Source organism: Luteimonas composti (genome assembly GCF_042678665.1).
GTDB classification, from domain to species: domain Bacteria; phylum Pseudomonadota; class Gammaproteobacteria; order Xanthomonadales; family Xanthomonadaceae; genus Luteimonas; species Luteimonas composti.
The window spans coordinates 115,344-170,820 of the sequence record NZ_JBHTKU010000002.1 but is presented as its reverse complement, the minus strand read 5'-3'; the positions used below and the strand labels follow the sequence as shown (position 1 = coordinate 170,820).

The 55,477-nt window shown below is 71.7% G+C and carries 53 protein-coding genes (1 of these 53 running past the window's edge); 28 read left to right on the top strand and 25 right to left on the bottom strand.

Annotated features, from left to right (window positions below):
- Positions 1-363, bottom strand: the 5' end (the start) of a protein-coding gene (locus ACFQ2D_RS05440; RefSeq protein WP_280943554.1) for a serine hydrolase. Its footprint begins 1,311 nt before the window's first position; 363 of the gene's 1,674 nt are visible here — the first part of the coding sequence; it begins with the start codon at positions 361-363; the stop codon falls past the left edge of the window.
- Positions 364-448: 85 nt separating this feature from the next.
- Positions 449-4,312: a hypothetical protein gene (locus ACFQ2D_RS05435; protein WP_280943555.1), complete on the bottom strand. Its 3,864-nt coding sequence runs from the start codon at positions 4,310-4,312 to the stop codon at positions 449-451.
- Positions 4,313-4,485: 173 nt separating this feature from the next.
- On the opposite strand from ACFQ2D_RS05435, the gene ACFQ2D_RS05430 reads away from it, so the two are divergent.
- Positions 4,486-5,367, top strand: a complete 882-nt coding sequence (locus tag ACFQ2D_RS05430) for a hypothetical protein (RefSeq protein ID WP_280943556.1) — start codon at positions 4,486-4,488, stop codon at positions 5,365-5,367.
- Between the two features lie 83 nt (positions 5,368-5,450).
- On the top strand, positions 5,451-5,867 hold the full coding sequence (locus ACFQ2D_RS05425) for an I78 family peptidase inhibitor (protein ID WP_280943558.1): 417 nt from the start codon (positions 5,451-5,453) through the stop codon (positions 5,865-5,867).
- A 43-nt stretch (positions 5,868-5,910) separates the two neighbouring features.
- On the opposite strand, the gene ACFQ2D_RS05420 is transcribed toward ACFQ2D_RS05425, so the two are convergent.
- From ACFQ2D_RS05420 to ACFQ2D_RS05360, 13 genes are all read right to left on the bottom strand, one after another.
- Positions 5,911-6,147, bottom strand: a complete 237-nt coding sequence (locus tag ACFQ2D_RS05420) for a hypothetical protein (protein ID WP_280943560.1) — start codon at positions 6,145-6,147, stop codon at positions 5,911-5,913.
- A gap of 71 nt (positions 6,148-6,218) precedes the next feature.
- Positions 6,219-7,478 (bottom strand): TCR/Tet family MFS transporter, encoded by a 1,260-nt coding sequence (locus tag ACFQ2D_RS05415; RefSeq protein ID WP_280943561.1) that lies wholly within the window; start codon positions 7,476-7,478, stop codon positions 6,219-6,221.
- A gap of 445 nt (positions 7,479-7,923) precedes the next feature.
- Complete coding sequence (locus ACFQ2D_RS05410) at positions 7,924-9,192, bottom strand: lytic murein transglycosylase (protein WP_280943562.1); 1,269 nt, start codon at positions 9,190-9,192, stop codon at positions 7,924-7,926.
- A 284-nt stretch (positions 9,193-9,476) separates the two neighbouring features.
- Complete coding sequence (locus tag ACFQ2D_RS05405; protein ID WP_280943563.1) at positions 9,477-9,851, bottom strand: YchJ family protein; 375 nt, start codon at positions 9,849-9,851, stop codon at positions 9,477-9,479.
- Positions 9,851-10,453, bottom strand: a complete 603-nt coding sequence (gene folE, locus ACFQ2D_RS05400) for a GTP cyclohydrolase I FolE (protein WP_280943564.1) — start codon at positions 10,451-10,453, stop codon at positions 9,851-9,853. The genes ACFQ2D_RS05405 and folE overlap by 1 nt, the downstream gene beginning before the upstream one ends.
- A 66-nt stretch (positions 10,454-10,519) precedes the next feature.
- Positions 10,520-10,987 (bottom strand): hypothetical protein, encoded by a 468-nt coding sequence (locus ACFQ2D_RS05395; RefSeq protein WP_280943565.1) that lies wholly within the window; start codon positions 10,985-10,987, stop codon positions 10,520-10,522.
- 16 nt (positions 10,988-11,003) lie between these two features.
- A complete protein-coding gene (locus ACFQ2D_RS05390; RefSeq protein ID WP_280943566.1) occupies positions 11,004-12,653 on the bottom strand; it encodes a LysM peptidoglycan-binding domain-containing protein in 1,650 nt (549 codons plus the stop codon).
- A gap of 164 nt (positions 12,654-12,817) precedes the next feature.
- A complete protein-coding gene (locus ACFQ2D_RS05385; protein WP_280943567.1) occupies positions 12,818-14,296 on the bottom strand; it encodes an efflux transporter outer membrane subunit in 1,479 nt (492 codons plus the stop codon).
- The gene (locus ACFQ2D_RS05380; protein WP_280943568.1) at positions 14,290-15,039 is read right to left on the bottom strand and encodes an SDR family oxidoreductase; all 750 of its coding nucleotides are present in this window, start codon (positions 15,037-15,039) and stop codon (positions 14,290-14,292) included. The genes ACFQ2D_RS05385 and ACFQ2D_RS05380 overlap by 7 nt, the downstream gene beginning before the upstream one ends.
- Positions 15,040-15,148: 109 nt before the next feature.
- Positions 15,149-18,325 carry an efflux RND transporter permease subunit gene (locus ACFQ2D_RS05375; protein ID WP_280943569.1) on the bottom strand — a complete coding sequence of 1,059 codons (3,177 nt, stop codon included), beginning with the start codon at positions 18,323-18,325 and terminating at the stop codon, positions 15,149-15,151.
- A 207-nt stretch (positions 18,326-18,532) separates the two neighbouring features.
- Complete coding sequence (locus tag ACFQ2D_RS05370) at positions 18,533-19,738, bottom strand: efflux RND transporter periplasmic adaptor subunit (RefSeq protein WP_280943570.1); 1,206 nt, start codon at positions 19,736-19,738, stop codon at positions 18,533-18,535.
- Positions 19,725-20,564: an SDR family oxidoreductase gene (locus ACFQ2D_RS05365; protein WP_280943571.1), complete on the bottom strand. Its 840-nt coding sequence runs from the start codon at positions 20,562-20,564 to the stop codon at positions 19,725-19,727. Before ACFQ2D_RS05365 ends, ACFQ2D_RS05370 begins: the two co-directional genes overlap by 14 nt.
- 23 nt (positions 20,565-20,587) lie before the next feature.
- Complete coding sequence (locus ACFQ2D_RS05360) at positions 20,588-20,833, bottom strand: hypothetical protein (protein WP_280943572.1); 246 nt, start codon at positions 20,831-20,833, stop codon at positions 20,588-20,590.
- Between the two features lie 126 nt (positions 20,834-20,959).
- Here ACFQ2D_RS05360 and ACFQ2D_RS05355 point away from each other — a divergent pair, with 126 nt between their 5' ends.
- Complete coding sequence (locus ACFQ2D_RS05355; protein WP_280943573.1) at positions 20,960-22,000, top strand: LysR family transcriptional regulator; 1,041 nt, start codon at positions 20,960-20,962, stop codon at positions 21,998-22,000.
- Between the two features lie 34 nt (positions 22,001-22,034).
- Here the strand turns inward: ACFQ2D_RS05355 and ACFQ2D_RS05350 are convergent, their stop codons facing one another.
- Complete coding sequence (locus ACFQ2D_RS05350) at positions 22,035-23,012, bottom strand: zinc-binding dehydrogenase (protein ID WP_280943574.1); 978 nt, start codon at positions 23,010-23,012, stop codon at positions 22,035-22,037.
- A gap of 130 nt (positions 23,013-23,142) precedes the next feature.
- Here ACFQ2D_RS05350 and ACFQ2D_RS05345 point away from each other — a divergent pair, with 130 nt between their 5' ends.
- From ACFQ2D_RS05345 to ACFQ2D_RS05335, 3 genes are all read left to right on the top strand, one after another.
- Positions 23,143-24,336, top strand: coding sequence for a mechanosensitive ion channel family protein (locus ACFQ2D_RS05345; RefSeq protein ID WP_280943575.1), 1,194 nt, complete (start codon positions 23,143-23,145; stop codon positions 24,334-24,336).
- Positions 24,337-24,448: 112 nt separating this feature from the next.
- Positions 24,449-24,943, top strand: coding sequence for a lipocalin family protein (locus ACFQ2D_RS05340; RefSeq protein ID WP_280943576.1), 495 nt, complete (start codon positions 24,449-24,451; stop codon positions 24,941-24,943).
- A gap of 61 nt (positions 24,944-25,004) precedes the next feature.
- The gene (locus ACFQ2D_RS05335) at positions 25,005-25,787 is read left to right on the top strand and encodes an oxygenase MpaB family protein (RefSeq protein WP_280943577.1); all 783 of its coding nucleotides are present in this window, start codon (positions 25,005-25,007) and stop codon (positions 25,785-25,787) included.
- A gap of 496 nt (positions 25,788-26,283) precedes the next feature.
- Here the strand turns inward: ACFQ2D_RS05335 and ACFQ2D_RS05330 are convergent, their stop codons facing one another.
- On the bottom strand, positions 26,284-26,829 hold the full coding sequence (locus tag ACFQ2D_RS05330) for a YdeI/OmpD-associated family protein (protein ID WP_280943578.1): 546 nt from the start codon (positions 26,827-26,829) through the stop codon (positions 26,284-26,286).
- Positions 26,830-26,903: 74 nt separating this feature from the next.
- On the opposite strand from ACFQ2D_RS05330, the gene ACFQ2D_RS05325 reads away from it, so the two are divergent.
- Both ACFQ2D_RS05325 and htpG read left to right on the top strand, forming a co-directional pair.
- Complete coding sequence (locus ACFQ2D_RS05325; protein ID WP_280943579.1) at positions 26,904-28,295, top strand: hypothetical protein; 1,392 nt, start codon at positions 26,904-26,906, stop codon at positions 28,293-28,295.
- A gap of 78 nt (positions 28,296-28,373) precedes the next feature.
- A complete protein-coding gene (htpG, locus tag ACFQ2D_RS05320; protein ID WP_280943580.1) occupies positions 28,374-30,266 on the top strand; it encodes a molecular chaperone HtpG in 1,893 nt (630 codons plus the stop codon).
- Positions 30,267-31,009: 743 nt separating this feature from the next.
- Here htpG and ACFQ2D_RS05315 read toward each other — a convergent pair.
- The gene (locus tag ACFQ2D_RS05315; RefSeq protein ID WP_280943581.1) at positions 31,010-31,903 is read right to left on the bottom strand and encodes a MerR family transcriptional regulator; all 894 of its coding nucleotides are present in this window, start codon (positions 31,901-31,903) and stop codon (positions 31,010-31,012) included.
- Between the two features lie 97 nt (positions 31,904-32,000).
- Between ACFQ2D_RS05315 and ACFQ2D_RS05310 the strand changes: the two genes are divergently transcribed.
- Together ACFQ2D_RS05310 and ACFQ2D_RS05305 are read left to right on the top strand one after the other, a co-directional pair.
- Complete coding sequence (locus tag ACFQ2D_RS05310; protein WP_386795560.1) at positions 32,001-32,537, top strand: fasciclin domain-containing protein; 537 nt, start codon at positions 32,001-32,003, stop codon at positions 32,535-32,537.
- 33 nt (positions 32,538-32,570) lie between these two features.
- A complete protein-coding gene (locus ACFQ2D_RS05305; RefSeq protein ID WP_280943582.1) occupies positions 32,571-32,798 on the top strand; it encodes a DUF378 domain-containing protein in 228 nt (75 codons plus the stop codon).
- Positions 32,799-32,869: 71 nt separating this feature from the next.
- Here ACFQ2D_RS05305 and ACFQ2D_RS05300 read toward each other — a convergent pair whose 3' ends face one another.
- Complete coding sequence (locus ACFQ2D_RS05300; protein WP_280943583.1) at positions 32,870-33,118, bottom strand: hypothetical protein; 249 nt, start codon at positions 33,116-33,118, stop codon at positions 32,870-32,872.
- 137 nt (positions 33,119-33,255) lie between these two features.
- Here ACFQ2D_RS05300 and ACFQ2D_RS05295 point away from each other — a divergent pair, with 137 nt between their 5' ends.
- Entirely contained in the window at positions 33,256-33,705 is a 450-nt protein-coding gene (locus tag ACFQ2D_RS05295) for a PA2169 family four-helix-bundle protein (protein WP_386795559.1), read from the top strand.
- A 180-nt stretch (positions 33,706-33,885) separates the two neighbouring features.
- Here ACFQ2D_RS05295 and ACFQ2D_RS05290 read toward each other — a convergent pair whose 3' ends face one another.
- On the bottom strand, positions 33,886-34,014 hold the full coding sequence (locus ACFQ2D_RS05290) for a hypothetical protein (protein ID WP_280943584.1): 129 nt from the start codon (positions 34,012-34,014) through the stop codon (positions 33,886-33,888).
- Positions 34,015-34,122: 108 nt separating this feature from the next.
- Between ACFQ2D_RS05290 and ACFQ2D_RS05285 the strand changes: the two genes are divergently transcribed.
- From ACFQ2D_RS05285 to ACFQ2D_RS05265, 5 genes are all read left to right on the top strand, one after another.
- Positions 34,123-37,473 (top strand): FG-GAP-like repeat-containing protein, encoded by a 3,351-nt coding sequence (locus tag ACFQ2D_RS05285; RefSeq protein ID WP_280943585.1) that lies wholly within the window; start codon positions 34,123-34,125, stop codon positions 37,471-37,473.
- A gap of 281 nt (positions 37,474-37,754) precedes the next feature.
- Positions 37,755-38,222: a hypothetical protein gene (locus ACFQ2D_RS05280; protein WP_280943586.1), complete on the top strand. Its 468-nt coding sequence runs from the start codon at positions 37,755-37,757 to the stop codon at positions 38,220-38,222.
- Positions 38,223-38,297: 75 nt separating this feature from the next.
- The gene (gene egtB / locus ACFQ2D_RS05275) at positions 38,298-39,608 is read left to right on the top strand and encodes an ergothioneine biosynthesis protein EgtB (RefSeq protein ID WP_280943587.1); all 1,311 of its coding nucleotides are present in this window, start codon (positions 38,298-38,300) and stop codon (positions 39,606-39,608) included.
- On the top strand, positions 39,605-40,567 hold the full coding sequence (egtD, locus tag ACFQ2D_RS05270) for an L-histidine N(alpha)-methyltransferase (RefSeq protein ID WP_280943588.1): 963 nt from the start codon (positions 39,605-39,607) through the stop codon (positions 40,565-40,567). Before egtB ends, egtD begins: the two co-directional genes overlap by 4 nt.
- A gap of 74 nt (positions 40,568-40,641) precedes the next feature.
- Positions 40,642-41,193, top strand: a complete 552-nt coding sequence (locus tag ACFQ2D_RS05265) for a DUF6630 family protein (RefSeq protein WP_280943589.1) — start codon at positions 40,642-40,644, stop codon at positions 41,191-41,193.
- 70 nt (positions 41,194-41,263) lie between these two features.
- Here the strand turns inward: ACFQ2D_RS05265 and ACFQ2D_RS05260 are convergent, their stop codons facing one another.
- Positions 41,264-41,554: an excalibur calcium-binding domain-containing protein gene (locus ACFQ2D_RS05260; protein WP_280943590.1), complete on the bottom strand. Its 291-nt coding sequence runs from the start codon at positions 41,552-41,554 to the stop codon at positions 41,264-41,266.
- A 511-nt stretch (positions 41,555-42,065) separates the two neighbouring features.
- On the opposite strand from ACFQ2D_RS05260, the gene ACFQ2D_RS05255 reads away from it, so the two are divergent.
- Positions 42,066-42,473 (top strand): hypothetical protein, encoded by a 408-nt coding sequence (locus ACFQ2D_RS05255; protein WP_280943591.1) that lies wholly within the window; start codon positions 42,066-42,068, stop codon positions 42,471-42,473.
- 22 nt (positions 42,474-42,495) lie between these two features.
- On the opposite strand, the gene ACFQ2D_RS05250 is transcribed toward ACFQ2D_RS05255, so the two are convergent.
- On the bottom strand, positions 42,496-43,392 hold the full coding sequence (locus ACFQ2D_RS05250; RefSeq protein ID WP_280943592.1) for a LysR family transcriptional regulator: 897 nt from the start codon (positions 43,390-43,392) through the stop codon (positions 42,496-42,498).
- 100 nt (positions 43,393-43,492) lie between these two features.
- Between ACFQ2D_RS05250 and ACFQ2D_RS05245 the strand changes: the two genes are divergently transcribed.
- From ACFQ2D_RS05245 to dcp, 4 genes are all read left to right on the top strand, one after another.
- Entirely contained in the window at positions 43,493-43,849 is a 357-nt protein-coding gene (locus ACFQ2D_RS05245) for an Atu4866 domain-containing protein (RefSeq protein ID WP_280943593.1), read from the top strand.
- A 43-nt stretch (positions 43,850-43,892) separates the two neighbouring features.
- A complete protein-coding gene (locus ACFQ2D_RS05240; RefSeq protein WP_280943594.1) occupies positions 43,893-44,630 on the top strand; it encodes an SDR family oxidoreductase in 738 nt (245 codons plus the stop codon).
- Entirely contained in the window at positions 44,627-45,145 is a 519-nt protein-coding gene (locus ACFQ2D_RS05235; RefSeq protein WP_280943595.1) for a nuclear transport factor 2 family protein, read from the top strand. Before ACFQ2D_RS05240 ends, ACFQ2D_RS05235 begins: the two co-directional genes overlap by 4 nt.
- A gap of 115 nt (positions 45,146-45,260) precedes the next feature.
- Positions 45,261-47,414 (top strand): peptidyl-dipeptidase Dcp, encoded by a 2,154-nt coding sequence (gene dcp / locus ACFQ2D_RS05230; RefSeq protein WP_280943596.1) that lies wholly within the window; start codon positions 45,261-45,263, stop codon positions 47,412-47,414.
- 188 nt (positions 47,415-47,602) lie between these two features.
- On the opposite strand, the gene ACFQ2D_RS05225 is transcribed toward dcp, so the two are convergent.
- Positions 47,603-48,520, bottom strand: coding sequence for an AEC family transporter (locus tag ACFQ2D_RS05225; protein ID WP_280943597.1), 918 nt, complete (start codon positions 48,518-48,520; stop codon positions 47,603-47,605).
- A 261-nt stretch (positions 48,521-48,781) separates the two neighbouring features.
- On the opposite strand from ACFQ2D_RS05225, the gene ACFQ2D_RS05220 reads away from it, so the two are divergent.
- The 6 genes from ACFQ2D_RS05220 to ACFQ2D_RS05195 all read left to right on the top strand — a co-directional run bounded on the left by ACFQ2D_RS05220 (position 48,782) and on the right by ACFQ2D_RS05195 (position 53,196).
- The gene (locus tag ACFQ2D_RS05220) at positions 48,782-49,246 is read left to right on the top strand and encodes a hypothetical protein (protein ID WP_386795558.1); all 465 of its coding nucleotides are present in this window, start codon (positions 48,782-48,784) and stop codon (positions 49,244-49,246) included.
- A gap of 25 nt (positions 49,247-49,271) precedes the next feature.
- Positions 49,272-50,933, top strand: coding sequence for a hypothetical protein (locus tag ACFQ2D_RS05215; protein WP_280943599.1), 1,662 nt, complete (start codon positions 49,272-49,274; stop codon positions 50,931-50,933).
- A 137-nt stretch (positions 50,934-51,070) separates the two neighbouring features.
- On the top strand, positions 51,071-51,616 hold the full coding sequence (parS, locus tag ACFQ2D_RS05210; protein WP_280943600.1) for a type II RES/Xre toxin-antitoxin system antitoxin: 546 nt from the start codon (positions 51,071-51,073) through the stop codon (positions 51,614-51,616).
- 2 nt (positions 51,617-51,618) lie between these two features.
- A complete protein-coding gene (locus tag ACFQ2D_RS05205; protein WP_280943601.1) occupies positions 51,619-52,080 on the top strand; it encodes an RES family NAD+ phosphorylase in 462 nt (153 codons plus the stop codon).
- Between the two features lie 191 nt (positions 52,081-52,271).
- Positions 52,272-52,652, top strand: a complete 381-nt coding sequence (locus ACFQ2D_RS05200; protein ID WP_280943602.1) for an ArsR/SmtB family transcription factor — start codon at positions 52,272-52,274, stop codon at positions 52,650-52,652.
- Positions 52,645-53,196: an SRPBCC family protein gene (locus ACFQ2D_RS05195; RefSeq protein WP_280943603.1), complete on the top strand. Its 552-nt coding sequence runs from the start codon at positions 52,645-52,647 to the stop codon at positions 53,194-53,196. The genes ACFQ2D_RS05200 and ACFQ2D_RS05195 overlap by 8 nt, the downstream gene beginning before the upstream one ends.
- A 388-nt stretch (positions 53,197-53,584) precedes the next feature.
- Here ACFQ2D_RS05195 and ACFQ2D_RS05190 read toward each other — a convergent pair whose 3' ends face one another.
- Together ACFQ2D_RS05190 and ACFQ2D_RS05185 are read right to left on the bottom strand one after the other, a co-directional pair.
- Positions 53,585-53,977 (bottom strand): EF-hand domain-containing protein, encoded by a 393-nt coding sequence (locus ACFQ2D_RS05190; RefSeq protein ID WP_280943604.1) that lies wholly within the window; start codon positions 53,975-53,977, stop codon positions 53,585-53,587.
- Between the two features lie 314 nt (positions 53,978-54,291).
- On the bottom strand, positions 54,292-54,678 hold the full coding sequence (locus tag ACFQ2D_RS05185; protein ID WP_280943605.1) for a YciI family protein: 387 nt from the start codon (positions 54,676-54,678) through the stop codon (positions 54,292-54,294).
- A 16-nt stretch (positions 54,679-54,694) separates the two neighbouring features.
- Between ACFQ2D_RS05185 and ACFQ2D_RS05180 the strand changes: the two genes are divergently transcribed.
- Entirely contained in the window at positions 54,695-55,273 is a 579-nt protein-coding gene (locus ACFQ2D_RS05180; RefSeq protein ID WP_386795557.1) for an excalibur calcium-binding domain-containing protein, read from the top strand.
- The last annotated feature ends 204 nt before the right edge of the window (positions 55,274-55,477 follow it).

The following is a 55,477-nucleotide window of genomic DNA, read 5'->3' as shown; positions in this document are numbered from 1 at the left end:
CGCATTGCCGCCCGGATAGCCGGGCACGAAGCGGGTGAGCGGGTCGTCGAGCGACAGCCTGCCCTCCTCGGCCAGCTTGAGCACGGCCGCGGCGGCGAACTGCTTGGTCACCGAGCCGATGCGGAACACATGGTCGGCCGACAGCGGCACGTCCAGCTCCAGGCTCGCGCGTCCGCAGGCGCTGCGATGCAGGACTTCGTCGCCGCGCGCCACCAGCACCGCCATCCCCGGTGCCGCCGGATCGCAGTTGCGCGCCAGCGCAGCCGCGGCGAAGCGGTCGACCTCGGCCTTGGACGGCAGCGCCGCGGCGGCGTCGCAGACCAGTGGCAGCAACAGCAGGCTCAGCGATGCAAGCAGGCGCATGGGCGGGATCCGGATCGGGTTCGGGACGACTCTAGCCGGGCGCGGGTGGCCCGCGACCGTGCCGGAGGTCCCGCGTGCGGACGGCTCAGCCTTCGGCCGGCGGCATCCGCGCGCGGCGCGCCTGGCGCGCGGCGTTGACCGCATCGCCGCGCGCGCGCCGCCGGCGGCGGGCCAGCGCCAGCGCGTCCTGCAGCCAGTCCTGCACGCGCGCAGCGGTGCGGTTGCGGCAGACCCCGGCCATGCCGTACCAGCCGGCGCGGATGTCCACCGCATCCACCACCTGCCGGTTGATCAGCAGGCGCATGAACTCGGTTGCAAGCCCGAGCCGGCGCACGTGGTCCTGGATGCGCAGCAGGCGCAGCGTGCCCTCGGCCATCGCCGCCACGCCGAGCGTGGTATCGGCCAGTCCGCCGGCATTGCCCGCGATCACCGCCGGCCAGTGCAGGCGCAGCAGGTACAGGTGGCTGGGCCGCACCGCGTGCGCGCACAGCGGGTCGCACAGCAGGATCGAATGCTCGACATGGTTGATCTTGCCCTGCGCGGCAAGCCGGTCGCACAGGGCGCGCCAGTCCTCGCCTTCGGCCGGCGCGTGCTTCTCCATGCGCAGCACGCGCGGCTGGTCCTCGGCTTCGTTGTCCAGGCGCGGCAGGTCGAGCCGCTGCTGGCAGAACGCCACGAAGCGCGCGCCGATCATCGGCGCGCCGACGATCCAGGCGATGCGGAACATCGGCGACCAGCTCCAGTGGCGGAAGGCATTGATCCAGCCGCGGTTGTCGGGATGGTCCCAGGCGTGCTCCAGGTCGAGGTCGTGGTAGACCGCCTCCATCAGCCGGATCAGCTCCTGGCAGAAATAGAAGCAGGCGCGGAAATCCCCGTCCGCGGGCAGGCCGGTGCGCCGCTCCATCGGCGAGGGCGGCAGCTGGCCCTCGAGGCCGGGCACGGCGTCCACCAGGTCGGTCCACGCCGGATGGAACTGCGCGTCGAGCACCGCCAGTGCCGGCGTGCTGCGCAGCTGCCGCAGCAGCTGGGCCAGCGCCTTGCCGTGCAGGGCGAAGCGGTCGGCCACGCCCGGCACGGGCGCCACCCAGCGCTGGCGCAGCGCGATCAGCAGCTTCTCCTTGAGCGCCGAATCGTGCACGCCCAGTTCCGCGTGGCGCGGCGCGCCGGGCTCGGCGCCGACGCGTTCGAGCACCGGCGCCAGCGCGCGCGTGGCGATGTCCTCGCCGAGCCGGCGGTAGCTCTCGAACTGCGCCTCGTCGAAGAACTGGTCGGAGGTCGGCTCGTGCGGGAAACAGGCGTGGCTGCGCGCGTAGTGGGCGATGTCGGCCGGCTCCTCGCCGGTGAGGCTGGGCTTGAGGTAGAGCAGGGTGCCGCTGCTGCCGTCGGCATAGCGGATGCGGCCCACCGCGCAGCTGCGCTCGGCCAGGCCGTCCCCGCGCGGGGCCAGCGCCGACACGTCCACGTCGATCTCGGCGCCGAAATCGACCCGGCACTTGTGCACCGCGTTGCCGAGGTCGCCGAACGCGCGATCGGCATCCGCGGCCGCGTCCACGCACAGGATGAAGCGGCAGCGGCGCCGCACCAGTTCGTACAGGCCGAGGTTCTCGAAGTGGCCGCCGTCGGACAGGTGCACGAACTTGCCGCCGGCATGGGTGCGCCCGAGCAATTCGGCCAGCAGCCAGCGCCCGAAGAACGGCGCGCTGTCGGCGCGCGGATGCTCCGGATGGCGCGGGTTGGGCAGCCACCAGCCCAGGCGCGCGTCGAACAGGGTGAGCAGGAACGTGACCGCCGGCGAGCTGTGGTAGCCCATGTTGGGATTGACCGCCGCGCCGGAGATCGCGATCGCCGCGCCCAGGGTGAGCGAGGCAGCCAGCGGATCGTTCTGGCCCGCCGTCGCCGCGTTGGCGGTGCCGGCCGTGGCGGCGGCGCGGTCGCCGATCGGGGCTTCGCCCGGACGCGAGTCGGGCGGCAGGTGCCCGCACCAGCCCGGGCTCAGGCAGAACGAGGCGGCCTTGCGGTCCTGCCAGTCGAGCTGCTTGGCGGCCACCAGGTTCAACGCGGTGCCGACCAGCGGATACAGCGGGCGCGCGCCGTCCAGGCGCTGCACCTCGACCAGGTCGGCCAGCACCAGGTCGTCCTGCAGGTCGAAGTTGGTGGTCGGCTCGGGATTGCGCTCCTCGTTGCTGGCGCCGAGGTAACAGCGCACCAGGCGGTTGCGGTAGAAGGCGTTGAGGCTGAACTCGTTGACGTCCACCGCCCAGGCCAGCAGCAGCCACACGCTCGCCGCCGCGGCCACCAGCAGCGCCAGCGCACGCGGGTGGGCCTGCACCAGTTGCGCCAGCGCGGCCAGGTGCGCGCCGACCCCGTTGCCGTGCGCCAGGTCCGGCGCCGGCGGCGTGCCGCCGGCGAGGCGCTCGAGCCCCGGCCCCATCGCCTGCAGCAGCAGCTGGCCCGCGAGGCTCAGCGCCACCAGCAGTCCGAGCACGAAGATCCAGGGCGCCAGCCGCGCGACCAGGTCGAGCAGGCGCCAGCGTTTCGATCCGGCCCGGCCGGCGCGCACGCCGTGCGCGGCCACCAGGCCGATGCCGGTGGTCGACAGCCAGGCCAGCGCGCCGGCCCAGCCCACGCCCGACAGCGCCTGCATGCCCCGGCCCGCGCCCGTCCGCATCAGCCACGGCCCGTAGATCACCAGCGACAGCGCCAGGGTCATGCCCAGTGCCACCAGCGCGATGGTCTTGCCGCCCACCCGCGCCCAGATCTCGCGCTGCAGGTCGCTCATCGCCGGTCCCGCCAGGCCCAGATGCACCACCGCGGTCAGGGCCACGGCCAGCACCACCAGCAGGGGGCCGGCCACCAGCACGTGCCACAGCCCGCCTTCCATCGCGGCCCAGGCCGACAGCCAGCCGCGCAGCAGCACGTTCGCCACGCCCGCGAACGCGGCCGCACCCACCGTGCCCAGCACGAACCGCCACGGGTGCCGCTGCAGCGGCGGCGGCGGCGCGTCGCCCTGCGCCACCATCCGCGAGTACCAGGGATCGAACACCAGCCAGGCGTGCCAGACCAGCAGGTAGAGGGCGGCCGTGGCGATGCCCAGGTCGGCGCCGTCAGCGGTCCAGTGCGCCGGCAGCCAACCGACCGCACTGCCGACCAGGCCCGGCAGCCGCTCGAAGCGCGCCAGCCCCAGCGCGCCCAGCATCGACGCCAGCGCCAGCGACAGGATGGTTCCCAGCGCCGCCAGCACCACCCGCCGCGGCGGCTGCGGCGGTTCGCCGTCCTTCGGCACCGGGCGACGGTTGGCCCAGGTGCTGACCCAGGCCAGCAGGACCACCGACAGCATCCCGACCAGCCCGGCCAGCGACAGCGCCAGGGTGGGGTTGCGCGCGCCGAGCGCGTTGGCGCCCACGAACAGCAGCAGCGGCAGCAGGCACAGCGCCAGGATCAGCGCGCACAGCTGGGCCTGCACCAGCAGCACATTGCGCGCGTAGGTGCCGGCCAGGCCGAGCGTGTCGCCGGAGAACGGCGACTTCCGCGGCGCCAGGTAGTTGCTGTATTCGCGCAGGTGGCGGATCGGCCGCGCGCCGGGCCCTTCGCCGTCGGCACCGCCGCCGGCCAGGGTCGAGAAGGCCCGGGCGAAGCCGTGGCGCCGGATCAGCGCCTGCAGGAAACCGCCGATGTAGCCGCCGCCCGAGACCGTGGACTGGTAGTGGAAGCAGCGCAGCAGGCCCAGCCGCGCCAGCGCCTGCAGCACGCCCAGGCCGAAGGTGGCGCTGCGGATACCGCCACCGGACAGTGCCAGCCCCCAGGGCTCGACGTGCGCCGGCGGCTCGCCGGACGGCGTACCGAGGATGGTCGCGAGTTCGGCGGCGCGCACCGCCTCGAGGCCGGGGACCGACGGCGCCGCGCTCCAGCGCGCCCTGAGTGCCGTCGGAAGCAGGTTGGACAGGCGCACCGCAGCCTCCCTGTTGCGTGTGGCGGATCCCCCTCCGGCACTGTAGGGCAAACGCGGCGCCGCGGGCCGCGCGGACGTGACCGCCGCGGGTCGCGGCCCGCGTTGGCTGCGGTACCGGGCGGCGCGGGCCGCCCGGGCGCCGTATCGTGCAGGCCCGGCCCCGGAGGAGCGGCATGGCGCTCAAGCGCATCTACGAGAACTGGCAGCAGCTGCGCGCGGCCAGCGGTACTCCCGGCTCGCGGCAGCGGCGCGAATGGCGCGCCTACCTGGAAAAGCGCCCGCTGATCGCCTACTGGGGCGATTCGTGGTTCAGCACGCCGCTCTACAGGAACCTGTGCTGGAACAGCTTCTCGCGCATCGACGGCATGTCGATCCGGCTCGGCGGCCCCGGGCTGACCGCGGCGCAGATGCTCACCCCGGCCGCCTGCCGCGACAACGCCGAACGTTTCGCCTCGCGCGGCTTCGACCTGCTGTGCCTGAGCATCGGCGGCAACGACTGCCTCGGCGAGCGCCTGGCCGCGGTATTCACCGGCGCGCCCCGGATGGATGCCGATGCCGCCTTCGAACGCGTGGTCGCGCATGGCGTGTTCGAGCGGCTGCGCGCGCGTTACGACCTGCTGCTGTCTGCGATGGCGGGGGTCGATGGCCTGCGCGTGGTCGGCCACGGTTATGCGCCCCTCTCGCGCCACGCCATCGGCAAGCAAGGGGCGCTGACGGTCTCCAACCTCGGCCTCGCGGCGCTGGTGATGGGCACGGTCGGGCCGTGGCTGTGGCCGGTGATGCAGCCGGTGCTGGGCAGCAAGGCCGAGGCCGAGCGCTTCGCCTGGCGGCTGCTGGTGGACGGCTTCCGCGACCAGGTGCTGGCGCCCAGCCGCGCGGCGCATCCGCGCCTGTTCTCCTATGCGGATTTCTCCGGCATCGGCTCGATCGACGACCGCGCCTTCTGGTACGACGAGATCCATCCCACCGAAGACGGCTTCTCGCTGCTCGCGACGGGCTACAACGCCATGCTGCGGGCCGCGCTGCCGGCGACCAAGCGCGCCGCGGTGGGCTGAACGCCCGCTGGCCGGCTGCGGATTGTCTTCAGGAAACCGGCGCTATCGTCGCCCCTCCCACCGATCCACCAGGAGATTCCGCCATGGCTGGTTCCACCGACCGACGTTCCCTGCGCACCGCCCTGCTGCCGGCGGCGCTGATCGCCCTGCTCGGCGCCTGCGCCGGCGAACGCGATACAGGCGACGCCCCGCCGGCCGCCGATCCGGCGCCGGCCGCGCAGGCCGATGCGGCGCCGCCGCCCGCCGCCAGCGGCGATCCGGCCGCGACCGGCGGCGGCAGCACCATCGACCCGATCGGCCCCTGTAATGCCGCGAGCCTGCAGGCGCTGGTCGGCCAGGAGGCCAGCGAGACGGTCGTCGCCCAGGCGACCGCCGACAGCGGCGCGACCAGCGTGCGCGTGCTCGGTCCGGACGACGTCGCCACCATGGATTTCCGCGGCGACCGGCTCACCATCACCACCGATGGCGAGCGCGTGATCCAGACGCTCAACTGCGGTTGATGGCGCCGTCCCCGGTCGCGCCGCCGGCGCGGCCGGGGCGTGCTCAGTCGTCGCCGCGCTTGCGGCTGAAATCGACCGGGGCGCTGTCGCGCCGTTCCGTGCTCCACGACGCTTCGGTGGCACGCTCGCACTCGCGCGGCACCGGTTCGCCGGGCCGGTCGGGCCGGCTGGCGCACAGCGGGTTGGCGTCGACGGCGGCATTGCTGTCGCGCAGCTCGTAGCTGGCGCAACCGGCCAGGCTGACGGCCAGCAGCATGGCCAGGGGGGTCTTGTTCGACATCCGTGCATCCGTGTCTGGGGTGGGGGCTTCGATCCTCGCACCCGGTGCGTGCCGCCACAACGCGACGAAGGTCACGCGTCGTCCGCTGCGGGTCCGCTGCCGTCCGCCGGCGTGCTGCGCGGCGCATGCCGCCAGGCGATGGCCGCGCCGATGGCCAGCAGCACCGCCGCCAATGCCCAGGCCGCGCCGGGGAACTCCACCGGCGCGTGCGGGCCGATGAACAGGCCGAACACGCCGGCGAAGGCGACCGGCGCGATGATGCCGGCCACCGACACCAGGCTCATCAGCGCGCCCTGGATGCGGCCCTGCATGTCCACGTCCACCTGGCGGGTGATCAGGGCCTGGCTGGCCGGCGCGGCAATCGCCCACAGCGCGCTCACCGGCAGGCCGAGCAGGAAGATCCAACCCTGGCCCGCGCACGCGTAGACCACGAAGCCGGCCACGCCGCAGCACAGGCCGAGGATCAGCGCGCGGCGCTCGCCCAGCGCGCGCACCGCGCGCCCGACCACGGCCACGTTGACGATCACGCTGCACACGCCGACCAGGAACAGCACCCAGCCCACCTGCCACGGACCCCAGCCGTAGCGCACGTCGGCGAACAGCACGAACACGCTGGGATAGACGTAGTGCGCCAGATTGGCGATGAACACGACCGCGGCCAGGCCCGCGATCGACGGATAGCGCCCGATCAGCAGGATCGCCGCATGCGGACGGATCGCGCGCCAGTCGAAGCGCGCCGCGCGCGACTGCGGCGGCAGCGATTCGGGCAGCACGAACAGGCCGTAGCAGAAGTTGAGCAGGGCCAGGCCGGCCGCGAACCAGAACGGCAGGCGCAGGTCGACTTCCCCCAGCCAGCCGCCCAGCACCGGCCCGATGGTGAAGCCGACGCCGAACGCGGCACCGATCATGCCGTAGCTCTTCGCCCGCGCGTCGGCCGGGACGACGTCGGCGACGTAGGCGTTGGCGGTGCTGAAACTGGCCGAGAACACGCCGGAGAACACGCGCGCCAGCAGCAGCCACCACAGCGACGGCGCCAGCGCCATGATCACGAAGTCCAGTCCCAGGCCGAGGCAGGACAGCAGGATCACCGGGCGACGCCCGTAGCGGTCCGACAGGGCGCCCTGGATGGGGGCGCTCAGGAACTGGATCGCGGCGAACACGGTTCCGAACACGCCGATCCACAGCGCCGCGCTGGCGGTGCTGCCGGTGAATTCCTCGACCAGGTGCGGGAGCACGGGGATGATCAGCCCGAACGCCAGCACGTCGATCAGCACGACGAGGAAGATGAAGACCAGCGCGGCCTTGCGCCGGGACGGGACGGGGTCGCTCACGCGGGGAGGCCGGAAGACGGCCGCGCATTATCGACGATCGGCCGGCGGCAACGGGGAATGGTCCCGTTGCCCGGGCGCGGCCTCAGGCTGCGGTGCCAGGCGGAGGTGCGCGGTGTCGCTCCTGCCCCGCAGGTCGGGGGGAGGACGACGGCTCGCGGTCGGGGTTGGCGGGCAACGCGGCGACCGGTAGCCCCCACCCCAGCCCTCCCCCGCAGGCGGGGGAGGGAGTCGGTCGGCTTGCGATCGAGGTGGCGGGGACTTTCAGCCGCTGCACCGCGCGTTGCTCCTTCCCCCGCTCGCGGGGGAAGGTCGGGATGGGGGTGCGCGCGAAGCGCGCGCCGGGCAACGCGGCGACCGTCGGCCCCCACCTCGGCCCTCCCCCGCAGGCAGGGGAGGGAGCCCGGCGGCCCGCTGGGACCTTCGATGCCACGTCGCGCGACGCGCCTCAGCGGCCAGCGCGCAGCGCTTCGAGAATCCTGGTTCCGGCGCGGCCGTCGGCGGGCTGCAGGCCCAGGCGCTGCTGTTCGTCGCGGATCGCCCGGCGGGTGGCGGTGCCGATCATGCCGTCGACCTCGCCGATGGCGTGGCCGCGCGCGAGCAGCAGGGTCTGCAGCTCGCGCCGCTGGGCGCGCGACAGCCCGGGATCGTCGGTCGGCCAGGGCGTGGCCAGGCCGCTGCCGCCGCGCAGGCGGTCGGCCAGCGTCGCGATCGCCAGGGCGTAGCTTTCGGCGGCGTTGTAGGAATAGATCGCGTCGTAGTTGCGGAACACCAGGAACGCAGGACCCGCCTTGCCCGCCGGCAGCAGGATCGCGCTGCGCGCATCGGATGGGGCGATCGCGCTGCCGTCCACGCGCACCACGCCGCGCGCGACCCAGTCCGACAGCGGGCGGCGGCTGGTGCGTCCGGCCAGCGACGTGTCGAAGGCGGCCGGCAGCTTCACCTCGTAGCCCCAAGGGCGGCCGCTCTGCCAGCCGGCCTGCTTGAGGTAGTTGGCGGTCGAGGCCAGCGCATCGGGAACGCTGTTGACCAGGTCGCGGCGGCCATCGCCGTCGCCGTCCACCGCGATGCGCGCGTAGGTGGTCGGCATGAACTGGGTATGCCCGAACGCGCCCGCCCAGGAACCGGTGATGCCCGGATCGCGCAGGTCGCCGCCGTGCAGCAGTTTCAGCGTGGCCAGGAACTCGCCGCGGAAGAACTCCTGGCGCCGGCCGAAGCACGAGAGCACCGACAGCGACTGCAGCAGCGGGCGCTTGCCCGATACGCGCCCGTAGTCGCTCTCCACGCCCCACACCGCGACCACCGTTTCCGGATCGACACCGTACGTCGCCGACACCGTCGCCAGCAGGTCGCGGTGCTGCTCGAGCATGGCGCGGCCGTCGGCCACGCGCTGGTCGTCGACCAGGCCGGCGAGATAGTCCCAGATCGGCGTGGTGAACTCGGGCTGCGCATCGAGCAGGTCGAGCACGCTGCGGTCGGGCGTCACCCCGGCCATGTAGCGATCGAAGGCATCGCCGGGAATGCCGCGCGCGATCGCCTGCGGGCGCAGCCGGCCGGCGACGCAGGCGTCGTACCCGGGATCGGCGGGGGCGGCCGTAGCCTGCGGCTGAGCCGGCGACGGCGTCGCGCCAAGGGTCTGGGTGGGGGCGGGTTGTTGCGCAATGGCCTGCGCGCCCGGCAGGGCACAGGCGAGGACGAGGACCTTCAGTCGGAACATCGCGGCGCACCGGATCGGGGAGTGGCGGAGCATAGCCGCGCCCACGTGGACGGCCGGCAACTGGCGAACCGCCGCTTGGCACGGGATTCATGACGGCGCGCGACACGCGATGCGATGTCGGCCGCCGTATGTCGTCGCATCGCCTCTTCGACGAATCCACATGGGCGCATCCGCCCCGCGCGCCCTCGTCTGGACCGTAGCGGCGCGCCGGGCCGGCGGGCGGTCCGGCGGCTTGCGGCCTGCGGTCACCGGGGGTCCGTCGAGGCCGCCCCAGGCCAATGCCCTCAACCCCCGACCGCGTCCAGGTAGAACCAGTTCCCGTCCTCGCGCAGGAAGCGGCTGCGCTCGCGCATGCGCACCACGCTGCCGCCGCCGATGCGGTAGCGCGCCACGAACTCGACCTCGGCACTGTCGGGGCCAGTGGCCACGTGGCGCAGCACCTCCAGCCGGAGCCAGGCGGGGCGCGGCTCGTCGAAGGCGAGTGCGTGCGGCCGCGTCGAGCGGTGCCAGCTGCGCAGCAGGTAGTCGGCGTCCTCGCGCACGTAGGCGCTGTAGCGCGAGCGCATCAGCGCCTGCGCGTCCGCCGCCGGCACGCCGGCATGCAGGGGCCCGCAGCAGTCGTCGTAGTCGCGACCGGTGCCGCAGGGGCAGGCGCCCATCAGCGGCGGCCGCCGGTCTCGATGAAGCGCAGGAACTCGGCGCGCGTGCGCGCGTCCTCGCGGAAGCTGCCCAGCATGGTCGAGGTGACCATGCTCACGCCCCGCTTGTGCACGCCGCGCGTGGTCATGCACTCGTGGCTGGCGTCGACCACCACGCCCACGCCCAGCGGCGCCAGCGCGCGCCGGATGCAGCCGGCGATCTGCGCGGTCATCTTCTCCTGCACCTGGAAGCGCTTGGCATAGGCCTCCACCACCCGCGCCAGCTTGCTGATGCCCACCACCTTGCCGTCGGGCAGGTAGCCCACGTGCACGCGGCCGATGATCGGCGCCATGTGGTGCTCGCAATGGCTCTCGAACTCGATGTCGCGCAGCACGATCATCTCGTCGTAGCCGGCCACCTCCTCGAAGGTGCGAGCCAGGTATTCGTCCGGATCGAGCGCGTAGCCGCTGAACCATTCGCCATAGGCCTTGACCACGCGCTTGGGCGTGTCCAGCAGGCCTTCGCGCTGCGGATCCTCGCCGGCCCAGCGCAGCAGGGTGCGCACGGCGTCCTCGGCCTGCGCGCGCGATACGCCGTGGCGGGCGTCGTCGGATTCGTTCACGGGCAGGCTCCTGGCGGCTCGATCGCGGGCCGCACATGGTAGCGCGGCCGTCGCGATGCGGCCCGGTCAGTAGCCGCCGTCGCGGTAGCGCAGGATGCGCTCGCCCCCGTCGTCCAGCACCCGTAGTTCGGCATGGCCGCCGCTGCGCGAGGGCAGCACCTCGAGGCCGCGCACGTCGCGCAGGCGGCCCAGCAGGCGCCGCCCCTGCGAACCCTCGGCATAGATCCACCAGTCCGCCAGGCCGTCGCGGCGCAGGCAGGAATGGCGACCCTCGACCAGCCAGTCGGCGCGGCCGTCGTCGTCCAGGTGCACGCGCCGCGCGCTCACCCAGTCCTCGTTGAAGCCGCTGCGCCCCGCGCCGGCGTCCGCGTGCGGACAGTCGAGCACGCGCTCGTCGGTCTGCAGGGCGCGCACGATGTCGGCGGGCAGCGGCCGCGCCGGTGGGTCACCGGGCGGCGCCTCGGCCGTGGCGGCCGGCCGGCAGGCGGCCAGCAGCAGTCCGCAGGCCAGCGCGGCGAGGCGCGCGGATCGCACCGGCGGGCTCGCCGGCTCAGCCCTTGCGGCCGTCGAAGCGGCCGTCGAGCAGGTCGTTGACCCAGCGGTCGATCACCGCCGGCGCGGCTTCGATGTGCACGTGCGGACCGGTGGAATTGCCGGTCGAGCCCTGGTTGCCCAAGTCCTGCCCATAGCCGACCTGCTGGCCCGCCTTCACGTCGATGCTGGACATGTGGAAGACCCAGGCCACCTTGCCGTCCGCGCCGCGGATGCCCACGGCATTGCCGGCCCCGCCCATCGGCCCGGCGTGGATGACCTCGCCCTGCAGCGGCGCGGGAATCGCCTGGCTGGTCTGCGACTGGCCGCTGCGGTGCAGGACGATGTCGCGCACCTCCAGCTGCTGGCCGTTGCGCGTGACCGTCTGGTAGTCGTGGTGCGGCTGCAGCTGGCTGGCATCGCCGACCGCGAACGCGTCGCGGTGGCCGGTGCTGTACACCGTGTAGGGCGCATAGGTCGGGACGCTGCCCGGCACCGGCGGCGCGTCCCCGCGCGGCGGCGACGCCGGAGGCGCTTCGCCGCCGCCGGCGCCCGGCACGCGCAGGCTGTCGCCGGCGTAGATCAGGCTGGAATCGCGGATCGACGGGTTGGCCGCCATCAGCGCTCCGACGCTCGTCGAAAAGCGCGCCGCCAGGCCGGACAGCGTGTCGCCCGGCTGGATCGTGTAGCTCGCGCGCTCCGCCGCCTGCCCGCCGGGGACCGAGAGCGTGGCCCCGGCGTGGATGAGGTCCGGGTTGCGGATGCCGTTGGCCTGCGCCAGCGCCTGCACCGTGGTGCCCATCCGCGCGGCGATCTCCGACAGCGTGTCGCCGGGGCGGATCGTGTAGCGACCGGCGGGCGCCGGTCCCGCATCGCCACCGGGCACCCGCAGCGTGGTGCCGGCGTGGATCAGGTCGGGATTGCGGATGCCGTTGGCCTCGGCCAGCGCCTGCGCCGTGGTGCCGAACCGCACGGCGATCGCCGAGAGCGTGTCGCCCGGACGGACCGTGTAGCGGCCGTCGCCCGCGGGCGGCGCATCGTCGACCGGATCGGGCCGCGGCGGCGTGCCTTCGATGGGTGCGGGTGCCTGTCCGTCGATCTTGCCGCGGACGAAGCTGGTGGCCTCGCCGGCGGTGATGCGGCCGTCGCCGTTGAGGTCCAGCGGCGCATTCATGCGGTAGGCCGCGCTGCCCTGCGAGAACAGCGTCGATCCCGGATCCGGGCGCGGGCTGCCGTAGAGCACCGTGGTGTACACGCCCTCGAGCGTGTTGAGGTCGCCCGGGTCGGAGCGCTGCGCGAAATAGCGCTCGACGTACTCCAGCTGCTCGACCGCACTCATCCGCGCCAGCGCCTCGGTGCTGGTGCCCAGCTCGCGCGCGGTGGTGGGCATGAACTGGATCAGGCCGGTGGCGCCGCTGCCGGCGCCGTTGAGCACGCCCGGACTGAAGCTGCCGCCGGTCTCGAAGCTCATCACCGCCAGGATGTATTCGGGCCGCGTGCCCAGGCGCCCCGCCATCTCCTCGACGCCGCGCAGGAAGGCCTCGGTGACGTTGGGGTTGTCGCGCACGCCGGCGATGCGGTTGTAGTCGAAGCCATCCGGGCCGAGGTGGTCGCCCGGGCGGTTGTCGCTGCTGGAGTGGGAGGCGTGGTCGACGGAGGTGACGGACATGGGCGGTTCCTGGTTCGCATCGGGACGCTCGGCGCGTCCCCTGCGCGCCAGGGCCGACCTTATGGTGGCCCGCGCCGCCGGCGTCAGCCCGGTGCCGCCCTAGCTGGGGGCGACCCCAGCGTGCAGCCGTCGCAGTTCCGCGATCCGGCCCCTCCCCCGGCCGGTCACTGCAGGCGGTCGTCCGCGCGCCGACCGGCGATGCGCTCGCGCTCGGGCACCTGCTGCGGCCAGCCGCCGGCCAGCGCCTTGTACAGCGCGACCGCGCTGGCGACGCTGCGCGTGCGGCCGTCGGCGAAGGCGTCCTGCGCCTGCAGCTGCACGCGCTCGGCGTCGAGCACTTCCAGCAGGCCCGAGGCGCCGGCCTCGAAGCGCGCCCGCGCCAGCTGCGCGGCCTGGGCCGCGTCGATGGCCGCGCGCTCCAGGTGCGCGTCCTCGCTGCGCGCGCGGGCGTGGCGGACCAGCGCGTTTTCCGTGTCCTCGAGCGCCAGCAGCACCGACTGCTGGTAGCGCGCGAGTTCGCCTTCGGCTTCGGCGTTGGCCGCCGCGATGCGCGCGCGCACGCGCCCGACGTCCAGGAACGACCAGTCGATGCCCAGCGCCACGACGCGCGTCTCGCTGTCGCGCTCGAACAGCGCACTGCTGTCGATCGCCTGGCTGCCGATCAGCCCGCCCAGGGTGAAGCGCGGGAACAGGTCGGCGGTGGCCACGCCGATGCGCGCGGTGGCCGCGTGCAGGCGCGCCTCGGCCGCGGCGATGTCCGGGCGCACGCGCAGCAGTTCGCCCGGCGCGCCCGCGTCGATGCGCGGCGGCAGCTGCGGCAGCGCCCGCGGTTGGGCAAGGCTGGCGACCAGGGCGGCGGGGTCGCGCCCGGTCAGCACCGCCAAGCGGTGCATCGCCACGCGCTCCTGCGCTTCCAGCGCCGGGATGCGCGCGGCCGTGCCCTCGAGCTGGGCGCGCGCGCGGGCGGTGTCGAACTCGGTGCCGGCGCCGGCGTCCAGCCGCGCGTTCACCAGGTCGAGCGTGCGCTGCTGGTTGTCGCGATTGGCGCGCGCCACGCGCAGCCGCTCCTGGGTGCCGCGCAGTTCGACCCAGCTGCGGGCGACCTCCCCCGCCACCGCGACCTGCAGCGCGCGCAGGTCGGCGGCGCTGGCGCCGGCTTCGGCCCGCCCGGCCTCGATGCCGCGGCGCACGCGGCCGAACAGGTCCAGCTCCCAGCCGGCGGAGATGCCGGCGCTCCACTGTTCGCCGTCGCGCGCCTCGCGCGGCACGCCCGGCGCCTGGTCGGCGCTGCTGCGGACGTCGGCCGCCTCGCCCTGCGCGGTGACCGTGGGCAGCGCATCGAAACGCGCGCCGCGCAGCAGCGCATTGGCGCGGTCCAGTCGCGCCAGCGCGATGCGCAGGTCGTGGTTGGCATGCAGCGCCTCGTCCACCAGTTCCGCCAGCTGGGCATCGCCCAGCCCCTGCAGGAAGGCGTCGTCGAATCCCGCCGCCGCAGTCCCGGCAGCCGTCGCCGGTGCGGCTCCGGCGTCCGCGGCGCCGAAGCGCTCGGGCACGGCCATGTGCGGCCGCACGTGGTCCGGGCCAACGGCGCAGGCCGCGAGCAGCGCGGCGGCAAGTGCGGAGATCGCGATGCGGCTCACCATGGCAGCGAATCCTCCAGGTAGAAGAAGCCGCCGGTGGGTCCGGCGTCGTCGATCAGCGCCAGGCGCACGCTGGTACGCGCGCCGTCGGGCACGTCGAGCTCGCCGTTCTGCTGGTCGCCGGCCTTGTTCATGTCGGTCTTCACGTAGCCCGGATGGATCGTATTGACCTTGATCCCGGTGTCGGCAAGCTCGTGCGCGAGGTGGACGGTCCATGCGTTCACCGCGCTCTTGGACACGTTGTATGCCGGCACGCCCTTGAAGTCGTAGATGAACGAGGCCGGGTTCTGGTGCTCGGACAGCGAGCCGAGCAGGCTGGAGACATTCACGATGCGCCCGGCGCTGGACCTGCGCAGCAGCGGCAGGAAGGCCTGCGTGGTTTCGACCAGGCCGAACAGGTTGGTGTCGAAGGTGTTGCGCCAGGTGTCCAGCGACTGGCCCGATGCGCCCTTGCCCGGATCGTCGACCAGGATGCCGGCGTTGTTGACCAGGATGTCGAGCCGGCCGTGGCGGTCGTCGACCTGCCGCACGGCGGCGTCGATGCTGGCGGAGTCGGTGACGTCGAGCGCGATCGCCTCGACCGGCAGGCCGCGCGCCTGCAGCCGCAGCGCGGCCTCGACCGCGCGCTCGCGGCTGCGTCCGGCGAGCAGGGTGTGCACGCCGGCCTCGGCCAGCTGGCGCACGGTCTCAAGGCCGATGCCGCGGGTGGCGCCGGTGACCAGGGCGATGCGGGAGGAAGTATTCATGGGTGTGGTCCTGTGCAATGGAGTGTCGGTCGTCGGCGCCGGGCGCCGCGCCGGGAGGAGTGTGTGGAGCGTCCGTGAGCGGCGCCGGCCGCTTCCGGACGTCGCGGGCTCATGCGTCCACGTGCGCCGGCGCGGAGACGTGCTGCGCGCCGTGCGAGACCAGCGGCCGGTTCGCCAGCTTGCGCAGTGCCACGTAGAACACCGGCGTGAGGAACAGGCCGAAGACGGTGACGCCCAGCATTCCGGCGAACACGGTGATGCCTGTGATCGAGCGCACCTCGGCGCCGGCACCGCTGGACAGCACCAGCGGTACGGTGCCGGCGATGAAGGCCACCGAGGTCATGACGATCGGACGCAGGCGCAGGCGGCAGGCCTCAAGCGCCGCCTCGACGATGCCCTTGCCCTGCATCTCCAGCTCGCGCGCGAACTCCACGATCAGGATCGCGTTCTTGCACGCCAGGCCCATCAGCACCACCAGCCCGACCTGCACGAACACGTTGTTGTCGCCGCCGGCCAGCCACACGCCGAGCAGCGCGGAGAGCATGGTCATCGGCACGATCAGGATCACCGCCAGCGGCAGGGTCCAGCTTTCGTACAGCGCCGCCAGCACCAGGAAGGCGAGCAGCACCGCCAGCGGGAACACCACCATCGCCGCATTGCCCTGGCTGGCCTGCTGGTAGCTCAGGTCGCTCCAGTCGATGTCCATGCCCGCCGGCAGCACCTGCCGCGCCAGCCCGGTGACCGTGGCCATCGCCTCGCCCGAGGACAGCACCCGCGGGTCGGCCTCGCCCAGCAGGTCGGCGGCGGGATAGCCGTTGAAGCGGATCACCGGGTCGGGGCCATAGGTCTGGCGGATGTTCACCATCGCGCCGATCGGCACCATGTCGCCGGCGGCGTTGCGGGTGCGCAGGTTGGCGATGTCGTCGACCTGGTCGCGGAACTCGCCGTCGGCCTGCGCGATCACCTGCCAGGTCCGGCCGAACATGTTGAAGTCGTTGACGTAGGCCGAACCCAGGTAAGTCTGCAACGTCTCGAACAGCTCGGTCAGCGGCACGCCCTGGGCCTTGGCCTTGACCCGGTCGACCTCGGCATCGAGCTGCGGCACGTTGGCCTGGTAGCTGGTGATCGGGAAGCCGAGGCCGGCGGTCTGCGCGGCCGCGCCCTGGAAGGCCTGCACCGCCTCCTGCAGCGCGCCGTAGCCAAGCCGGGTGCGGTCCTCGACGAACAGCGACCAGCCCGAACCGTTGCCCAGTCCCTGGATCGGCGGCGGCATGAAGGCGAAGGTGAAGCCCTCCTGGATCGCGCCCAGCTTCTGGTTGAGCTCGGCGGTGATCTCCTCGGCGCTGCGCGAGCGCTCGGAGAACGGCGCCAGGGTGAAGAACACCACGCCGTTGTTGGGCGTGTTGGTGAACTGCAGCGGGTTCAGCCCCGGGAACGCGACCTCGTTCTGGATGCCGTCGATCTCCCTGGCGATCGCGGCCATGCGCTTCATCACCGCATCGGTGCGCTCGATCGAGGCGCCCTCGGGCATCTTCACGCCGGCGATCAGGTACAGCTTGTCCTGCACCGGGATGAAGCCGGCCGGCACCGCCTTGAACATCAGCGCCGCACCGGCCAGCAGCACCAGGTAGACCACGAACACCGCGCCGCGACGGCCCAGCGCGCGCGCGACCGCGCCCTCGTAGCGCTGCGAACTGCGGTTGAAGAAGCGGTTGAACGGGCGGAAGACCCATCCAAACAGGCGGTCGATCAGGCGCGAGGGCGCATCCTTGGGGGCGCCGTGCGGCTTGAGCAGCTTGGCGGCCAGCGCCGGCGACAGGGTCAGCGAGTTGATCGCCGAGATCACGGTGGAGATCGCGATGGTCACCGCGAACTGCTTGTAGAACTGTCCGGTCACGCCGTCGAGGAACGCCATCGGCACGAACACCGCGCACAGCACCAGGGCGATGGCGATGATCGGCCCGGACACCTCGCGCATCGCCAGGTGCGCGGCCTCCAGCGGCGTCGCGCCCTCCTCGATGTGGCGCTCGACGTTCTCCACCACCACGATCGCATCGTCCACCACGATGCCGATCGCCAGCACCAGGCCGAACAGGCTCAGGGTATTGATCGAATATCCCAGCAGGTACAGCACCGCGAAGGTGCCCACCACCGACACCGGCACCGCCAGCAGCGGGATGATCGAGGCGCGCCAGGTCTGCAGGAACAGGATCACGACCAGCACCACCAGCAACGTGGCTTCGAGCAGGGTGGTGATCACCGACTTGATCGAATCGCGCACGAAGATCGTGGTGTCGTAGATCGACTGGATCTCCACGCCCGGCGGCAGGGTCGGGCGCAGCTCGTCCATCTTCGCCACCACCGCGTCCCGGATCTCCAGCGCGTTCGCGCCGGGGGCCTGGAAGATGCCGATGGCGGCCGCGTTCTTGCCGTCCAGGCGCGCCCGCAGGGTGTAGTCGCCGGCGGCCAGCTCGATCCGCGCGACGTCGCGCAGGCGCACGATCTCGCCGTCGCTGCCGGCCTCGAGCACGATGTCGCCGAATTCCTCGACGCTTTCCAGGCGGCCGCGCGCGTTGATCGGCAGCAGGAAATCGCTGCCGTTGGCGATCGGCTCGGCCCCGAGCTGGCCGGCCGAGACCTGCACGTTCTGCTCACGCACCGCGCGCAGCACGTCGCCGGCGGTCAGGCCGCGCGCGGCCACCCTGTCCGGGTCCAGCCACAGCCGCATCGCATAGTCGCCGCCGCCGAACAGCTGGGCGTCGCCCACGCCGTCGATGCGCGAGAGCTCGTCGCGCACGTGCAGGCGCATGTAGTTGCGCAGGTAGAGCGAGTCGTAGCGGCCGTCCTCGGAGGTCAGGTGCACCACCATCAGGAACACCGGCGACTGCTTCTGCGTGGTCACGCCTTGGCGGCGCACGTCCTCGGGCAGGCGCGCCAGCGCCTGCGAGACGCGGTTCTGCACCTTGACCGTGGCCTCGTCCGGGTCGGTGCCGGGCTTGAAGGTCACGGTCAGCTGCAGCACGCCGTCGGAGCCGGCGACGGACTTGACGTACATCATGTCCTCCACGCCGGTGATCGCCTCCTCCAGCGGCGTGGCCACGGTTTCGGCGATGACCTTGGGATTGGCGCCCGGGTACACGGTACGCACCACCACCGAGGGCGGCACCACTTCGGGGTATTCGCCGATCGGCAGCAGCGGGATCGAGATCAGGCCGGCGGCGAAGATCACGATCGACAGCACGGCGGCGAAGATCGGACGGTCGATGAAGAAGCGTGAGAAGTCCATGGAGGTGGTCCTTGCGGCGTGGCCGCGTCTGCCGCATGCGCGGCCTGGGTAGAGAGTCCGGCCCGGCGGCCTTCCCGCGAGGGGAGGGAATCGGGAAGACCGCCAGCCGGAGGGGTCGAGGGGAGCGGCCCCGGGGGAACGGGTGGGTCGCGCGCCCTGGCGTGACCCTGGTTGCCTTCCCCGCCGGGCGGGGAGGGGATCGGTGGGCTAGCGCACGCTGGCCACGGTCGCCGCGTCGGCCTCGCCGTCGGCGGGCGGTTCCATCGCCACCAGCGATGGCGCCACCGGCATGCCCGGCATGAACACCTTCTGCACGCCGTTGACGATCACCTTGTCGCCGGGCTCGAGGCCGGACTGCACCACGCGCAGGCCGTCGACCACCCGGCCCAGCACCACGTCGCGGCGCTGCGCGGTATTGTCCTCGCCCAGCACGTAGACGTACTTGCGGTCCTGGTCGGTCAGCACAGCCTTGTCGTCCACCAGCAGGGCGTCGAACTCGGCGCTGCCCTGCAGCTGCACGCGCGCGAACAGGCCGGGCGTGAACAGGCCGTCCGGATTGCGCAGCACCGCGCGCGCGCGGATCGTGCCTGTGGCCGGGTCGAGCCGGTTGTCGACGAAGTCGACGCTGCCGGTATGCGGATAGCCGTCCTCGCCCGCCAGGCCCACGCGTACCGCGCGGTCGTCGCCGGCACGCTCGCCGTCGACCGCGGCACGGCTGTAGCGCAGCCAGGTCTGCTCGTCGGCCTCGAAGTACACGTGTACCGGATCCTGCGAGACCACGGTGGTGAGCACGGTCGCATCGGCCTGGGCGAGGTTGCCCACGGTCACCATCGCGCGCCCGGCGCGGCCGTCGATGGGCGAGCGCACCTGGGTGAACTGCAGGTCCAGGCGCGCCGCCGCCACCGCGGCCTCGGCCGCGCGCACCGCGGCATTGCCCTGGGCGGTGGCGGCGTTACGGGTCTCGAATTCCTCGCGCGAGATCGCGCGCGCCTCGACCAGGGCCTGCGCCCGCACGTTCTGCGCGCTGGCCAGCTTGGCCTCGCTGCGAGCACGGGCAAGGTCGGCCTCGGCGCGGTCGAGCGCGGCGCGGTATGGGCGCGGGTCGATCTCGAACAGCAGGTCGCCCTTCCTCAGCAGTTGGCCTTCGTCGAAGGCCACGCGCTGCACGTAGCCGCTCACGCGCGGGCGCAGTTCGACCGTCTCGACCGCGCTGACGCGACCGCTGAAGGCGTCCCACTGCCGCACGGGCCGGGCGACGACTTCGGCGACGCTGACCTCGGGGGCCGGCGGCACGCCTGCGCCGGGATCGGCCTGGCTGCTGCATGCCACCGCCAGCGCGGCCGCGAGCAGCACCGGGACCAGGCGCGCGTTGCGCAGCGCCCGGGGGAATGTCTTGCGATCAGCAGTGTTCATCGTGGAGGTTTCCTGGAGACGTGGGAGAGGCGATGGCATCGAGCAGGGCGCGCGCAGCGCGCAGGTCGCGGGCCGGCAGGACGTCGCCGCTGGCGGGCCTGCGACGACGGCCTGTCGCAGGCGACGATGCGCCGCGCGGGGGAGCCCTGGCGATGACCCCGGAGGTCATGGCCCCGGGGTAGTCGTGGATGGGTTCGGGGAAGCGCGCACGGGCGCCGTCGAGCATGGCCAGCGCGCGCCGGCCCAGCGCCAGCGCCGCGTCCGCCGCGTCGTGGCCGAGCGGGGCGTCCATCGACAGCAACTGCACGCGCTGTCCCTGGCGGCCGGCCTCGTCGTGCAGCACGCGCGCCATCATCCGCAGCGCGGCCGCGGCGATGGAGCAGTGGCCATAGCCCGCCCAGGGATAGCGTCCGCCCGGACCGCCGACCAGCACGTAGCCCGCGCTGTGGTCGCCGAGCAGCGGCAGCAGGTGGCGCGCGGCGAACAGGTGCGGCAGCAGGTCCTCGTCCAGCGTGCGCTGCAGCACCTCGGCCGGCTCGTCGAGCAGGCGGCCGCAGGGATGCGCGCCGGCGAGGCTGGCGACCACGCCATCGATGCCCGCTCCGAGCGCGCGCAGCCGCGCGGCCAGGCCTGCGGCATCGGCGTCGCTGGCCACTGGCGCGGCGATCGCGACGAGGCGGCTGCCCGGGTGGCGGGCGGCCAGGACGCCGGCGGCGTCCGCGTCCATGCCCACCGCGACCACGGCGCGTCCGGCCTCGAGCGCGGCGGCCGCGACGCCCGCGCCGACGATGCCGCCGGCGCCCAGCACGACCAGGGCACGGGGCATTGCCCCGAGATCGATTATCCCGCTCACGGGAAAATCACTCCCGCGATCGGGATATTCCTGGCCGTCCGGGCCGCCGCGAACACCCGGTCGACCAGCCGCAGCAGGGCCGGCAGCAGGACCAAGGTGAGCGCCGCGGCCAGCAGCCAGCTCCAGCCGCGACCCAGCGTAAGCACTTGATCTGCAACGAGCGCGATCAGGGCAAGCAGGTCCACCGCCAGCAGGATCGCGAGGCTGGCGTGGGACAGGTGGCGGCGGGGCGCGGCGCGCATGGCGGCGGTCCATCGGAGGAGATGGCGCACATCCTGCGCCTCCAATCAGGACTTGATTAGTCCCCGATTGAGGGAATAATTGTCCAGCAGGCGGGCCAATCAGCAGTACACACGCAGGAGGCGGGCATGACGCACGATCTCAACGACACCCTGATCTTCGTCCGGGTGGTGGAACACGGCAGTTTCGTCGGCGCGGCACGCTCGCTGCGTCTCCCCAAGACCACGGTCAGCCGCAAGGTGCAGGAGCTCGAATCGCGCCTGGGCGCCCAGCTGCTCCACCGCACCACGCGCAAGCTGGGCCTGACCGAAGCGGGCAACGTCTATTACGAACACTCGCAGCGCATCGCGCGCGACCTCAGCGAAGCCGAGAGCGCGGTGAGCCAGCTCCAGGCCGGTCCGCGCGGCTGGCTGCGCTTCACCGCGCCGTACTCGATCGGCATCGACAAGATCGCGCCGCTGCTGGGCGAGTTCCACATGCGCCATCCGGAAGTGCGCGTGGAGATGCTGCTGTCCAACGAGCCGGTGGACCTGATCGCCGGCGAGATCGACGTGGCGCTGCGCTTGGGTCCGCTGCCGGATTCGAGCCTGGTCGCGCGCCGGCTGGGCACGCTGCGCACGCAGATCTTCGCCGGCAGCGCCTATCTCGAGCGCCACGGCGAGCCGCTGTATCCGGACGAACTGCAGTACCACCGCACGCTCGCCATGCACAAGCATCGCCACGGCAACGGCTACGCCTGGACGCTGGACGACGGCAGCGGCCCGCAGCAGTTCGCGATCAACCCGATCCTGGTGGTCAACGACCCGGCTGCGCTCAAGGGCGCCCTGGTCTGCGGCGAGGGCCTGGTGATCGGCGCCGACCTGATGGTCAAGGCGGCGGTAGAGAAGGGGCTGGTCAAGCGCGTGCTGGCCGGCTGGGCCGGGCCGGAGTACGAGTTCAACGCGGTGTTCCCGCGCGGCCACGGCCAGTCGCCGAAGGTGCGGGCGTTCATCGATTTCCTGCTCGAGCGCCTGAACCTGGAAATCGACTACATGTCGCAGCACTGCCCGATGATGGCCGCGCGCTGCGAGCATGAACGGGCCGAGCGCGCCTCGCTCGAGGCGGCCGCGCAGGAAGCGGAAGCCGACATCGCCGCCGGCAAACGCATCCTCGAAACGGTCGCCGGCTGACTTCGGGCGCCGCGGCCGCGGCGCGCGACCGCGGTCAGCCGCGCAGCAGCACCTTGCCGCCGCGTCCCGGGCGCAGGCTCGCCGCGGCGGCCTCCGCCACCTGTTCGAGGTCGTAGATGGCATCGACGGGCAGCCGCAGCTGTCCGTCGAGCGCGCGCTGGATCAGTTCGGCGAACAGCGCGCGCTTGCGCTCGGCCGCCATCTCGCGGCTGGTCCTGCTGCCCCAGAACCCGCGCACCTGCACGTCGCGGAAGATCACGTCCCCGGGCGGCACGTGCATGGGCTCGCCGCCCATCGCGCCGAACGAGACCAGCACGCCGCCGTTGCCGAGCAGGGCGCAGAGGTCGGCGCTGGCGCTGCCGCCGACCGAATCCACCGCGGCGCGTGCAGCTTCCTTGCCCAGCCGCTGGCGTGCCTCATCGCGCCAGCCTTCGGCCTGCGTGCACAGCACGTCCTCCACGCCCAGCGCCGCCAGCTCGGCCACGCCCTGCTCGCGCCGCACCAGGCTGAGCACGCGCACGCCGCGCGCGGCGGCCAGCATCGCCAGGGTCTTGCCGACCGCACCGTTGGCGGCGTTCTGCACGATCCACTGGCCAGGCTCCACCGCCAGGGTATCGAGCAGCATCAGCGCGCTGAGCGGCATCGCCACCAGCTGCGCGGCCAGTTCGTCGGGCATGGCGTCGGGCACCGGCACCAGCATGCGGGCGTCCGCGACGAAGTATTCGGCCCAGGTGCCCCGTCCGGACGCGGCGGTCACGCGCTGGCCCGGCGCGAAACCTTCCACGCCCTCGCCGACCGCATCGATGACGCCGCAGCCCTCGCTGCCGCCGATCGCCGGCAGCGTCGGCTTCCAGCCGTACTGCCCGCGCACGGTGAACAGGTCGTGGTTGTGGATCGGCGCCAGGCGCATGCGCACGCGCACTTCGCCCCTGCCGGGCTCCGGCACCGCGCTTTCGCCGGGCGCCAGTACCTCGGCCGGCTCGCCGAAACGTTCGTGGATCGCGCTGCGCATTCAAGGCTCCTGGTCCGCTCGGAACGCCACGCTAGCGCAGCGCGCGGCGCGACGCGAGTTCCATGAATCGACACAGCGTGCACGCCGTGCGTGCAACGGTCCACGTCTCCCCGTCGACGGATCTCTGGCAATGACCGACTGGCATCAGGCCATCGCCGCCGCGTGGCCGCTGCTGGCGGCCCTGCTGCTGGGACTGCTCGTGCGCCAGGCGCTGCTGGCGGTCGCACGCCGCGCGCGCGCCCATGCAGACGCGCACCTGTCCGCGCGCGTGATCCGCGTGATCGCGGTGCCGGCCGCGCTCGGCCTGCCGCTGCTGTTTCTTGCGCTGGCGGTGCGCGCCACGCCGCTGCCGCCGGGCGCGGTCGCCCAGCTGCAGCACTGGCTGGGGATCGGCGTGCTGCTGTGCGTGGTGTGGCTGGCGGTGCGCGCAGTGGGCGCGCTGCAGGCGCGGATCCTGCGCGAGCATCCGGTCGACATCGAGGACAACCTGGCCGCGCGCCGGGTCCAGACCCAGACCCGGGTGATCGCGCGGGTGGTCCAGGGCGCGATCATCCTGGTCGGCGTGGCGCTGGCGCTGATGACCTTCCCGGCGATCCGCCAGATCGGCGCCACCCTGCTCGCCTCGGCCGGCATCATCGGCCTGGTCGCCGGCATCGCCGCCAAGCCCGTGTTCGGCAACCTCATCGCCGGCCTGCAGATCGCGCTGGCGCAGCCGATCCGGCTCGACGACGTGGTGATCGTGGACGGCGAGTGGGGACGCATCGAGGAGATCACCAGCACCTACGTGGTGGTCCGCGTCTGGGACGAGCGGCGGCTGGTGGTGCCGCTGCAGTGGTTCATCGAGAACCCGTTCCAGAACTGGACCCGCACCAGCGCGCAGCTGCTGGGGACCGCGTTCCTGTGGCTCGACTACCGCACGCCGATGGCGGAGGTGCGCGCGGAACTGCAGCGGATCTGCGAGGAGGATCCGCGCTGGGACGGGCGCGTGTGCATCGCCCAGGTCACCGAAACCAGCGAGCAGACCATCCAGGTGCGCCTGCTGGTGAGCGCACGCAACTCGGGCGAGCTGTTCGACCTGCGCTGCGTGGTGCGCGAGCGCATGGTCGACTATCTCAACCGCTGCCACCCGCAGGCGCTGCCGCGACTGCGCGCGGACCTGTCGCGCGATGCGTCGCCGGCCCCGTCGGCAGTGGCCGTGCCGGCACCAGGGCACGCCGACACCGTCTCGCCCGGTGCGGAGGACGGGATGGGCGACCTGGCCGCGTCGCAGGCGCAACCGGTCCAGCCGCCGGATGCCGAAGCGCCCCCGCCCGCGCGCGAGTGAGCAGGACCACGGAGCGCACGCACTGTTCCAACGCGCCATCCGCGACGGCGGGTTCACCGGGCGCACCCTATATCTGGAAGCGACTTCCCGCCCTCCTGCAAGGATCTTCAGCATGTCCGATCATTCCGAACTCTCCACCGTCAGCCAGGTCGACATCGCCCGCTACATGGGCACCTGGTACGAGATCGCGCGCCTGCCGATGCGCCATGAGCCGGAGGACGGCACCGACATCTCCGCCACCTACACGCTCGAGGCCGATGGCTCGGTCGAGGTCCGCAACCGCATGCGCCGCAAGGGCGAGGTCGACGAGTCGGTGGGCCGCGCGACCGCGGTGGACGAGACCGCCAGCAAGCTGGAAGTGACCTTCCTGCCCGAAGGCCTGCGCTGGATTCCCTTCACCAAGGGCGACTACTGGATCATCGCGCTCGATCCGGCCTACACCGTCGCCCTGGTCGGCAGCCCGGACCGCAAGTACCTGTGGCTGCTGGCGCGCGAGACCACGCTCGACGAGGTCACGCGCAACCATTACCTGGCGATCGCGCGCCAGCAGGGCTTCGACCTCGGCCCGCTGATCCACACCCCGCATACCGGCCAGCCCACCGCCTGACCGGTTCGCGCGGCGCATCCGGCGCCGCGCGCCTTCGGCCAGACCGCTGCACGGTCAGCGCATGCCCCTTTCCGTCCCGTCCCGGCGCGCGCATTCGCTCGCCGATGTCAACCGCGAGGCGTACATCTACTTTGGCGCTGGCGCGACCGTCGCCTGGCAGATGGCGATGCCGGGCGTCGGCCGCGGCGTGGCCGAGCACAGCCGCACCCTGCAGCGACCACTCGATCGACTGCGCGCCACGATGGCCTACGTCTACGCGGTGACCCTCGGCACGGACGCCGACCGCGCCCGCATCGCCGCGCACGTGAACGCCGCGCACCGCCCGGTGCGCGGCGATGGTTACAGCGCCTTCGACCGCGACCTGCAGCTATGGGTGGCGGCCACGCTCTACCGCGGCGCGCTGGACGTGCACGCGCTGTTCGCCGGGCCGGTGGCGCCGGCCGACCGCGAGGCGATGTACCGCGAGGCCTGGGCCTTCGGCCGCACGCTGCAGGTGGGCGACGAGCAGTGGCCGCCCGACGTGGACGCATTCGAGCGCTGGTGGTCGACGCAGCTGGAGCGACTGAGCGTCGATGCGCAGGTGCGCGACTACATGCATGCCGTGCTCGACGCGCGCCACGCCCCCTGGTACCTGCGCCCGGCCATGCCCCTGCAGCGCTTCGTCACCCGCGGCCTGCTGCCGCCGCGGCTGCGCGAGCTGTTCGGATTTGCATGGAGCGAACGCGACGAGCGCCGCTGGCAGCGCTTCCGCCCCTGGGCGCCGCGCCTGTACTGGGCCACGCCACGCGCGCTGCGCCACTGGCCGTCGGCGTACTACCTCGGGCAGCTGCGCAAGCTGGGCTGAGTGTGGGATCTCCGGGTGTGGGCGTCATCCCGGCGATAGCGGAATCCAGCGGGATCCTGCAGCGGCACGTCTTTTGAGCCGTCATGCCCGCGAACGCGGGATCCAGTAGATCCAGCGCGGCGGATGCCAGTGCATCGTCGCCGCGCAAACGGTAGATCCAACAGGACCCGGCGCGGCCGGCCTCATGCGCCGTCGGCCCCGGCGAAAGCGGGGATCCAGCAGCCTGGCGCAGCTGACGGCTCGTGCTTCGTCAATCCCGCGAAGCGGGAATCCATGGATGTCTGGACCGGGAGAAGCTTCTGGATTCCCGCCTTCGCGGAAATGACGGACGGATGCGGCGATTCTGCCGGGAGTCCGCTTTCGCGGGAATGACGGGCCGGTTCGGTCCCAATGACGGTGCGCGGCCCAGCTCAGGATGACCAAAAGGCGGTCGAAGCAGGCCGAAGGAGTCAACGGCGACGACGCCTTGCGACGACGCGCGAGCAGCCGGCTGCCGCTACTTCGCAGCCACCGGCGCAGACACGGACTTGCTGTACATGCCCGAACGGTCGAAGCAGCAGGCGCGCCGCTTGCCGGAGGCGAGCATGTCGCAGGCGGTGTCGATGCGCTTGACCCGGGTGTCGGCCCGCTTGCCCGAGCCGATCCAGTGGATCCAGTCGCGGCGCGCGACCGCGGTGATGTCATCCCAGGTGTGGCGGGCGGCCGGATGCGCTTCGAGCGCCGCGGCCAGGTCCGGCGGCAGCGTCGGCTCCGGCTCCTCCGCCATCGGCGCGAACGCGAGCGCGACGGTGTCGCCGACCGCCACGCCCGCCGCCTCGCGCAGGGCGGCTTCCACCCGCAGCCAGTGGCCGCCTTTTCCGTCGGGCGACAGCGTGGCCTGGAAGGGCTGGCCGGCGAAACGGCCTTCCACGCTCACCATGCCGCGGGATGGCAGGCGGGCACTGGTCGCGGCGGGCAGCAGGAGGAAGCTCCAGTCCGCATCCGCCGGTGCGGCGGGGCGCAGCAGCCGGGCCTTGCAGCGGAGAAGCGGGGAACGGGCCATCTCCGCAGCCTAGCAGCTGCGACTGCAGCCTTGGCGGACGGCCGCTAGACTGCGTCCACCCAAGGGGGAGATCGATGGACCAACCGGACTCCGCGCCCGGGGCGCAGGACAGCGCCGCAGCGCCGGCCAGCCGCATCGCCTTCGAGCGTCTTCGCGAGCGCACCGACGAGCTCGAACTGCTGGTCTCGGGCCTGTTCGCCTTCGCCCTGCTCACCCTGCCCGCGCGCGTGTTCGACGCCTGGGTGCGTGCCAGCATCCACGTCGACGGCGCGCTCGACCTTGCCCTGCGCTTCGGCTTCCAGGTGGGCGTGGGGCTGGGCTATGCGTTGGGGTTCGCCTTCCTGGCCCATCTCGCCATCCGCGCCTACTGGGTGGGCCTGATCGGCCTGAAATCGACCTTCCCGGAGGGCATCCGCTGGGATCGCGTGCCGATGATGGGCAGCGTCACCCGGCCCTGGTACCAGCGCCAGGTCGGCGACCTCGGCCAGACCATCGACCGCGTCGACCGCGCCGCCTCGATCCTGTTCGCGATGACGACGCTGGTTGCGCTGCTGCTGGTCTGGGTCGGCCTGCAGGCCAGCCTGGGGCTGCTGCTCTGCGGCCTGGTCGGCGGACTGTTCGAGGAGCGCGAACGCGCCACCTCCATCGCCATCGGCGTGGGATACGTCCTGTTCCTCGCGGTCGGCATGATGCCAGTGCTGCTCGACCGCATCGTCGCCAGGCGCGAAGCCGCCGGCCGGCCGGCCCGACGGCTGCGCCGCCTGACCGAGCGCCTGCTGCGCGTGCTGGGCTGGATCTTCCCGCAGCGCCTGATCTCGGCGGTGCAGTTCACCCTGCAGAGCAACCTGCCCGGCCGCGGGTTCATGGTGGTCTACATCGCCGTGTTCGTGCTGGCCATGGCCTCGAGCGTGGTGCTGATCATGGACTCGGCGCGGCTGTCGCTGTTCGACAGCTACGAGGTGCTGACCGCCGAGGCGGTGGACCACGGCATGCTGGGCGCGCACTACGAGTCGCTGCGCGGCGACGGCGACCGGATGGCGTTCTATCCGATGATCCCGGCCGACCGCGTGTCCGACACCCACCTGCGCCTGTTCATTCCGCACCGGCCGCAGCGCGACAACCCGCTCGCCCGCGAGCGCTGCGCCGGCCTGCACCGCGGCCGCAACGAGGCGCCCGGCGCCGAGGCCGCGAGCGCCGGTCAGGCCTGCCTGGCGTCCATGTGGTCGGTAACCCTGGACGGTGTGCCGGTGGTGCTGGACGAGTTCATCGCGACCGAACGGCGCGACCTCGGCATGCGCGGCCTGCTCGGCTACATCGAAGTCTCCGGCCTGCGCCCCGGCCTGCACCGGCTGCATCTGGAATGGAATGCGGAAGGCGGCGAAAGCGGCCCGCTGCGCCGTCGCGAATACAGGATCCCGTTCTGGTTCACGCCGGGGGTGGACCAGGCCGCGGCCGGCGCACCCTGAGGCGCCGGAACCACGCTTGAAATACCCGCGGGCGTACGCATATCCGGCCGCTGCACAGTCCCTGCACGGAATCCGCCCATGACCGCGACCCCCGAGACCCGCAAGTTCGAAGCCGAAGTGGCCCAGGTCCTGCACCTGGTGACGCATTCGCTGTACTCGCACAAGGAGATCTTCCTGCGCGAGCTGATCTCCAACGCCTCGGACGCCTGCGACAAGCTGCGCTTCGAGTCGATCGCCCAGCCCGACCTGCTGGCCGGCGAGGCCGAACTGCGCATCGACGTGAGCTGGGACAAGGACGCGCGCACGATCACCATCCGCGACACCGGCATTGGCATGTCGCGCGAGGAGGTGGTGGCCAACATCGGCAGCATCGCCAGCTCCGGCACCCGCCGCTTCCTGGAAGCGCTGGGCAGCGAACAGAAGGCCGATGCGCGCCTGATCGGGCAGTTCGGCGTGGGTTTCTATTCGGCCTTCGTGGTTGCCGACCGGGTCACCGTGCTCACCCGCCGCGCCGGCGATCCGGCCGACGCCGGCGTGCGCTGGGAAAGCGACGGCCGCGGCGAGTACACGCTCGAGCCGGCCACGCTGGAGGCGCGCGGCACCACCGTGGTCCTGCACCTGAAGGAAGGCGAGGACGAGTTCCTCGACGGCTGGAAGCTGCGCGCGCTGGTGCGCAAGTACTCCGACCACGTCGCCTTCCCGATCCGCATGCCGAAGGAGGCGCCGCCGGCTGGCGAGGAGGATGAGGCCAAGGCCGATCCCGCACCCGGGTGGGAAACCGCCAACGACGCCTCGGCGCTGTGGACGCGGCCCAAGTCGGAGATCACGGACGAGGAGTACCAGAACTTCTACAAGTCGCTCGGCCACGACTTCAACGACGCCGCGGCCTGGTCGCACAACCGGGTCGAGGGCAGCCAGAGCTTCACCACCCTGCTGTACATCCCCTCGCAGCCGCCGTTCGACCTGATGATGGGCGGGCGCGACGAGCGCAAGGGCCTGAAGCTCTACATCAAGCGCGTCTTCATCATGGACGCGGCCGAGGAGCTGCTGCCCAACTACCTGCGCTTCGTGCGCGGCGTGGTCGACGCCGACGACCTCCCGCTCAACGTCAGCCGCGAGATCCTGCAGCAGAACCGCCAGCTCGAGCGCATCAGGGGCGCCTGCGTCAAGCGCGTGCTGGACCTGGTCGAGAAGCTCTCGCGCGACGAGCCGGAGAAGTTCGCCGCCTTCATCAAGGCCTTCGGCAACACGCTCAAGGAGGGCATCGTCGAGGATCCGGGCAACCGCGAGCGGATCGCGAAACTGCTGCGCTTCGCCTCGACGAAGGGCGAGGGCGATGCGCGCACTGTGTCGCTGGACGATTACATCGCCCGCATGGCCGCGGGCCAGGACGCGATCTGGTACGTCACCGCGGACGGCTACCGCGCCGCGGCGGGCAGCCCGCAGCTGGAGCGCTTCCGCGCCAAGGACATCGAAGTGCTGCTGATGTCCGACCGCATCGACGAATGGATGCTCGGGCACCTGCGCGAGTACGCCGGCAAGCCGCTCAAGCACGTGGCCAAGGGCGAGCTGCCGCTGGACGAGGCCGAGAAGCAGCAGCAGGAGGAAGCGGCGCAGGCCGCCGCGCCGCTGCTGGAGCGGATCAGCTCGTTGCTGGGCGACCGGGTGGAAGCGGTGCGCGTGTCGGCGCGGCTGACCGATTCGCCTTCGTGCCTGGCGCTGTCGGAATGGGAGATGGCGCCGCATCTGGCGCACCTGCTCCGCGAAGCCGGGCAGGACGTTCCGGAGCAGAAGCCGACGCTGGAAATCAACCCGCAGCATGCGCTGGCGCGAAAGCTGCTGGGCGAGCACGACGACGCACGCGCGGGGGACCTGGCGCAGCTGCTGCTGGAACAGGCGCAGCTGGCGGCAGGTGCGCCGCTGGCCGACCCGGCCGCGTTCGTGCAGCGGGTGAACCGGTTGCTGGCGTGATGGGGAACAGGGGCGCGGCGAACTGAGCCCCCTTCCTGCCTCCCCCCGCTGCGCGGAGGGAGGTGCCGAACGCGCTCGGGCGGCGGGTGGACGGGCTGCGGAGTGGGAACAGGGGCGCGGCGAACTGAGCCCCCCTCCCAGCCTCCCGCTGCGCGGAGGGAGGTGCCGAAAGCGTGCGGCGGCGGGTGGACTGGCCGCGGAGTGGGAACAGGGCGCGACGTACTGAGCCACCCCCTTCCCAGCCTCTCCCCGCTGCGCGGAGGGAGGTACCGAACGGGTGGGGCAACGGCGTGCGGCAGCGGGTGAACCGGCTGCGAGGATGGGAACAGAGGCAGGGTGAGCTGAGCCGCCCCCCTCCCAGTCCTCCCCGCTGCGCGGAGGGAGGAGCCGAACGCGTGCGCCAGCGGGTGGACTGGCTGCGGGGTGGGAACAGGGACGCGGCGAGCTGAGCCACCCCCTCCCAGCCTGCCCCCGCCAGGCGGAGGGAGGAGCGGTTGCGCGGCTCCGGGACTGGACCGGTTCCACTCGTCCACCGCCGCGTCATCGGCTTCCATCGTCGTGCCGTCGACCACCGTCGCGCCGTCGGCTTCCACGCTGCGCCGTGGACTCAGCGCTGCGGGGTCGGCTTCAGCGCTGGTGGGGGCGTACTCCCTCCCCCGCCTGCGGGGGAGGGTTGGGGTGGGGGCCTCCGGTCGCCACGGCCTTGATCGCGCCCTGCGCCCGGTCGCATGCCGCCGATCCCGCTAGCGTCGCCCCCTCCCCGCACGCCTGCGCACCAGCCGCGCCAGCGTCGCCGGATCGGTCACCAGCCGTATCCGTTCGACGCCCAGCGCCTCGACCAGGTAGCGCGCGTTCGCGCCGCCCAGCCACACCGGGACGTCTCCAGGCAGGCCCGCATCCAGCAGGTGCAGCTGCTCCAGCGCGGCGCGGGCCTGTCCGGGGTCGATCGAACTCAGCGCCACGGCCGAGGCCTCGAGCCGTTCGACCACGCGCAGCAGCTCCACCGCCGGCAGCTCCGTCCCGAGGTAGAGCACCGGCGCACCGGCCTCGTGCGCCTGCAGCGCAGCACCGAGCAGGCCGAGCTCGTGCGGCTCGCCCGGCAGGGTGGCGAACAGGATCCGCGGCCGCTGCTCGCGCGGGTGCTGGTTGAGGATCGACAGCAGGCGCGCGCGCAGCAGGCTGCTCACCAGTCGCTCCTGCGCGATCGCCAGGCGCCCGTCGGCCCAGCGCACGCCCACCTCGCGCAGCAGCGGCATCACCACCCGGTTGACCAGGATGGGCACCGGCAACGTTGCGATCGCCACCGACAGGTCGCGGTCGAACTCGTCCACGCGATAGTCGGCCACCGCGTCGAGCATGCGCTCGGGCAAGGCCTCGACCCCGCCGTAGCCGGCGCTGCGGGCCTCGTCCGCGAGACGCTCCAGGGCGGCATCGTCGAGCCGCGCAAGGTCGCGGATCGGATGGCCGCGCGCGGTCAGCCGGTGCAGGCGCGCCAGCCGCTCGACCATCGCGCTGTCGTACAGCCGCCGGCCCTTGGCATCGCGGTGCGGCACCACGGCGTCGTGGCGCCGCTCCCAGGCGCGCAGGGTTTCGGGGGTGAGGCCGCTCAGCTCGGCGGCTGCCTTGACCGGGAACATGCCGGGGAATGTACAACTTTCGTACATGCACGACTTGTACGGGCGACTAACGGTGCGGCGGCAAGACTGGCCCCGTCACCCAATACCGGAGTTCGCCATGCAGTCCGCCACGCACAAATCCTCCCGCATCCGCCCCTTGCTGCTGGCCCTGTCGCTGGGCCTCGCCGCGCCGCTGGCCCTCGCCGCCCCGGGCACCGCCGCGGCGCCGGCCAGCCAGGCCCAGTCCGACATCGTCGACACCGCGGTCGCGGCCGGCCAGTTCAATACCCTGGCCGCCGCGCTCAAGGCCGCCGGCCTGGTCGACACGCTCAAGGGCGACGGCCCGTTCACGGTGTTCGCGCCGACCGACGCGGCCTTCGCCGCCCTGCCCGCCGGCACGGTCGACAACCTGCTCAAGCCGGAGAACCGCGACCAGCTGGTCGCCGTGCTGACCTACCACGTGGTCCCCGGCCGCCACCCGGCCGCGAAGGTCGCGGGCATGGACGAAGCCACCACCGTCAACGGCGCCGGCCTCGACATCGCCGCCACCGGCGGCGCGGTCACCGTGCAGGGCGCGCGCGTGCTCCAGGCCGACGTCAACGCCAGCAACGGCGTGATCCACGTGATCGACAAGGTCCTAGTCCCGGGCAGCTGATCTCCCGTCCCCCATCCCCCGGAGCAACATCCCATGAAGGCAATCAACATCGTGACCCTGCTGCTGGTGATCATCGGCGGCATCAACTGGGGCCTGGTCGGCGCCATGCAGTTCGACCTCGTCGCGGCGCTGTTCGGCGGCCAGGATGCGCCGCTGGCGCGACTGGTGTACGTGCTGGTCGGTCTCTCCGCGCTTTGGCAGATCCTCCCGCTGACCAAGGCCGCGAGCGCCGGCGAGGTGCGTGCCCAGGCCCACCACTGAGTGCGTGGCGCGGGCCGCCGCTCCGCCTCCGGGCGGGCGGCGGCCTTTTTTTTGGACGCTCGTCGGCGGGATCAGTCGAGGCGCGCCGCGTAGTCGTCGCGCACGTGCTGGTTGATATAGGTGTTGAGTCCGTCGCCAGCCTCGGCCAGCCGCTGCATTTCCATCACGTGCAGCGCGCCGGGATGCCGGTCGTCGTAACGGTAGGTGCCGCCGTGGCGGAAACGGATGTCGATCCAGCGCGGCCCGCAGGCGTAGGCGACGATTCCGGAATCGTCTTCGCCGGCGCGGTACGGCGTCATCGCGGAAACGTGGCGGGCCATGGGCGCGAGCCTGCCATCGCGGCGTCGCGCCGCACGTGAACCGGAACACGCATGCGTTCATTTTCGATGCCAGGGTCGACGTTGGCTTCATCGCCGATTGCCGACAGTGGTGCCCACGTATTCAGGAGACCCTGCACATGGACAAGAAAATCCAGCACACCCTCAACGACCTCATCGAGATCGCGCGCGACGGCAGCGATTTCTACACCGAGGCCGCCGGCAAGGTCGGCAACCCCGAACTCGCCGCGCTGTTCCAGAAGATGGCCGGCCACAAGCGCGACATCGTTTCCGGCCTGACCGCGGACGTCGCGGCCGCCGGCGGCGACCCGGCCGACCACGGCACGATGGTGGGCTCGGTGCGCCAGGTGTATGCCAAGGCGCGCGCCGCCATGGGCGATACCGACTATGCCTACGTCGCCGAACTCGAAGAGCTCGAGGATCGCCTGCTCGACGCGTTCAAGGACACCGTCGACGACGCCGACACCCCGCCGCAGGCCCGCGCCGCCGCGCAGAAGTACCTGCCGCGCGTGATCGAGTGCCACGACATCATGCGCAGCCGCAAGATGGCGTTGAAAAAAGCGGGCTGACCGCGACCGCTTACCAAAGCCCTGGCATCGCCAGGGCTTTTTTCTGCCCGTGGCATCCGGCCGGGCACCCGGCGCGGCAGCCCCAGGAGCGCCCCTGCACTGCACCCCGCCGAGAAGCCCCGGCCATGGCCGGGCTGCATTGCCGAGCGTGATCGGCCGCCAGTAGACTCCAGCCGGGACTCAGGGGGAGACACCATGGAACATTCTGCCCGTCGCCTGCAGCGACAGCATGGGGGAGTGCGTCGGCACGTTGCCGGCGTCCTCGCGGTAGGCGCGCTGGCGACCCTGGCCGTCGTCGGATGTGGGCATGCGCCGGAGGATGCCGCGACCGCCCGGACAGGCGCGACCGGGAACGGGGCGTCGACAAGCGTTGCCGCGCAGGCAGCGCCTGCGCATGCAGCGCCTCGCGAGCTGGCAGTGGCCTACGCCTACGCCAACCACGGGCAGCAGATGTTCGCGCTGGAACCGGCTGCCCAGCGGCAGGGCGACCCCTATCCCGCACCGATCCGCATGAACCGCGCCGCCGCCATGCGTGCCACGACCGATGGCCAGATGGAGGTCGTCCTGCCCGACGGTACGCGCTACCCGGTGGTGTTCGACCGGATCAGCCAGGGGCCGCGCGGGAACATGACCTGGATCGGTCGCGTGGCATCGCCGGTGGGCGACCTCGCGGCGGTCCTGACCTACGGCCGCGACGGCGTGTTCGGCGTGCTGCCCACGCCGGAGGGCCGGGTCCTCCAGATCAAGACCCGCGATGGCCAGGCTTACATCGAGCCCGATCCGGGCATGATCCCGCCCGGCGTTGATCCGGAAGCGCCGTTCCCCGACGTCGTCGTGCCGGCAAGGGCCAACCCGCAGGCCGCGCTCGCCGCAGGCGCCGTCGGCGCTGCGCCCGGCAAGTCGGCTGGCGCGGCCGTCGCGTCACCTGCCTCCAGCTGGTCGGGCATGGTGGCCTCGGCGGACAAGGCGATCAGCGAGATCACGGTGCTGGGCGTGTACACCACCAACCTCGCCCAGCAGCGCGGCAGCGCGTCGGCCGCCGAAACCGAGTTCGTCAACAGCCTGGAGGTCAGCAACCAGGCGCTGATCGACAGCGGCGTCAACGCCCGCTACAAGCTGGTCGGGCTGTTGGAGACCGACTATCCGGGCGACGTTCACAACCAGATCGTGCTGAACGACCTCCGCAACAACCAGCTGAAAGACGGCCTCGACATCTACGACCAGCGCGATTCGCACGGCGCCGACCTTGTCGCGCTTCTGCGTCCGTTTGCCGCGGGTGACACCAACTGCGGCATCGCCTATCTCAACGGCGGCGGCCTCGGCGGCACCAACACCTCCGCCGAGTTCGGCTACAGCGTCAGCGCGTGCGGGGCCTACACGATGGCCCACGAACTAGGCCACAACCTCGGCTCGCACCACGATCGCGACACCGCGACGGAGAACGGCGAGCTCAGCTACGGCGCGTTCGAGTTCTCGTTCGGGTACCGCCAGAGCACTTCGCCGGCCTTCGCTACGGTCATGGCCTATTCGCAGGCGGGGCAGTCGCAGCTGGGCTTCTTTTCCGCGCCTGGCAATACCCTGTGCCTGGGCGTCGCCTGCGGCGTGGCCAACAAGTCGGACAACGTGCGCAGCATGAACCTGATGGTCGAGACCATCTCGCGCTTCCGGGATCCGCCCAACACCATCTCGGTCCTGGATGCCAAGGTCGTCGAACCCTATACCGGCGTGGCCACGCTCAACTTCCCCGTCCGCCTGTCCACACCGGCGCCCGCCGGCGGCGTCCGCTTCGATATCGCCACGGTCAATGGCGGCACCGCAACGGCGGGCACGGACTACGTGGCCAAGTCGGTCACCGGCCAGGTCATTCCCGCGGGTGAGCGCGAGTGGACCTTCCAGGTGGAGGTGCTGCCCGACACCCTGGTCGAGGGGGACGAGACGATCCGCGTGCAGCTGGCCAACGTCAGTGGCATGACGGTGTTCGACAGCGAGGCGGCGGGCCTGATCAAGGACGACGATCCGCGAGTGAAGGTCAGTGGCGCGCTGGTCTTCCCGGAGGGCGAGAAGGGGCCCGACCGGCTGTACGTCTACGCGCAACCGACGTTCGAGGGCGAGTCCGAATGGCACTCGCTACTGGTCTCCGCACCCGCCTACCAGTACGAATTCAACGTGGCGCGGGGTGCCATGGTCCGCCTCGAGGCCTACATGGAGGAAAGTACGCCGTGGCTGAGTGCCGTCGCCACGGTCGGCACGGTGAATCGCGACACCCGCTACGACCTGCCCGTGGAACGCGCCGCCCGCCTCACCGGCCGGATCCGCTGGCCCGCGGGCCAGGCCACGCCCACCGCACCGATCAACCTCATCTTCTGGAACGCGCTCGGGGACGACTACGGCCGTGGCCAGACCGCCAACCCGCCGAACTACGAGTATTCGGTGAAGGTGCGCCGGGGCGTGGGCGTCGGCGTCGATGCCCATGATCCGCCCGCTCCCTACGTCCGCCAGCGCGTAGAGACGTTCATCCACGGCGACACCGTCCAGGATGTGGTACTGGCGAAGCTGCCGACCCTGTCCATTGCGCATCAGCGCGTGGTCGAAGGCGCGGCCGGCACCTCGAGGACCGTCCAGCTGTGGATCATGCTCACCGATTTCGCGCCGGCCGGTGGCGTGTCCTTCGACCTGCTCACCGAAGACGGGACGGCAACGGGAACCGACTACCTGCGCGAAAGCCCCTCACTGACCATTTCGGAGGGCAACAACAGCCTGGGCACCAGCGTCGTGGTCCTCGGCGACGACCTGCCCGAGCCCGACGAGTACTTCCGGATCGTCGCCCGGAATATCACCGGTGGCGCGCACATGCCGACCCCCGGGGCGGTGTGGATCGCGGACGACGACAAGCGCGCGGCGCGGCACGACTTCAACGGGGACGGGCGTTCGGACCTGGCCTGGCATCACAGCGGCAGCGGGCGCGCGGCGCTCTGGAATGGCGCGCTGTACAGCGCGATCCGCAACCTGGTGACGGTCAAGGACACCGGCTGGCAGATCGTGGGCGCCGGAGATTTCGACCGCGATGGCAAGGCCGACCTCTTCTGGCGTCATGCACGCGACGGCCGCAACACCATCTGGCGCGGCGGCGAGTACGCCACGCAGCTGCGCGTGGATACGGTCGCCAGTGCCCATTGGAAAGTAGCCGGGGTCGGCGATTTCGACGGCGACGGCCAAGCCGACCTGCTGTGGCGCAACCATCGCACGGGCGCGAACCTCATCTGGCGGGGCGGCGACTACCGCGCGCAGGTGGCCGTCACCGGCGTGACCGACATCAACTGGCAGATCGCCGGCGTGGGCGACTTCGACGGGGACGGCCGCTCCGACATCCTGTGGCGCAACGGCCGCACCGGCGCCAACACCATCTGGCGGCAGGGCGATTACCGCAACCAGCAGCGCATGGTGGGCGTCACCGACGTGGCATGGAAGATCGTGGGCGTCGGCGACTTCGATGGCGACCGCCGTGACGACGTGCTGTGGCGACACGAGCGCCGTGGTTCCAATGCCGTGTGGCATTCGGGCGAGTACGCCAACACTCGCTCGCTGACTGCGGTGACCAGCCTGGACTGGCAGGTCGCCACGGTCGGCGACTACGACGGCGATGGCGTGGCCGACATCGCCTGGCGCAATCGTTCGACCGGCGCCAACACCGTGTGGCGTGGTGGCAACTACGGCGCCCAGATGAAGATCACGGGCGTGTCGGACATGAAGTGGCGCGTCGTTCCCTGACGATGGCTGCGCGCGGCGGCGTCCCCGGCAGAGACGGGGGTATCGCGGTCGCATGAAGGCGCTGAGGGGGGCAGTCGAACTGCGTCGGCCGCGAGGAGTGTCGAGACGACCCCGGCCAGTCCGGGGTCGTCTCGCTCTGGCTGCGGACAATGAGTTCATGCAGCGACCGGCCCGGAAACGGTGCCTCGGTCGATCTGGCCGCGAACGCGCGGGCGGCGCGTTGTTGGCTGTGCAGGGGCACCGGGCGCCGCGTGGACACGCGCGCCAGCAGGAGTTCGCCCATGCATACCACCCGGCCCCACCTCCAGACCCGCCCGCTGCCCACGCTGCCCACCTTCGAGGAGCCGAACGTCGCCCGCTTCCTCGTGGTGCCCGGCTCGGACGGCGGCTTCCTGATCCCCAGCGACCAGCACCCGCACGGCGACCTGCACCTGCAGCAGCTCGACGCTCCGGGCGTGATCCGCAGCCTGCCGGCGGTGCTGCTGTTCCGCACCCGGTACCTGGCCGGCTCGCGCTTCTCGGTCCGCGTCAACGGTTCGGCCGAGTTCCAGTTCCAGGGCGGCGAGGGCGGCGCCCAGTCCTGGCACGAGGTGATCGCGCCAGGGGTGCTGCGCGAAGAGGACAACGAGATCGTGCTGTTCGTCGCGCCCGACAGCGGCGGCCAGGTGATCTTCTCGGAGATCGCCATCCTCTACACGTCCAACAAGCTCACCGTGACCCGCCCGATCGTGCTCGAGCCCGCCGGCTGAGCGGCGCCTGCATGGCGTCGGACGGGATGCCGGTTGTCGACCGGCATTTGCACGGCCCGGTGCTAGGCTCGCGCCATGTCCAGCCCCCAGGCCAGCCGCGCGACACCGGCGCCCGACCCCGCGACGGGCGGCAAAGTGCGCGAGTGGTTCGCCAGCGTGCGGTCGCGCTCCCGCCGGCTGGCCGCGCCGCTCAGCGCGGAAGACGCACAGCTGCAGTCCATGCCCGACGCCAGCCCGGCCAAGTGGCATCTGGCGCACACCACCTGGTTCTTCGCGCGCTTCGTGCTCGACGACGCCGACGCCATTCCCGACGGCTGGGACGTGCTGTTCAACAGCTACTACGTCGGCGCCGGCGATCGGCATCCGCGCGCGCGGCGTGGAGTGCTCTCGCGACCCACGCTCGCCGAAGTGCTGGCCTGGCGCGAGGACATCGACGCGCGCGTGCTGCGCATGCTCGACGCCGCCTGCGTCGACCAGGCGCGCCTCGAGACGCTGGTGCTGGGCGTGCACCACGAGCAGCAGCACCAGGAGCTGCTGCTGACCGACATCAAGCATGCGCTGTGGTGCAATCCGCTCGCACCGGCCTATCGCCACGACCTGCCGCGCGCCGAGCCGGTGGTGTCGGCGGTGGACGCTGGACCGGCCTGGCTGGCGTGCGACGAGGCGATCGTGGAGATCGGCGCGCCGCGCTGGCCGGACGCAGGCGCGGACTTCGCCTACGACAACGAGACTCCACGGCATCGCGCCCTGCTGGCCGCGCATGCCATCGCCCGGCGCCCCGTGGACAACGCGGCCTATGCCGCCTTCGTCGCCGACGGGGGCTACCGCTCGCCCACCCTCTGGCTCAGCGACGGCTGGGACCTGGTGCAGCGCGAAGGCTGGCAACGACCGCTGTACTGGCATGAGGACGGGGAGCGCGAGTTCACCCTGGCGGGCTGGCAGCCGCGCGATCCGCGCGCGCCGGTCTGCCACCTGAGCCACTACGAGGCGGATGCGTTCGCGCGCTGGGCCGGCGCGCGCCTGCCCACCGAAATCGAATGGGAAGCGGCGGCCGCGTCCTGCACACTCGACGGCAACTTCGCCGACGACGAGGCACCGCTGCATCCGCATGCCGCGCGGACGGCCTCGCACGACGGCGCGCCGCAGGGCATGTTCGGCGACACCTGGGAATGGACCAGCAGCGCCTACGGCGCGTATCCGGGATTCCGCCCCCTGGCCGGCACGCTCGGCGAGTACAACGGCAAGTTCATGAGCGGCCAGCTGGTCCTGCGCGGCGGCAGCTGCGCCACCCCGCGCGGCCATGTGCGCGCCAGCTACCGCAATTTCTTCCCGCCGCACGCGCGCTGGCAGTTCTCGGGCCTGCGCCTGGCAAAGGACTTCGATTGAGCACCGCCCCCGAGCTGACCGACCTGCATCCCAGCACCGACGACATCGCCGGCGACGTGCTGCGCGGCCTGGCGTCCAGCCCGAAGCGGCTGCCGTCCAAGTACTTCTACGACCGGCGCGGCTCGGAGCTGTTCGAGGCGATCACCCGGCAGCCGGAGTATTACCTCACCCGCATCGAGCTGGCCCTGCTGGCCGAACGCGGCGGCGAGATCGGCGCGGCGGTGGGTCCGCGCGCGCACGTGGTGGAGCCGGGCAGCGGCAGCGGCCGCAAGACGCGGCTGCTGCTGGAGGCGCTGGAGGATCCGGTGGCCTACACGCCCATCGACATCTCGCGCAGCGCGCTGACCGACAGCGCCGGCCGGCTGGACCGCGAGTTCGGCGAGGTGGAAGTGCTGCCGGTGCTCGCCGACTTCACCCGTCCGGTGCCGCTGCCGGCGCCCTCGCGGCCCGCGGCGTCGGCCCTGGTGTTCTTTCCCGGCTCCACCCTGGGCAACTTCACCCGCGACGAGTCCGTGCGCCTGCTGGCCGCGATGCGCGCCACCATGGGCGAGGACGGCGCCGCCCTGCTCGGCCTGGACCTGGAGAAGGATCCGGCCATCCTCGAAGCCGCCTACAACGACGCCGCCGGGGTCACCGCCGAGTTCACGCTCAACCTGCTGCGCCGCCTCAACCGCGACGTCGGCAGCGACTTCGACCTCGCCGGGTTCGCCCACCGCGCACGCTACGTGGAGGAAGAAGGCCGAATCGTCACCACGCTGGAGAGCCTGCGCGAGCAGGACGTCACCGTGCAGGGCCGCCGCTTCCATTTCGCCGCGGGCGAACCGATGCAGGTGGAGCAGAGCCAGAAGTACACCGACGCGCGCATCGCCGCGCTCGCGGCGGACGCGGGACTGCGCGTGGTGGACGGCTGGAACGACGCGCGCGACTGGTTCGGCCTGCGCCTGCTGCGGGTGGCGTGACCGGCGCCGCTGGCCCTAGCATTCGCTCCCCGGGCCGCGCGCGGCTCGCCCGATCGACCCAGGACGCCTACGCGATGACGCCTCCCGACCACGAGTTCGACCCCGACGACAACTACCGGGGCGACGCCGAGCGTGCCGAGATCGACGACGAGGCCAGCACCGAAGTCCTGGTCTGGCAGCTGCTGCTGATCATCAACCCCGGCGACGAGGACGCGGCCCTGCAGCAGTTCACGGCCTTCCAGGAAGCGCTGGGCGGCGGCGACGTCGACGACCTCGACCTGCCGCAGCTGCTGCGCGAGGTGACCGACTGGAAGTCCGGTTTCCACATCGACGAATCCGATACCGGCGCCCTGCTCGAGTGCCTGGTCGAGCTGGCCGCACGCTTCAACGTGGACATCGACTGGGGCGTGGAAGATCCCACCGACGACGAGTTCCTGACGCGCGTGAGCGCCACCGGACTGCTGGAAACCGCACAGGACCAGCTGCGCCTGGAGGGCTACACCCTGTGGACCTGGGACACCGGCACCGACGCGCACGCCGGCTGGATGTCGCTGGCCAGCGACGACGAGGGCGTGCGGATCATCGCGCCTGCGCTGGGCTTCGACGCGCGGCCCGTGGGAATGTAGCGCCGCGGGGCTGTGCCCGCCGCTTGACCGTGGCAACTGCGATCCCTGGCGGTGCTCGGGCGCCGCCGCGTCAGCCGCACCACTGCCGCTCGCAGGGGACGCCATCGCCGTCGCCATCCATCTGCGTGTTCGGGCAGTGGCGGATGAAGTACGTCGCCTCGTCGCAGGAACGCATCTGCGAACAGTGGATGCGGCCATCGCAGCGATAGGCGGACTCGACAGGCCGGACCGGGGCTGCAGCCGGCGCCATCGCGGCCACGGCCGGCGGTGGCGCGTCGCCAGGCGCTCCCGGGTTGAAATGGCGGTAGCCCTTCCATTCGGCCACGCCCAGGACCAGCAGCAGGATCAGCTTTTTCAGCATCTGGCTCCGTGACGGTCGAGGAGATTGGCGAGGAACAGCCGCTGCAACAAACGCACCAGTCGCCAGTCCTGCGCTCCGGTCCCCGTCCTGTACATCCGGTCCGGAGATACGAAGACACGGCGGTCCGGAGATACGGCGGCCACCTGTCGCGCCGTGACTGCTCCCTCCCCCGCGCGCGCGGGGTGAGGGCGTCCTGATTGCACGGCACGCAGTGCGGGATGCCCGAACGACCGGCGCCCGCGCCGGGCCGGACGGGCTGGGGTGGGGGCCACTGCGTCGCGACGCCCCCCGCGCCTTGCGGCGCACCCCCATCCGCCTCCGGCACCTTCCCCCGCGATCGGGGGAAGGGACGTACCCGCATCTGCCACGGCGCCTGATCCCCGGTGAGGCCCTGGCGCCACGCCCCTTCCCGAGCCGGCGCGATCGCGTCCGGCGCCGCGTGCCGCGTTCATCGCGCTTCGTCTTCCGCGCGGGCAAGCTGGCGCCTGTTCCCACTGGACCGTTGCCGTCGATGGCCCTGCTGCTTTTCTCCCTGGCCGTCGTGGCGGCGTGGATGCTTGGCGCCTTCCAGCTGTGGCCGCGCACGCGTCGCGTCGCCGAGGCGCTGCCGTGGCTGGGCGGGGTGCTGGCGCTGGGCGTCGCGGCCTGCCTGGTGCTCGGCATCGCCGGCATGCTGCTGCCGCTGGGCGAATGGCGCTCGCCGTCCACCGACCAGGTGGTGCACCGGCTGCTGGGCGAGGGTTCGCTGGCGATGCGGCGCACGGGTTCGCCGCTGCTGGACCGCGTCGCCAACGTCTACCTGGGACTCGACATCGGCTGGACGCTGCTGGCGTTGTGCCTGGCGTCGATGCACGGGCTGGTGTTCTGGGCGGGCATCGCCGAACGGCGCCGCCGGACGACGGGCCGACGGGGCAGTTGACCGGCGCGGGCTCCCCGCCGGCTCAGCCCTCCGCGCGGAAGCGCCGCACGTGTTCCACCAGCGCGCGCAGCTTCGGCGGCTGGTTGTTCCGGTTCGGGTAGTACAGGTAGAAGCCGTCGAACTCGGGCAGGTAGTCGCCCAGCAGCGCCACCAGCTCACCGCTGCGCAGCCATTGCCGGTAGTTCTCCTCCAGGCCGAAGCTGATGCCGCCGCCGGCGAGCGCGGTGCGCAGCATCAGGCGCAGGTCGTTGGTGGTGACCTGCGCGCCCACGTCCACCTCGAACTCGCGACCGCCTTCGCTGAACTCCCAGCGGTAGGGCGCCACCTCCGGCGCCGGGCGCCAGCCGATGCAGCGGTGGTTGACCAGTTCGCGCGGATGACGCGGCAGGCCATTCCGCTCGAGATAGGCGGGCGCCGCCACCGCGACCTGTCGCTGCGGGCCGGTCAGCGGCACGGCCACCATGTCCTGCTCGATCACCTCGCCCAGTCGCACTCCGGCGTCGAAGCCGCCGGCGACCAGGTCGATGGGGTCGTCGCTCACGGTCACGTCCAGGGTGATGCCCGGATGCGCCTCGACGAAGCGCGCGACCAGCTCCCCGGACAGGAAGCGCTCGGCGATGGAGGAGACGTTGACGCGCAGCAGGCCGCGCGGCGGGCCGTCGCCGGGCGCGTCCTCCAGCGCCGCAGCGACGGTCCGCAGCGGACCCACGACCTGCCGGTGCAGCCGCGCGCCGGCCTCGGTCAGCCGCACGCTGCGCGTTGAGCGCTGCACGAGGGCCACGCCCAGCCCGTCCTCGAGCCGTCGGATGCCCTGGCTGACCGCCGAGCGGGTGACCCCCAGCGCATCGGCCGCGGCGCGGAAGCTGGCCGTCTCGGCCACGGCCAGGAACATGCGCAGCAGGTTGAGATCCATGGCCATTGGTTAGCGATTCTAACCAGGCAGTTCAGCGCCTGGCGGATTCTCTGGACAGCGGGCGGCGCCTACCGTGATCCCCGGCCCCCAACCGATGGACCCTGCCATGACCCGCTCCTCCTTCCACCATGCGCCTGCGGCCCAGGCCGCCGCCGCCCTGTCCGGTGGCGCGTCCGCCACCCGCGGTTCCGCCCGGGGCGCCACGCCGCCGCACGTCGGCCTGTGGGTGACCGATGACGGCTACGTGCGCCACGCCCTGCTGCCGGACGGCCGCTACGTCGAAGCGCGCGGTCACCGCGAGGCCGCCTATCGCGGCCGCTACACGGTCACCGGCCGGCGCATCGATTACGTCGACGACACCGGCTTCACCGGCTACGGCGAGTTCATCGACGGCGTGCTCCACCACGCCGGGATGGCGCTGCGGCGGCAGCCGGAAGCTGCGCCCAACCGCGACGCACGCTGATGCGCCGCACCCGCTTTTCCCCCAGCAAACGAAGGAAGCACCCATGAACGACAATCTCCAGGACAAGATCGTGCTGGTCACCGGCGCCAGCAGCGGCATCGGCGAGGCCACCGCCCGCGTGCTGGCGGCCCGCGGCGCCACCGTGGTGCTCGGCGCCCGGCGCACCGACCGGCTCGAAGCGCTGGCCGCCGCGATCGCCGCCGACGGCGGCCACGCCAGCGTGCGCGCGCTGGACGTGACTTCGCGCGAGGACGTGCAGGCCTTCGCCGACCATGCCCTGCGACAGCACGGCCGCATCGACGTGCTGGTCAACAACGCCGGCCTGATGCCGCTCTCGCCGCTGTCGGCGCTGAAGGTGGACGAGTGGGACCGGATGATCGACGTGAACATCCGCGGCGTGCTCCACGGCATCGCCGCGGTGCTGCCGGTGATGGAGCGCCAGGGCCACGGCCAAGTGGTCAACGTGTCCTCGATCGGCGGCTTGTTCGTGATGCCCGCGGCGGCGGTGTACTGCGCCACCAAGTACGCGGTGCGGGCGATTTCCGAGGGCCTGCGCATGGAGAGCGACACGGTCCGCGTGACCTGCGTGTATCCCGGCGCGGTGGAATCGGAACTGGCCAGCACCATCACCCATGTCGACACGGCCAGGGCCATCGACACCTTCCGCCAGATCGCGCTCGAGCCGGAGGCGATCGCCGAGGCCATCGCCCACGCGGTCGGCCAGCCGCCGGAGGTGGACACCACCGACATCGTGGTGCGCCACCTGCGGAGCCCGGCATGACGGCGGCACCGGAGGGCCGGGTCCGCGGTCGCCTGGCGGCGCTGGCGCTGGGCGTGGCGGCGCTGGCGGCGGCGCCCGGGGCACTGGCCGGAGACGCGGATGCCGCGTCTCCGGCCGGACACGTCGCCACCGCCAACGAAGCGCGCGTGCGCACGGCGTTCGCGGCCTGGGCGGCGGGGACCGGCAGCGTGTTCGAGCTGCTGCGCGAGGACGCGGCCTGGACCGTGGCCGGGAACAGCCCGGTCTCCGGCAGCTATGCCTCGCGCGAGGATTTCCTGGCGCGCGCGGTGGCGCCGATCACCGCGCGCCTGGCCACGCCGATCGTGCCGCGCCTGCGCCAGCTGGTGGCGCAGGGCGACACGGTGGTGGCGGTGTTCGACGGTATCGCCACCGCCCGCGACGGCCGCGAGTACCGCAACACCTACGCCTGGCACATGGTGTTTGAGGACGGCCGGATCGTGCGGGTCGAGGCCTTCCTCGACACCTGGGCCCTGCAGCGGCTCATGCAGGACTGACACGGGACCCGCGTCCGCAACGGAGCCGCCCCTGCCGATCGGCACGTCCCCGGGCGGCGGCGCAGGCGCATCCTGCGCCGCTGACCCTTGTCCCGGACCCGTCGGAGCCACATCCATGTTGCGTACCCTGCTGCTGTCTTCCGCCATCGCGCTCGCCCTGGGCGCATGCGACCGCACCCCGACCGAACCGACCATGCCCGACGCTTCCTCCGCTGCCGCCACGCCCAGCCAGGCCGAGAATCCCCTGCTCGCCGCCAGCACGCTCCCCTTCCAGGCCCCGGTATTCGACCGCATCCAGGACGCCCACTACCAGCCGGCGATCGAGGAAGGCATGCGCCAGCACCTGGCAGAGGTACGCCAGATCGCCGACAGCGCCGAGCCACCGACCTTTGCCAACACCATCGAGGCGCTGGAGCGCAGCGGCGCCCTGCTCACGCGCGCGGCCTCGATCTTCTTCGCCATGACCTCCGCGCACACCAACGCGGCGCTGCAGGCGGCCGAGGAAGCGCTGGCGCCGAAGCTGGCCGAACACTCGGATGCGATCCACCTCGATCCGAAACTGTTCGCCCGGGTGAAGGCGCTCCATGACCAGCGCGCGGGCCTGGACCTCACTCCCGAACAGGCCTTCCTGGTCGAACGCACCTACGACAGCTTCGTGCGCGCCGGCGCCCAGCTCGACGCCGAGCGCCAGGCCGAACTGCGCAAGCTCAACAGCGAGGAGTCCTCGCTCACCACCGCGTTCTCCAACAAGCTGCTGGCCGCGACCAAGGCCGGCGGCGTGCTGGTCGACGACGTCGCGAAGCTCGACGGCCTGGACGAGGCCAGCATCGCCGCGGCCGCGGCTGCCGCGAAGGATGCCGGCCGTGACGGCAAGTGGATGCTGGTGCTGCAGAACACCACCCAGCAGCCAGTGCTCGCCTCGCTCAAGGACCGCGACCTGCGCCAGCAGGTGATGGCCGCCTCGCTCGAACGCGCGCAGAAGGGCGACGCCAACGACACCCGCGCCACCCTGCAGCGCCTGGCCGAGCTGCGCGCGCGCAAGGCGCAGCTGCTGGGCTATGAGAACTACGCCGCCTACAGCCTGGCCGACCAGATGGCCGGCACGCCGGAAGTCGCGCTCAAGCTGCTCACCGATACCGTGCCCGCCGCGACCGCGCGCGCGCGCGCCGAACTGGCCAAGATCCAGTCCGTGGTCGACGCCCAGGGCGGCGGCTTCGAGGCCGGTGCGGCCGACTGGGATTTCTACGCCGAACAGGTGCGCAAGGCGGAGTTCGACCTCGACGCCGAGGCGATCAAGCCCTATTTCGAACTCGACCGCGTGCTCAAGGACGGCGTGTTCTACGCCGCCGAACAGCTCTACGGCATCACCGCCAAGGAGCGCACCGACCTGCCGGTCTACCACCCCGACGTGCGCGTGTTCGACATCTTCGACGCCGACGGCACCCAGCTGGCGCTGTTCTACCTCGACCCGTTCCAGCGCGACAGCAAGCAGGGCGGCGCCTGGATGGGCAACTTCGTCGAGCAGAACGCGCTCACCGGCGACATCCCGGTGATCTACAACGTCGAGAACTTCACCAAGCCCGCCGCCGGCCAGCCGGCGCTGCTGAGCTGGGACGACGCGACCACCCTGTTCCACGAGTTCGGCCACGCCCTGCACGGCATCTTCTCGAAGACCAGCTATCCGAGCGTGGCCGGGACCAACGTGCCGCGCGACTTCGTCGAGTTCCCCTCGCAGTTCAACGAGCACTGGGCGCTGGATCCCAAGGTGTTCGCCAACTACGCCAAGCACTACCAGACCGGCGAGCCGATGCCGCAGGAGCTCGTCGACAAGATCGTGCGCGCCCGCACCTTCAACCAGGGCTATGCGACCACCGAATACCTGTCGGCTGCCCTGCTCGACATGGCCTGGCACACGCTGCCGGCGGACGATGCGAAGAAGGACGCCGAGGCGTTCGAGCGCGAGGCGCTGGCGAAGTACAAGGTGGACCTGGTGGCCGTGCCGCCGCGCTACCGCAGCAGCTATTTCAGCCACATCTGGGGCGGCGGCTACGCGGCCGGCTACTACGCCTACTTCGGCGCGGAAGTGCTCGACCACGATGCCTTCCAGTGGTTCCGCGAGAACGGTGGGCTGACCCGCGAGAACGGCCAGGTGTTCCGCGAGAAGATCCTCTCGATCGGCCACTCGCGCGACCTGGCCGAGGCCTACCGCGCGTTCCGCGGCCAGGATCCCAGCGTGGAGCCGCTGCTGGAGCATCGCGGTCTGAAGTAGCGACGCGTATCGCCACCGGAGAAGAAGGCCCGCTTGCCCGGGCCCCTTCCTTGGATGAGCCGCGACATCCAGTGGGCCGATCGCGCGGCAGGAACAGGCACCGATGCGGACTCACCGCATCGCGCCGGTGCGAATGGCCGCACGGGGCGCGTCGCAGCGCACGGCGCAGGATCCGCCCCTCGGCGGCATCAGCCCTGCATCCGCTGCAGCACGAAGTTCCACGCCGGCAGGGTGGCGAGCGCCAGCACGATGCCATAGCCGACCAGGGCGGCCGCCAGGCGGGGCGCCATGCGGTGCGAGATGGCGAGCGCCGCGGCAGTGACCATCGTCGGCATCGCCGATTCCAGCACCGCGACCTGGCGCATGCCGCCTTCCAGGCCGAATGCCAGCGCCAGGCCCAGCGCCAGTGCAGGCAGGAGCACCAGTTTCAGTCCGAGGCCCAGCGCCAGCGGGCCGACCTCGTCGCGCGGCAGGCGCAGCTGCGCGGTCAGGCCGACCGCCAGCATCACCAGCATCAGCATCACCCCGGACAGCCGCTCGAGCGCCGAGGCGATCCACGCCGGCGGATGCTCGGGCATCAGGGTGAGGCCGAAGGCGAGCGCCCACATCGGCGGGAAGCGCACGATCCGCAGGCCGATCCCGCGCGCGGTCGGCGGATGCTCGCCGCCGTAGCGCGCCAGCACCAGCAGGCCGAGCGTGGAGAGCATGACGAAGGTGCCGAACTGGTCGTAGACCACCGCATGCGGCAGCGCCTGCGCGCCGAGCAGCGCCTGGATCATCGGATAACCGATGAAGCTGGTATTGCCCAGCATGGTGCACATCAGCAGCGCGCCCAGCTCGTCTCGACGCAGCCGCAGGCGCGGCGCCAGCAGGCGCAGCAGCGCCCAGCTGGCGGCGGCCAGCAGCCATGGCACCAGCACCAGGCCCAGCAGGTCGGGATCGAAGCGCAGCCGCGGCACGTGGATCAGCACCGCCGCCGGCAGGCAGACGTACAGCACGACCAGGTTGAGCGTGTCCGCGGCGCCGTCGGGGAACACCCGCAGGCGCGCGAACAGCATGCCCAGCGCCAGCATGGCCAGCATCAGGGCGAAGGCATCGAAGGCCATGCAGTGGCGCGGTGACGTGGGGGCTCCATGATAGGGCCGCGGCGGTGCGACCATCCTCGGCGCCACTGGACCGGCCCGCCCCCGCAAGGCTTCGCTGCGCCAGGGCGGCCGCCTGTCCCCGTCCCCTTGCCTGTTGTAGGGTAGGCCACTGATCAGGAGGGATTCCGGATGCGTGCACTAGGGATGGTGGCGTTGCTCGGTCTCGTCGCGTGCGCGGGCCCCCGCACCGCGCATGACCGCGGGACTGTGGCGCCTGCGGGCGTGGACACGACGCCGGTCGCAGCCTCGATGCAGCCCGGGGCGCCCGATGCATTGGTGGGCGGACCCTTTTCGGGGGCATGGGAGTCGTGCGAGGGCGCGCCCTCGCCCGAGGAGTGCAGCCGCTACCTGCTGGTGCAGCGCGGCGAGCGGATCTGCGGAATCTGGTCCTATCTCGCGTCGGGGCAGGCCTACGACGGTCGGCTCGTGTCGCGCGCAACATCTCCGACGCAGGCTCGGCGCACGCATGTCTGCGGTCGTCCCGGTGCGGAAACCGATACCGAATGCAGCGACGGATGGCAGCGCATCGACAAGCCGCTGCTGCTGTGCGACGGCAAGCTCGGGGACCTGGTGGGCGCAGGAGGCGAGTGCTTCGCCGACTATCAGGCCGCGCACGCATCGCAAGGCGAATGGGACAGATTGCTGGCGGCACCGTGGGTGCAGGAGTGTCTGTCGAGCCCCCTGTGAAAGATGAGCCATAGGGACATGGATCATGACCAACCCCAATCCCCTGACCGCGAGCGAGTTGCGCGCGGCCGCCTACTTCGCCGTGGGCGTGACCTCGGAAGGCAGCATCGCGGGACGCGACCTCGCCTACCGCCTGAGCTTTGCCGGCAGCGTCGGGGCCGGCGGTCGCATGGAGCCGGTGGCCAACAGCGGCTACTCGTTCGGCACGATGCAGGTCGACCTGGGCCAGCACCCCGCCATGGCCCGCGAGCTGCTGGACCGCTATCAGGCCTGGGCGGCAACGCAGCCCGATCGCGCCGCGCTGGTGCTCGGGCCTGACGACTACGACAGCGTACGCACATCCCTGCAGCGAACCGGTCGCGAGATGCGCGCTGCCCGTGCGGTCGACATCGACCGCTCCGGCATCAACCGGTTCCTGGCGTCCGAAGACGGGCAAGGCTTCGTCCATGCGCTGGATTGCGCGCACGTCGACAGCGTGACCGCGATGGATGGCGTCCGTGGCAACCGCGACACGGCGCTGGAACGCCTGCTGGCGACCGAACTGTATCGCAACGCCACCGGCGACGAGCAGGCCGAGCTGGCGGGCATGTTCATGAAACTGCAGAACCAGGCCGGGCAATCCCGCTGGCCTGGGTTGCTCGAACGGGTCGAAGCGGGAACGCTTGCATCCTCGGAGGCGGTGAAAGCCGCTATCGACGGCCTGCTGCCCGACCAGCCGAACGGCAACCCGGACTACCTGCAGAGCGGCGCCGACAATACCTTGCGCGGCATCGCCGTCCTCAACGCGCTGCGCGGGGCCAGCGCCGACAACCCGCTGGCCCGGGCATGGGCCAATGTGTCCGCCGATCCGCTGGTGGGGCCGGTAGCTGCACACCGGCCGAACGCGGCAAATCCCCACCTGCGCTTCGAATACGACACGGTGCGGTCCCTGTTCCTCACGCCCGAGGCGTCCCGCCGCCTCATCGCCGCGCTCGATCGGGGCGGAGCGCTGGCCGAAGGCAATCCGCAAGCGCAGGCCAACGGCAGCCGGCAGGCGGGCTTCTACGTCTCGGGCAACGATTTCGTGCACTGGAACCGCAACGGCCAGGGCCAGGCCTTTATCGCCGGGCAGTGGCGCAGCATCGATCCGGACCACCTGACGCGCGTGCGCCATGACGACGGAACGATCGGGCTGATGATCGACGAGGGCGGCCGACGCACGACCTTGCTGCGGGTTGATCCCAGGGGACGCAACCTGGGTGGGGACGCGGCCGCCCTTCCTGATGTGGCCAGTCGCGCGGCGGACGGGCAAGAAATGGGCGCGAATGCGTTGCGGGTTCGGCCGGGGTCGGGAGCCGGTCCGGAAGTTCGCGAGGCCAGGATCGATTCCAGCGCCGCCCGCGCTCCGGGGCGGACGCCTGACAATCCGGCGGAGACGACGTTCGAGAACCCGTACCTCAACCGTCTGCTCGCCGCCGTGGCCGCCGGCGACAGGGCGGCGGCCAGCCGCGTTTCCCTGGAGTTCGCGGACTCTGCCCAGGGCGCCGCGTTCATTCGATACGGAGACCAGCTGCTGGCCGGACAGCACGCCGCCGGCCACGAAGTCGAGCGGGCCCCAACCCACCGCCGGGAGGGCGAGGCCGAGGGGCCGGCGGGCCCGGCCCCTGTCCAGGCCGACCCTGCTTGCCATGGCGTCGGTCTCACCTGAGCAGCGCTCGCCTACGTCTGCCGGAAATGCCCCAGGTCGCGGCCGGTCGTTTATGCGCGTACGCCACGCCGCTTCGAGCGTTCACGCATTGTCCTGCCATTTGGCGTAATCTGTTTGCCAGGTGGCAGGAGGTGCACATGTCCGAGTCCATGGAGAAAGTGCTTGAGTACCTGGGCGAGCGGGACGCGACACCGGGCGCGGGCGGGAAGAAGGCGCCCGGGTCGGCCGCAGCCGACCGCCGCAAGGCTACGAAGCGCGGCGTCGCGGACCTGGCCAGCCGGCGTGCCGCGCGGGGCGCCGCCGCCATCGAGCCGGACAGGGACGGCCGGGTTGTCCGCTACGCCCCCCAGATCCGCAACCGTGCGGTGGACGTGCTCGCCAGGCGCCTGGCGGTGCCGGCGGAGCGGGTGCTGCATGTCTCGGCGATTCCGCCGCGGACCTTCCACCGCCGCCAGCAGCTCGACCAGACGCTGAGCCCCAGCGAGTCCGACCGCATCCTGCGCATCGCCCGCATCGCCAGCGAGGCCGAGCGCGTGTTCGGCAGCCCCGACAAGTCCTCGCGCTGGCTGTCCACCGAGCATCCCATCCTCGGCGCGACGCCCCTCGACCTGCTGGCCACCGACGCCGGCACGCAGGACGTGGAAGAGGAGCTGGGGCGGATCGAGCACGGCATCTTCGCCTGAGCATGCGCGTCTACCGGATCTGCCGGGCGGAGCATGTCGCGACCGCGCTGACCGGGATCGGCGCCGCCAGCTACCCGGGGCGGTGGAATTCCAAGGGCGTGCACCTGGTGTACACGGCCGGCTCCCACTCGCTGGCGCTGCTGGAGATGCTGGTGCACGTGAACACCATCCACGACGTGCCGGCCAACCTGCGGCTGCTGTCCTACGAGCTCCCGGACGCCTGCGTCCACGCCCTGGAACCGGCGCGCTGGCCCCCGGGCTGGGACCGGCTGCCCTACAGCCAGGCGGTCCGCCGCGTGGGCGACGACTTCGTCCGCGCCGGCGCGCACCTGGCGCTGCGCGTGCCCAGCGCGATCGTGCCTGGCGAATCCAACGTGCTCATCAATCCACGGCATGCGGACATCGCGCGGGTGATCGAGGCGGGCAACATCGACCTGGCGCCGGATTCGAGGCTGTTCGGCTAGGGGCCCAAGCGCGGCCCCGGCCGTGTGGATCGATCGCGCTACGACGGCCCGAACGCCGGGTCAGTGCTCATAAGGTCACTCTTCGCGTGGGGACCGGTGTGGAAGGAGTAGTCCCGCACGGTCGCGCGCGCCCAACCGAATGCTCAACCAGAAGGTTGACAATCGACCGGCGCCGCGCAACACTCAACCTCATGGTTGACCAACACCTCGATCGCACCTTCACCGCGCTGGCCAACCCCACCCGCCGCGGGATGCTGGCCGACCTGATGCTGGGCGAGAAATCCATCGGCGAACTGGCCGCGCCGCACCGGATGAGCCTCGCGGGCGCCTCCAAGCACGTCGCGGTGCTGGCCGAGGCCGGGCTGATCGACCGCTACAAGGTGGGCCGCCAGCACCTGTGCCGGATCAGGCCCGAGCGGCTGAAGGACGCCAGCGACTGGCTGGGCCAGTGGCAGCAGTTCTGGACCACCCGCCTCGACGCCCTCGAGCAGGCGCTGAAGGACGACACCGCGCCACCCCCCCGCCCACCCCGCAATCCTCGCCAACCCCGCAAGGAGAACACCCATGGCTGACACCCTGCACACCGACCAGGCCACCTTCGCCATGCTGCGCTTCGAGCGGCTGCTGGACGCGCCCGTGGACAAGGTCTGGCAGTACCTGGTGGACCCGGAGCTGCGCGCGCGCTGGTTCATGGCCGGACCCACCGACGCCCGGGTAGGCGGCAGCATCGGCCTGACCATGGACCACGACCGCCTGTCCGACCGCGACGTGCCCACGCCCGAGCGCTACCGCCCCTACGTCGGCCACAGCTGGAGCGAACGCATCACCCGCTGCGAACCGCCCCACGTGCTCGCCTTCACCTGGGAGAACGGCGAGGCCGGCGAAGTCACCTTCGAACTCGCCGACGCCGGCAACGGCACGACGCGCCTGCTGCTGACCCACACCGGCCTGCGCGGCCGCAGCGACGCGATGAACTTCGGCGGCGGCTGGCATTCGCACCTGGCGGTGCTGGAGCGGCGCATCCGCGGCGACGGCGTGGAGGATTTCTGGGCGCTGCATGCGCAGGCGGAAGCACGGATGGCGGAGATTTTGCCGGAGGGCGCTGGCGACCGCTGAGCGGAACGTCGGTCCGCATCGCGCGACAACGGAGCTGGCGGGACACCCCCGACATCGCGCCCGGCTTACGTAACAAACAAACTGCGATTGCGGTCTACGCGGAGTCGTACCGATGACGCCAGTCGCTCAAGGTGCACGCTCGGCAGCGGAGCCGAGCGCGTTCCTTACATGGTGACGGACGGGGTATGGCCAGCGTTGCGGACACAAGCCGTCTGCTTCGTGATCGGAGGCTGCCAGTAGTTGTCAGCGCGCCGCTCGGCACACAGGAGCAGCGCCGTTCGTCGGCCTTCGCCAGACCCTCCGCGCGCCGGACGTTACCACCGGGAAGAGAGAGCGCCGTTTGTCGGGGCGCTCCAGGGGCGCGGCTGTCCTGCGACTTGGCGCGCGGTCAGGGCTGCGGCGGATCGCCGTCGCGGGCCTTGTCCTGCTTCCGCGCCTTCCAGGCGTCGTATTCGCTGCGGGAGATCGTGCCGTCGCCGCCGGTGTCGATGTCCGCGAACTTCTCCTGCAGCTTAGGATGCGCCACCAAGTCGGCGCGGGCCACCTGCCCGTCGCCGCGGGCGTCGAGTTCGGCATAGTCCGGCTTTTCCTTCATCCCGTGCTCGGGCCCGTGCGTCGCGCCGGTGGCGTCGTGCCGGGTCGGCCGCGTGGCCTCCTCGTTGGGCGGCGGCTCGGTCACGGGGGTCTGGCTGGTGGGCGGCGTGGTGTCCTGCGCGAGCGCGGTGCCGAACGCCATGGCCGTGGCCAACGCGGCCACGGCAAGCGTGCCTGTCGACTTCATGGGTGGTCCTCCCGGGCGGTACAACGAGGGAAATCGGCGTCGGCCAAGCAGCCCGCCGCCAATCCAGCACACCACGGGCGGTCTTTGCCGGGCGTGGTGACGCCACCCGCTCGCCATCACGCTCGCCTTACGAAGCCACCGCCGCGCGCCTGTGCCCGGCAGCTGCGCGGTGAGGGGCGACGCAGCGACGGGAATAATCTTGCTGCGCATGACCTGTCGCGTGCTGGCGCGACACGGTGAGGGCGCTCGGCACGCTGCCGCTGTCGCTTGTTGGTCCAGGTTGAATCCAAGCCAACCCCATTTTTCGCCGCGCCTCAATCGCCGAGGTAGAAGCCGATCGGGATGAGCTCGACTGCCCAGCCCCCTTCCTCGCCCAGCGTGGCGGCCGGATGCATGGAGGCGAGGCGCAACGCCTCGTCGTGGTTGTCCGCCTCGATGACGAACAGGCCACCCACCAGCTCCCTGGATTCGGTGTAGGGACCATCGCTGACCTGGGCCTTGCCCGCGCGCGGCCGCAGCGTCGTCCACGTGTCGGGCTCGCCGAGCGACGCGGACACCAGCACCTTGCCGGTGGCGCGCATCTTCTCGTCGAGCGCCGGGCACTGGCTGACCAGGGCATCGACCGCCTCCGGCGTCATCGCGGCGAACTTGTCGGGGCTGTAGTAGGCCAGGCCGAGGTATTTCACGAAGGGGGGCTCCAACAGGGTATTCGCCGTAATGACGAATGAGGATGCCGGGATTCGACATCCCGCGTCGCTAACAGGGATGGGCGAGAACGTAGCGGCCCCCTGCTGTCATTCTTCGCCCCCCGTTCGATGCATTGCACGCGCCTTGCATGCGACGGACCCATCGCGGAAGAGCAAGCTTCAAGATCGCCCCGTACGATCTGGCATGGATCCTGCAGGCCGGTCGACACTGACCAACTGGAAGAGGGCTATGGACCATTCCACTGCGCGACGTGTCCTCCTGCTCGCCGCCCTGGCCGGCGCGAACGCCGCCTGGTCACATGGCGGCGGCCTCAATGCGGAGGGCTGCCACACCAACCGCAAGACCGGCGATTACCACTGCCACCGCGGAGCTCCCGCTCCTGCACCCAGACGCCAAAACCTTGCCCCCGCTTCGCTTACGCCTTCGCGGGTCTCCCCGGCGCCTGCCCCGGCAGGCCGCGCCTTCGCCAACTGTGCCGAGGCAAGGGCGGCAGGCGCGGCTCCCGTCCACCGTGGAGATCCGGGTTACGGACCCCACCTGGATCGCGACAACGACGGGATAGGCTGCGAACCGTATCGGGGAAGATAGTGTGGGAGGCCCAAACGGCAATGCAGGTCCGGACCTGACGGGGACGGTCACGACGCTTGCGACGGCCTGCACCCACCAGTCCGACCGTCTCTAGTACGTCTCGCTACAGTCGTTCGGAGGTGGGGTTCCTTGAGCGGGATTCGCTCCTGTTCGACGGCTTCCGCCTTCTGCGGTAGCTTCACCTCCAGTGACCCAGGGATCGGG

Bases quoted from the DNA above. Each gene is read 5' to 3' on its own strand.
- ACFQ2D_RS05430 (WP_280943556.1), top strand. From the start codon at position 4,486: ATGGCGCTCAAGCGCATCTACGAGAACTGGCAGCAGCTGCGCGCGGCC.
- ACFQ2D_RS05425 (WP_280943558.1), top strand. From the start codon at position 5,451: ATGGCTGGTTCCACCGACCGACGTTCCCTGCGCACCGCCCTGCTGCCG.
- ACFQ2D_RS05420 (WP_280943560.1), bottom strand. From the start codon at position 6,147: ATGTCGAACAAGACCCCCCTGGCCATGCTGCTGGCCGTCAGCCTGGCC.
- ACFQ2D_RS05410 (WP_280943562.1), bottom strand. From the start codon at position 9,192: ATGTTCCGACTGAAGGTCCTCGTCCTCGCCTGTGCCCTGCCGGGCGCG.
- ACFQ2D_RS05405 (WP_280943563.1), bottom strand. From the start codon at position 9,851: ATGGGCGCCTGCCCCTGCGGCACCGGTCGCGACTACGACGACTGCTGC.
- ACFQ2D_RS05390 (WP_280943566.1), bottom strand. From the start codon at position 12,653: ATGTCCGTCACCTCCGTCGACCACGCCTCCCACTCCAGCAGCGACAAC.
- ACFQ2D_RS05385 (WP_280943567.1), bottom strand. From the start codon at position 14,296: ATGGTGAGCCGCATCGCGATCTCCGCACTTGCCGCCGCGCTGCTCGCG.
- ACFQ2D_RS05380 (WP_280943568.1), bottom strand. From the start codon at position 15,039: ATGAATACTTCCTCCCGCATCGCCCTGGTCACCGGCGCCACCCGCGGC.
- ACFQ2D_RS05375 (WP_280943569.1), bottom strand. From the start codon at position 18,325: ATGGACTTCTCACGCTTCTTCATCGACCGTCCGATCTTCGCCGCCGTG.
- ACFQ2D_RS05370 (WP_280943570.1), bottom strand. From the start codon at position 19,738: ATGAACACTGCTGATCGCAAGACATTCCCCCGGGCGCTGCGCAACGCG.
- ACFQ2D_RS05365 (WP_280943571.1), bottom strand. From the start codon at position 20,564: ATGCCCCGTGCCCTGGTCGTGCTGGGCGCCGGCGGCATCGTCGGCGCG.
- ACFQ2D_RS05360 (WP_280943572.1), bottom strand. From the start codon at position 20,833: ATGCGCGCCGCGCCCCGCCGCCACCTGTCCCACGCCAGCCTCGCGATC.
- ACFQ2D_RS05355 (WP_280943573.1), top strand. From the start codon at position 20,960: ATGACGCACGATCTCAACGACACCCTGATCTTCGTCCGGGTGGTGGAA.
- ACFQ2D_RS05350 (WP_280943574.1), bottom strand. From the start codon at position 23,012: ATGCGCAGCGCGATCCACGAACGTTTCGGCGAGCCGGCCGAGGTACTG.
- ACFQ2D_RS05345 (WP_280943575.1), top strand. From the start codon at position 23,143: ATGACCGACTGGCATCAGGCCATCGCCGCCGCGTGGCCGCTGCTGGCG.
- ACFQ2D_RS05340 (WP_280943576.1), top strand. From the start codon at position 24,449: ATGTCCGATCATTCCGAACTCTCCACCGTCAGCCAGGTCGACATCGCC.
- ACFQ2D_RS05335 (WP_280943577.1), top strand. From the start codon at position 25,005: ATGCCCCTTTCCGTCCCGTCCCGGCGCGCGCATTCGCTCGCCGATGTC.
- ACFQ2D_RS05330 (WP_280943578.1), bottom strand. From the start codon at position 26,829: ATGGCCCGTTCCCCGCTTCTCCGCTGCAAGGCCCGGCTGCTGCGCCCC.
- ACFQ2D_RS05325 (WP_280943579.1), top strand. From the start codon at position 26,904: ATGGACCAACCGGACTCCGCGCCCGGGGCGCAGGACAGCGCCGCAGCG.
- htpG (WP_280943580.1), top strand. From the start codon at position 28,374: ATGACCGCGACCCCCGAGACCCGCAAGTTCGAAGCCGAAGTGGCCCAG.
- ACFQ2D_RS05315 (WP_280943581.1), bottom strand. From the start codon at position 31,903: ATGTTCCCGGTCAAGGCAGCCGCCGAGCTGAGCGGCCTCACCCCCGAA.
- ACFQ2D_RS05310 (WP_386795560.1), top strand. From the start codon at position 32,001: ATGCAGTCCGCCACGCACAAATCCTCCCGCATCCGCCCCTTGCTGCTG.
- ACFQ2D_RS05305 (WP_280943582.1), top strand. From the start codon at position 32,571: ATGAAGGCAATCAACATCGTGACCCTGCTGCTGGTGATCATCGGCGGC.
- ACFQ2D_RS05300 (WP_280943583.1), bottom strand. From the start codon at position 33,118: ATGGCCCGCCACGTTTCCGCGATGACGCCGTACCGCGCCGGCGAAGAC.
- ACFQ2D_RS05295 (WP_386795559.1), top strand. From the start codon at position 33,256: ATGGACAAGAAAATCCAGCACACCCTCAACGACCTCATCGAGATCGCG.
- ACFQ2D_RS05290 (WP_280943584.1), bottom strand. From the start codon at position 34,014: ATGCCCACATCCGACGACGGCCAGGGTCGCCAGCGCGCCTACCGCGAG.
- ACFQ2D_RS05280 (WP_280943586.1), top strand. From the start codon at position 37,755: ATGCATACCACCCGGCCCCACCTCCAGACCCGCCCGCTGCCCACGCTG.
- egtB (WP_280943587.1), top strand. From the start codon at position 38,298: ATGTCCAGCCCCCAGGCCAGCCGCGCGACACCGGCGCCCGACCCCGCG.
- ACFQ2D_RS05265 (WP_280943589.1), top strand. From the start codon at position 40,642: ATGACGCCTCCCGACCACGAGTTCGACCCCGACGACAACTACCGGGGC.
- ACFQ2D_RS05260 (WP_280943590.1), bottom strand. From the start codon at position 41,554: ATGCTGAAAAAGCTGATCCTGCTGCTGGTCCTGGGCGTGGCCGAATGG.
- ACFQ2D_RS05255 (WP_280943591.1), top strand. From the start codon at position 42,066: ATGGCCCTGCTGCTTTTCTCCCTGGCCGTCGTGGCGGCGTGGATGCTT.
- ACFQ2D_RS05250 (WP_280943592.1), bottom strand. From the start codon at position 43,392: ATGGCCATGGATCTCAACCTGCTGCGCATGTTCCTGGCCGTGGCCGAG.
- ACFQ2D_RS05245 (WP_280943593.1), top strand. From the start codon at position 43,493: ATGACCCGCTCCTCCTTCCACCATGCGCCTGCGGCCCAGGCCGCCGCC.
- ACFQ2D_RS05240 (WP_280943594.1), top strand. From the start codon at position 43,893: ATGAACGACAATCTCCAGGACAAGATCGTGCTGGTCACCGGCGCCAGC.
- ACFQ2D_RS05235 (WP_280943595.1), top strand. From the start codon at position 44,627: ATGACGGCGGCACCGGAGGGCCGGGTCCGCGGTCGCCTGGCGGCGCTG.
- dcp (WP_280943596.1), top strand. From the start codon at position 45,261: ATGTTGCGTACCCTGCTGCTGTCTTCCGCCATCGCGCTCGCCCTGGGC.
- ACFQ2D_RS05225 (WP_280943597.1), bottom strand. From the start codon at position 48,520: ATGGCCTTCGATGCCTTCGCCCTGATGCTGGCCATGCTGGCGCTGGGC.
- ACFQ2D_RS05215 (WP_280943599.1), top strand. From the start codon at position 49,272: ATGACCAACCCCAATCCCCTGACCGCGAGCGAGTTGCGCGCGGCCGCC.
- parS (WP_280943600.1), top strand. From the start codon at position 51,071: ATGTCCGAGTCCATGGAGAAAGTGCTTGAGTACCTGGGCGAGCGGGAC.
- ACFQ2D_RS05205 (WP_280943601.1), top strand. From the start codon at position 51,619: ATGCGCGTCTACCGGATCTGCCGGGCGGAGCATGTCGCGACCGCGCTG.
- ACFQ2D_RS05200 (WP_280943602.1), top strand. From the start codon at position 52,272: ATGGTTGACCAACACCTCGATCGCACCTTCACCGCGCTGGCCAACCCC.
- ACFQ2D_RS05195 (WP_280943603.1), top strand. From the start codon at position 52,645: ATGGCTGACACCCTGCACACCGACCAGGCCACCTTCGCCATGCTGCGC.
- ACFQ2D_RS05190 (WP_280943604.1), bottom strand. From the start codon at position 53,977: ATGAAGTCGACAGGCACGCTTGCCGTGGCCGCGTTGGCCACGGCCATG.
- ACFQ2D_RS05180 (WP_386795557.1), top strand. From the start codon at position 54,695: ATGACGAATGAGGATGCCGGGATTCGACATCCCGCGTCGCTAACAGGG.